Here is a 47,808-nt window from a genome sequence, read left to right on the forward strand (position 1 = left end):
ACAATCAACGACGCCACTCAGCCATCGGAGGCAAACCCCCGATCACCAGAGTGTCACCAACGTCCTAGCTGAGTACATCTAGCGGCGGTCACGAGCGCGGCGAAGCCGGGCGAAGTGGGCCGCCGCCATCAAACCCAGCGGCGGTCACGAGCGCGGCGCCCATCATCGTCACAGGGGATCCCACTCGGGCGCCCTTTTCTCGCGGTGCGCCTTGGCCGCCTCGATCGGATTGTTGGTGAAACCGCTGAGGATCTGGGTGCGGTTCTCCAGCTCGATCGCATGCCGCAGACTCGGCGCGTCCAGCGCCGCGTTGAGGCCAATCTTGGTCTGCCACACGCCATATGCGTTGTTCGCCACGATCGAGCGGGCCAGCGCCAGCGCCGCCGGCATGAGGTCGTCGGGCCCCACCACCTGGTGCACCAGCTTGATGCGATAGGCCTCCGCCGCGTCGATGATGCGGCCGGTGAGCATCAGTTCGCGCGCCACCCCGGCGCCGACGATCTTCGGCAGCAGGTAACTGGTGCCCATGTCCATCGACGAGAAGCCGGCCTTGATGAACACCGATCCGAACCGGGCCTGTTCGGACGCGACGCGGATGTCGCTGACGAGCGTGAAGGCCAGCCCGCCGCCGACCGCGACTCCGTTCACCGCGGCGATCACCGGGATCGGCAACTCGTAGATGCGGGTGAACAGGTCGGCCAGCCGAGCCTGGGCGTCGTAGTTGACCTTGAACGGCGGGCTGCTCGGCTTCGGCTGGGTCCAGGGCTCGCCGGTGCCGCTCAGGTCGGCCCCGGCGCAAAACCCCCGCCCGGCGCCGGTCAGGATCGCGACCCGGTGCTCGCCGCCGTCGAGGGCGCCGAGGGCCTTGTCCACGCCGTCGATCAGCGACCCGTCGATCGCGTTCAGGCGCTCCGGCCGGTTGAGGGTGATGCGGGCTATGTTGTCCTCGAGCGTCTCGAATTCGACTGCGGGCATACCCAAACCGTAGGCGACGCCCGGTCTTCGCCCACACGGCCTACCGTGGTTTGACGCGATCCCGAAGGAGATTCTCATGGCACGCACCGAGGGCGACACCTGGGACCTGGCCAACAGCGTCGGCGCCACCGCCACCATGGTCGCCGCGGCGCGCGCGGCCGCCACCCGCAGCCCGCAGCCGGTCGTCACCGACGAGTACGCCGAACCGCTGGTCCGCGGCGTCGGGCTGGACGTATTCACCAGGCTGGCCGGCGGCGAGCTCGATTCCGACGAGCTCGAGACGGCCGTCGGCTTTCCCCGGATGGTCGACACGTTCGCCGCCCGCGCCCGGTTTTACGACGACTACTTCGCCGCGGCCGGCAAGGCGGGCCTGCGTCAGGTCGTGATCGTGGCGTCCGGGCTGGATTCTCGCGGATACCGGCTGGCGTGGCCGGCCGGCACGACGGTGTATGAGGTCGATCAGCCCGAGGTGATCGCGTTCAAGGCCGCGACCCTGTCGCAGATCGGCGCGGCCCCCACCGCCGAGCTCCGCACGATCGGCATCGACCTTCGCGACGATTGGCCGGCGGCGCTCCAAGCGGCCGGCTTCGACCCGGCCACGCCGACGGCGTGGCTGGCCGAGGGGGTGCTCATCGGGTTTCTCCCGCCGGAGGCCGAGGTGCGGTTGCTCGACGCGATCACCCCACTGTCGGCCGAGGGCAGCCGATTCGCCGCCGACTTCGGAACGCTCAACGACGGTTCGCCGGAGTCGCAGGAGCAGGCGCGCCGCACGACGGAGGGCTGGCGACGCCACGGGCTCGACCTGGACATCGCCGGCCTGACCTACCCCGGCCAGCACACCGACGTCGCCGCGCACCTGGGCGGCGACGGCTGGGACACGACCACGTTTGGGCTCAACGACCTGTTCATCGCGGCCAGTCTGCGGGAATTGGCGGAGGCCGAGCGGCAGGGCGCGGCGAACGCGATCAGCTTCGTGCGGGCGATCAAAACCTAGCCGCGAGAGTGCAACTACCGAGCCCCGCTCTCGGCCGATGCCTCGCCAGTTGCACCCTCGCGAGCGCTCAGCCGTGTTTGGCCAGCCACTCGGCCTGCATCACCAGCAGCGCCATGACCTCCAATTGCGGTGTGTCGGGGTCGAGTTCGCGGTAGCGCTGGTAGACGTTGACGACGACGCGCTCGGCGTCCAGCCAACTCGCGTACTCGCCGAGGTCGATGGTGTCGGCGGCCTCCGACCACGACAGCCCCTTGCGGTGGGCGAGCTCGGCCTGCTCGGCGACGTGCGCGAGATAGCCTCGCACCGCGCGGATCCCGTCCGGGTCGGTGACGGGCCCGTGGCCCGGCACCACGATCGGGGCGTCCAGCGCGATCATCGCGTCGCACGCCGCAACCCAGTTGGCGATCGGGCCGGCCCACACGATCGGGGTGCAGCCGATGAACAACAGGTCGCCACCGAACAGCACGCCCGCGTCGGGCACGTGCACCACCGAATCGGCGGCGGTGTGCGCGGGGCCCAGGTTGAGCAGGTCGACGCGCCGCCCGCCCACCTCGATGGTGAGCTCGCGGTCGAACGTCTGGTCGGCGTTGCGCAGCGTGATGCCGCTGAAGTCGAAGTGCCCGAAGCGATCCCGCGTGTACGGCGTCGCGACCGGGCCGAGGTTGGCGGTCTGCGCCATGGCCAGCATCTCGGGCGCCATCCCGTGGGCGATTTCGTCGGCGGTGCCCTGGGCGGCGAGGATCCGCACCGAGGCGTCCAGCAGTTGGTTGCCGTGGGTGTGGTCGCCGTTGGAGTGGGTGATCAACGCGTCGGTGATCGGCGCGCTGTCGGTCATGGGTCGCATGGCGGTGAGCATTTCGCGGGTCAGCGCCAGGTCGAACAGGGTGTCCACGAGTAGCGAGGCGCCGTCGCCGGCGACCAGCCCGGCGTTGCTCCACCCGTAGCCGCCGTCCGGCAGGGTCCACGCCCACACCCGGTCGGCGACCTCGTGCAGGCCGCGGGTGTAGGGCACCTTCGCCGGCGCCCGGTTGACCCGGGCGGGGACTGACGCGGCGTCCGGATTCGGCCGGGGAGCCAGCGGGTGCGGCGTGGCGCTGGCGCGCACAGTTTGCCGGGTCTCCCCCAGGCCCTCGACCTGGAGGGTGACGACGTCGCCGTCGCGCAGCCATCCCGGAAACGACTCCAGCGCAGCGGGATTGAGGTGCTCGACCAGCGTGCACGTGGGCACGGTGCCCGAGCCGATGACGTCGCCGGGCACCAGCGTCACACCGCGCGAGACGTAGGAGATCACCTCGCCGAAGGTCCAGTCCATCTGGGCGGTCGACCCCGACCCGATCACGGTGTCGTTGACCCGCGCCATCACCGGCAGGTCGAGCTTGCCGTCTCGGCGATAGGGCTCGAGCTCGTCGGGGGTGACCAGGTACGGGCCTAGCGTGACCCCGCTGTCCTTGCCCTTGCCCTGCCCGATCGCCAGCTGGCTCTCCAGCTGCTGCAGGTCGCGCGCGGACCAGTCGTTGAAGATGGTGTAGCCGATGATCGCGGCCTCGGCCTGCTCGACGGTCAGGTCCCTGCCGGTGGTGCCGATGACCGCGGCGATCTCCAATTCGAAGTCCTGCCAGGCGCTTCCGGGCGCGGCGGGGGCGTCGTCGTAGGGACCCAAAACCGTTGCCGGGCAGGCGAAGTAGAAGGCGGGAATGCGGTACCAGGTGTCGGCCAGCACGCGGCCGGCGCCGAGTGCCGCCTGGCAGTTACGCATGTGGTCCAGGAAGCACAGCGAGTCCCGGATGGACGGCGGGCGCGGAATCGGCGCCAGCAACCGCACCTCGTCGAGCCGCGCCACCGCCGACGGCGAACGCAGCGCGTCCTCACCGGCCGCGCGCAGCCCGTCGGCGCCGCGGCCGACGAGCTCGAGCAGCGCCACGCCCGCCGGCATCGCATGAATGGTGTCACCGGAGAGGACACCGACGCGCTCGCCGTCGGCACCTCGATATGTCACCCAGCGCATGCTGATTCAACCCTCCGTCGAGTCCGCTTGTCCCTGACACTCTAAGACGATCACATCATGGCTTCTTCACCCTCTGCCGCCGTTCGAATTATCCGCTATCGCACCGAATCACAGCGTCGCCGCAGCCATTCCAGGCAGCAAGATGGTGATCAACGCGTCCGCGTGCGCGGTGATCCAGCCGGCGTCGTTGGGATCTCGGCCGGTGAGAAGGCGCACTTCGGGCGCGTTGACGTAGGGGATCGATGCGCCGCCGATGAGCAGGTAGTAGAAGATGTCGCCGTCAACGCGAGCCGCAACGCCGGCGTGCTGCAGCATGCGCCATCCGAGGCCGACCATCTCAAAAATCGGTTTGACGTGGGTTTGGGTCAACCACGCCAATCGGTCGGAGTCGGCAGTCCCCTCATGGACCATGATCTGGTTGAGCTCGGGATGCTCGGCGGCAAACGCGACGAACCGACGTATCCCGTCAGCGAACACCGCGGCCAGCTGCGGAACTTCGACGTTAGTCGGTTCAGCCGGGAGAACTCCGTCCATGGCGTCGTGCAATAGCCCGAACAAGTAGTTCACTGCGGAGGTCCACAGCGCCGCCTTGGATTCGAAGTGGTAGTTGATTTGCGGCTGGTGGGCGTCCACGCGCGCGGCGATGGCGCGAGTAGAAGCACCGTCGAATCCCTTGGCCCCGAACTCGGCCAGTGCAGCCTGCAGGAGCGCTTCGCGCATGCCGGTTCGGGCCCGGCGCCGCCGAGGCGAGGCCCGCCCGTGCGCACCGGTTTTTTTCATCGTCTGAAACGCTACCGACTGTATGCGCTCTAAGGCGACCAGATCACGACGGATCCGGCGCATCCCATGGCACGGTGGCCGACACCCAATGCGTGATCCGTTCTTCCTGATCATTGTGATAGAGGTGGCGCGGTGGCTGCGCGAAGGTTTCGTAGGGCCGACAACGGAGGACGACGCGACCCTCCTCGGCGGCCATCGCTTCGACGGTGGGTCGGGCTTCTTCGGGGAGTGGCTGACCCGACATCCGGCCGGCGACGGCCATCATGACATCGACCACGAGGTCACGATCGCGCTCGACGGTTGCGTCGGTATATACCTGCAGATAGGCAAACGGCCAGCGTTCGTCAAGGACACAAAGACTGACCTTCCCGTCTCTCGCGGCCACCCTCGCCTTGCCGCGCCCGGCAATCGTTGACACCAGCAGTTCGTCATCTTCGGTCGGTATGTAGTACACGATCGACATCGCCGGACCGTCGTGTCGGCGACGGTAACCGTAGACACAGGTGCGGTGGGTGCGCACAAATTCTCTCCGCTCCGAAGGGAGCAGGTCGCGATCGGTGGGAACCGTGAATGGCTCCGACGCGGGCGGAAGCAGCATGAAATGAATCCTTCGCTAGCTCGAACTTGGTCGGCGCACCGGGGACGTCCCTTTCGATCCTCGCTTCGACCTTGCTATTATCAACCGATAATATCGAGAGTACGCCGACGGCACAACAGATCACCCGTTATGAATCCTGGACGAACAACGAAGCGAAGCTCCCAGCCAGCCAACAACCAGGCGCCCGATTTCATTGCGCACTGGGTAGTTAAGACCGCGCGCAGCGACCAGATGATCGCGTGGTACCGAATGGTTTTCGGGGCCCGCGTGGTCCACGAACACAGTCGGATCGCCTTCCTCTCCTGGGACGACGAACATCACCGCATCGCGCTGATCAAGGTTCCCCGCCCGCTGCGCTTCGCCTTTCCGCTAGCGCGATTCCGCCGAAAGCTCTACGGCGTCGACCATCTCGCAGTGCAGTTCACGCTGGACCGCTTGCTCACCAATTACGAGCGGCTCAAGCGCAGCAGCATCCTGCCAGTCTGGTCCATCAACCACGGGCCGACGACATCGCTGTACTACGAAGACCCGGACGGTATTCGATTGGAGTTCCAAGTCGACAACTTCCCGACGGTGGAAGCCACAGCCGCGTACTTCAACACCGCACAGTTCGCCGGCAACCCCATCGGCACCGAGATCGATCCCGGATACCTCCTCGAGCGACTGCGCGCCGGCGAGGACCCAGCACATCTCCTGAAACCCGGCGCGAGCACCCGCCCGGCACTACGCCACGCCAAAACCGCCGAGCCATCACGTGGAAGACACTCTGAGGTCGCGAGAACTGGTAACGGTGCTTGCTCAACAGGTGCAAGTCGGTCTGGTGCAGTCACTCGCGCACAACTGGCGCGTCAAGGTCTTGCCATGCTGTCGTTTGGCACGAATTGGCTGAGGGAGTGTTCCGCCGTGAAGTCCGGCTGGGCGGAGTGATCTCGTCATGAGGCAGGCGAATGCCCGTGCATCGCGGTCACTAAGGATGCTTCACGAAGTCGATGGCCTTCTGAATAACGGCGGTCACCGCATCTGGATGGGAGATCAGGGTGAGGTGCGAACCGCCGGCGAAGATGCTGACGTCCGACTTCCTCGGTGGGCAGGTCGTTGCCGAAGTTGTTCAGGAAGACGTCCTTCTTGAGATACAGATCGACGGCTCCTGGTGGCGCACCCGGATACGGAAGCTTGTCGAACAATTCACTTTCGGGCCTCTGTTTCAGCACCGAATCTGACCCGCTCAACGAGCCGTTGGTCTCACCGACGGCTGGAGCCGCAGCGTCGACGTAGACCAGTGCCTCGACGTTTGCGTTGCCCGCGGCGGCATTGGTGACGACCGAGCCACCGTAGGAATGCCCTACGAGCACGATGGGGCCGGTGATCGTCTTGAGGAAGGCCGACACGTATTCGGAATCGGTGGTGAGGTTCTCCAGCGGGTTGGCGATCGCCCGCGCGTCGTAGCCCCGTTGCTGGAGTGCAGAGACCACGCCATCCCAGCTGGACGTGTCGGCCCACGCCCCGTGGACCAGGACGACGGTCCGCTGCACACCGCTTAGGGGCGGTGCCGCTGCTGCGTTTGCAGGCCATCCGATGAGAGCCACAACGGCGGCAATCGTGACGCCGGCTGATACTCTGACAGGCGCTAGCAGGTCGATAAACCAAGTCATTGCAGGCGTTTTCAGCGGATTTCCGTTGTGCGAACGGTCACGCATTGACGGCGATCTTGAAGATCAGACTGGCCAGTGCACCGAAGGCGCCGTGTGCGCTGATGTAGAGCCGTTTGGTGTCGTATCCGGCGACGTCCTTCATGGTCTCGGCGCCAAAACGGGCAGGCTGCTGCCCGTCGATGAGGGCGACGTCGGCCCCGAGCAGGGCGTGCCTGATGTGTTCCCGTTCGGTGCCCGTCGCGGTGGCCACGAGTTCTCCGACGGTGCGGTCCGTGCCCACGGCGGGGATCGCACCGCAGGTGACCCCCTGCTCGTCGAGATAGCGGTTGATCGACTCGATGGTGGCTTCAGCGCCGACGACCAGGCTGAGGTTGCGCAGGTTGACGGTGATGTCCGTGTTATCCCCGGCGGTGAGCGACGCACCCGTATCGGGGGTCAGGGTGCCTGCGAGGGCGTCACGGACTGCGGCACCGAACGCGCTGGTGTCGGGTTCCTCCGCGGATTGGCCGGGCAACACGACGCCCGGGTTGAGCAGCCCGGCGGGATCGAACGCCTTCTTGATCGAGCGTTGAGCAGCGATCTCCACCGGCGTGAAGCGCTTGGTCATGAACTGGATCTTCTCGGTGCCAACACCGTGCTCACCGGTGATCGTACCGCCCAATTCCAATGCGGCTTCGATGATCTCGTTGTTCGCGGCTTCCAGAGCGGAGGCCGCCAGCGGGTTGTCCCTATCATAGAACGTCGTCGGATGCAGGTCACCGTCGCCGGCGTGACCGCACACCGCGATGAACAGCAGTCCGTCGGAATGGCGGGCCGCGGTGGCCTGAATGGCTTGTTGCATCTCGGGGATGCGATCCCTCGGCACGGTGACGTCACCGATAAAGAATCCCTTGCCGCTCTGCACCACTGAGTTAGGCGCGTTGAGGCGCCCATACCAGAGCGCGTCGCGGTCCTTCTCGTCCTCCGCGATCCGGACCTCGGTGGCCCGCTCCCGTAACACTCGCTCGACGACCGCCTGATCACGAGCCACCTCCGCTGCGGTTCCATCGACGTCGATAAGCACAATGGAATCGGCGTCCAGCGGATAGCCGGTGTCGTAAAACTGCTGTAGCCCGGCGATTCCGGCTCGGTCGAGCCACTCTACGGCGGCGGGCACCACTCCCGTGGCGATGATCGCCGCGATGGTGTCGGCGGCTTCTCGTGCGCTGGCGAACGCACCCATCAGGCTGTGGGTCACGTCAGCGATCGGGCGCAGCGCGACGGTGGCTTCGGTGACGATCCCCAACGTGCCCTCGGATCCGATGATCAGACCGAGCAGATCCGGTCCTTCGTCGTCGGCGCTGAAGGTGGCAGTCGATCCGTCGGGCAGTACGACGTCCACCGACAGGATGTGGTTGTAGGTGACACCGTATTTCAACGCGTGCGGGCCACCGGCGTTTTCGATGATGTTCCCGGCGACGGTGGCCAGATGTGCCGAGACGGGATCGGGTGAGAAACACAACCCATGCGGAGCCAATGCCGTTTGTAGATCGGAGTTTATGACGCCGGCTTCGACCCGGGCGCGGTGATTCTCGACATCGATATCAAGGATCTGATTCAGTCCGGTCAGATCCAGCAAGACCCGGCCTGCGGCCGGCATCATCCCGCCTGAGCAGTTCGACGCACCGCCGCGTGGCACGATCGCGACGCCGTGCTCTGAGGCCAGGCGCATGATTGGAGCGATGTCGTCGCGACCGTGGGGGCGCAGGAGCAGGCCCGCTACTCCTCCGACGCCCCAGTAGTCGCGGCCGCGTTCGTTGAGTACGCCCTCGTCGGTGGTGACGTCGCCGTGTGCGGCTGCCGCTGCGGTGAACCGTCCAAAAGAAACACTGTCCGGGGCAGGAAGATGCTCAGTGTCAGTAGACATTTCAATCAGCGCCCTGTCCGCCAGCAGCGGTCTCTCGCAACCACGCTTCTTCTTCGCCCGGAGCCGGCAGCACCCGGCCACCTTCGATGGCCAAATGCGCCGGGCTGTTCTGAATGACAACGAGGACCCGCTTGGCGGGGATGGCGGTTACTCGGGAGGCCGCTGCGGCGACCTCGGCGACCAGTTGGCTACTTTGGGCTTCCGGATGGCCGGTGCGGACCCACCCGTTGATCAGCAGCGGTTGTGAAGGTTGCCCGTCGGTGTAAACGGCATCGGGAGGCAGTTCGTGGAAGACAACGTTCACGTACGCACCGGGAACGTGATTGATCATCGAATGGATCCTGGTTACTTCTGCGGCCAGATTGGCCTTCGTGTCGGCGCTCAGCGTCGACTGCACGGTGGTGCATGTGTAGACCGGCATCGCTTAACCCAGAGCCGGCAGGTGTGACTGTGTGGGCACGACGAGGACGGTCGGCCCGTCGGCCTCCAGGGCAGCTTTGAACTCCTGGGCGAGTTCTTCTGTACTTCCCACATTGGCCGTTCGACACCCGAAACCGGTTGCCAGTGCTGCTATGTCGAGACCCGGCAGGTCGAGGCCAGGGACATTGGGCGTCTCCTCGAGAAGTGCGAAGGACTTCAACACGCAGTACTCGCCGTTGCGCTGGACCACGAACACGATTGGAAGTTTGTGCTGCGCAGCGGTCCAGATGGCCTGGATGGAGTACTGGAACGAACCGTCGCCGATCGAGGCGACGATGGTTCGCTTCACGCCGCGGGCCCGGTCGCCGAGCGCAATACCCACCGCTGCGGGGACACCCCAGCCGATACCTCCGCTTCCGGTGGCAAAGAAGCTGCCCGTGCGCCGGGTAGGCCACCACTGGATGAGGTCGGCCAAGGTGGAGGTGGACTCCATGACGACCGCCGCGTCATCCGGTTTGACCGAGCTCAGTACCGCATAGACATCGTTGGGCAGCAGCGGCGCGGACGCCACGGGCAGCTCTCCGCTGAAATCTCGGCTCAGACCCGGCGGGGCGTGTCGGTCGGCCGGCACCTCCACCAACTCCAGGAGCTGTTCCAGGACGGTGTCCATGTCGCCGACCAGGCTGTCGCCCACCGGCGCGACCGCGGCGAGGTGGGGATCGACGGTGATCTGCAGCAGGTCGGTTCCTTCGGGCAAATAGTCGCCCGCCACGTAAGGGTAGTAACTGAACACCTGCGCCCCGATCACTATGACGAGGTCGAAGCCCTTCACGGCCTCGTTGACACCGGCGATCGTCAGTGGCAGCGGACCCGCGTAGAGGGGGTGATCCTCCGGAAACGAGCACCTCGGCGCCAATGGACCACCGCGCACCGGCGCGCGCAACTTTTCTGCGAAAGCCACACCGGCGTCCCAGGCGCCGGCGCGATCAACCTCGGGCCCGAGAACCAACAGTGGTCGCTCCGCGCGGCTGATCCGTGCGGCGAATTCCCGCAACCGCTCGGCATCGGGCTGCACACGGTGGCTGACCGTCCGGACCACGGCCGGCCCCAGCGCCGGCTTGTTCCAGTCGTCCAGCGGGATTGACAAGAACACCGGACCGGCCGGCGGTTGCATCGCCACCGCGTATGCCCGCATGAATGCCGCGGGCACATCCTCGGCGCGCGCGGGTTCATAAGCCCACTTGACCCACGGCTGCGGCATGACCGTCGCGTCGGGATTGTTCAAATACGGGTCACACAGCGACATCTCGCGCGTCTGCTGGCCGGCAGTAACGATCAGCGGCGTATTCGCACGGTAGGCGGCAACGAGGCTGCCCATCGCATTGCCGGTACCGGCTGCGGTATGCAGATTGACCAATGCGGGCTTGCCGGTGGACTGCACGAACCCGTCGGCCATCGCTAGCACCGAGGCTTCCTGCAATCCCAGAACGTAGGTGAAATCGTCGGGGAAGTTCTGCAGGAACGTCTGCTCGGTGGACCCGGGATTGCCGAAGACCGTGGTCAACCCCAGCGTGCGGAGCAGGTCATATGTGACCTCGTGGACAGACTTCGTTTCGGCCATTTTTCGCACCCTTCGCGCTATTGCTGCGGACTCGCTGCGCACATCACACCCCACTGCGGGTGATGCTCACCCCGTATAAATCACGGGTCGATGAACACCCGGGTCTATGCGGGCAGTGTGAAGCCGCGGGGCTTCGGCTGCCGCGAGCCCGTGCGCGTGTCAAGATCACCGCATGGTCGGCGACGTTGGACGCGGCACGCTGGTCGGTCGGCGCGCCGAGCAGCAGAAGCTGTCCGAACTAGTTGACCGAGTCCGCGGTGGCGGCAGTGCGGTTCTGGTACTTCGGGGTGAGGCGGGGATCGGCAAAACCGCGTTGCTGCTGGACGTCCGTGATCGAGACGCAGACCTGCGCGTCATCGCCCTCAGCGGTGCCGAATCAGAGTTGGAACTCACCTATGCAGGCATTCAGCTGCTGTGTGCCCCATTACTGGGTCATATCGACCGGTTGCCCGACCCTCAACGGAAGGCGCTGCGGGTGGCGCTCGGCCTGCGTGACGGTGCGGCACCGGATCCCCTCCGGGTGGGTTTGGCGGTGCTATCGCTGCTCTCTGAGTCCGCGACCGAGCGGCCCACGATCTGCATCATCGACGATGCGCAGTGGGTTGATCGCACGTCACTACAAGCACTGGTGTTCGCCGGGCGGCGCCTGTCCGCTGAGCCGGTCATGATGGTCTTTGCGGCCCGCGGCAGCCAAGCTCATCCAGAGCTCTCCGCCCTGCCCGAACTGCACCTCGCCGGCCTGTCCGATGCCGACGCCCGCGCCCTGCTCGCAACGATTATTCCGACTCGACTCGACGAATCTGTCCGCGAGAACATCCTCGCCGAAGCGGACGGGAATCCGCTGGCGTTGCTCGAGCTGAGTCGTGCGCTGCCCCCGGCGCGGCTTGCCGGCGGATACGGCCTGGCGTCCGCCGGACCAGTGGCGACACGGATCGAACAGACCTACGGTCAACGGTTGGGTGAACTCCCGTCACAAACCCGCACGCTCCTGCTCATCGCGGCCGCAGAACCCACCGGCGAACCCACATGGTTGTGGGCGGCCGCAGCGCGGCTCGGGGTCGGCGCGGACGCCGGTATTCCGGCGGAGCAGAGCGGCTTGGTGACCGTGGATACCCGATTGCGATTCAGGCATCCTCTGGTCCGATCAGCTGTCTATGGCGGCGCTACCCCATCGGAGCGGCGGCAAGCCCACGCTGCATTGGCCGAGGTGATTCCCGGGGCCCTCGCGCAGGAACATCGTGTCTGGCACCGTGCCCACGCTGCGAACGCACCCGACGAGGCGGTCGCGATGGACCTCCAACGGTCGGCCGAGCAGGCCAGCCGCCGTGGAGGGACGGCCGCGGCCGCAGCCTTTCTGGCGCGCGCCGCGGAGCTCACACCCGACCCCGTCCATCGAGCTGAGCGCGGACTCGCGGCCGCCTTGTCAAAATTGGACGCAGGCGATCCCACAGGCGCGGCGCGAATGCTGGCAGCAGTAACTGGTACCGACAACGAACTACTCAGTGCACGAGCAGATCTCGTGCGGGCCAAGATCGCCTTCGCCGCCCAGCGAGGCCGAGACGCACCTCCGCTGCTGTTGGCAGCAGCCGAGAAACTGCGCCTGGTGGACGCGGCACTGGCACGGGACGCCTTTCTCGAGGCTCTGGTGGCAGCGATGATCGTGGGCCGACTCCACGCGGATCCGAAAGGATCCGCAGCAGCAATTGCTGCCGCAGCGCGACAACTGCCACCTCCGGCCGAACCGGCTAGCGCCGACCTCCTTCTCGACGGACTCGTCGTCCGACTCACCGAAGGTCACACCGCCGCCGCACCACTGCTGCGCCGCGCCATCAACAGATACCTGGGGGAAGACGCAGCCGGAATGGCGGATCCCCGGTCGCACGACATCACGCTACGCGTCCTTCTCGACCTGTTCGACCAGGACACCTACAACCACCTCAACGCTCACCAGCTCGAATTGCTGCGTGCAGCAGGTGAATTGACGGTCCTACCAGCCGCATTAACGACCTATGCCGGATCATGCGTCACGGCGGGTGACTTCGCGCAGGCCCAGGATCTGCTCGAACAGTCCGACGCGATCGCAACCGCTACAGGAGCGCCCCCTCACCACTCCATCAAAACCTATCTCGCCGCATGCCGCGGCCAAGAGCAACTTGCCAGGCAGCTCGCTCAGGCAACCATCTCGGAGGCGAGCGAACGCGGTGAGGGCAGCGAAATCACCGTCGTTCTTTTCGCATTGGCCGTACTGCACAACGGACTCGCGCAGTATGACGAGGCCTTCACAGCGTGCACAACGTCGTTGAAGTACGACGACGTCGGAATGTACGGCCACCTGCTCAACGAGATGGTAGAGGCTGCGGCTAGGTCAGGTGAGACGAACGCCGCTAAAGCGGCAGCTGCACAGTTGATAGAGCGAGCCGAAACAACCGATACTGCAACTGCGCGGGGTTACGCGGCACGCGCCAAGGCGCTGATGAGCGTGGGCTCCGCAGCCGAGCAGGAATACCGCTTGGCCATAACCGAACTGGGCCAGTCGCCGCTCAAGGTTCTGACCGCACGAACCCATTTGCTTTTCGGCGAATGGCTGCGACGCGAGAACCGCAGGACCGAAGCACGCACTGAACTACGCACCGCTTACGAGATGTTTCTGCAGATGGGAGCCGACGGCTTCACCGAACGCAGCCGCCGCGAACTCATGGCCGCAGGTGAGCCCCTAGGAATACAGCGGCGCGACACATCGACCGCAATACTGACGACTCAAGAAAGCTACATCGCCCGGCTGGCAGGTGATGGCTATACCAATGCCGAGATCGCCAGCCACCTTTTCATCAGCCCACGCACAGTGGAATGGCACATGAGCAAGATCTTCACCAAACTCGGAGTGTCATCCCGGCGCGAGCTGAGACAGCATCCAAGGTGACGAACCAGCGTCGGATTCGGGCTGCCTGGATGTCACAGTTGGTCCGAAGGCTTTCAATAGCTCCAGTCGCGTTGCGCAATCCGGCACTAGCGACTCGCGGTATTGATGTGGAGCCCAAGCAGTTCAGCAAGAACCGGAGCCGTCAGATCCTGCGCCAAGGTCAACCAGGCCCCATTGCGGTTGATTCTGACGTGCACTCCGCCGTCGTTGATCCTCAAGGATGTCGCACAACCCTACAAGAACATCCATACTCATCCGCTGCGGAGCATGGGTTGCCATTCGGTAAACCTGTTCACGGGCCAGTACAACACCCCGCTCAGCCAACACTGTCAGTTGCGCATGTATTCCAGGAAGCACAGCGAATCCCGGATCGACAGTGGGCGTGGAATCGGCGCCATCACTGTCACCTCGTCGAGCCGCACAACGGCCGACGGCGAACGCAGCGCGTCCTCACCGGCCGCGGGCAGCCCGTCGGCGCCGCGGCCGATCAGCTCGAGCGGCGTCACGCGCGCCGGCGTCGCGTGGATGGTGTCGCCGGAGAGGACCCCGGCGCGCTCGCCGTCATCGCAGTGGTAGGTAACCCATTTCACTCGCGCACCACCTCACTTGGTTTCTTGTCCGGCCGCAGCCCGCGCCAACTCGATTGGCGCAGGCGGTCATCGGGGGTCCATTCGCTGTAGCGCACCTCGCCGACGAGGACGGGCTCGACGTACGTCACGCCCCGCGCTTCGCTCCGGGGCAGCGGCGGGTCGAACGGGGACTCGTCGGTGTGCAGCGGCGCCAGCGTCTTTTTCAGGTTCGCCAGGTCGCGTTCGGTGAAGCCGGTGCCCACCCGCCCCGCGAAGCGCAGTCCGCCGTCCCCGGGGATGCCCATCAGCAGCGAGCCGATGCCGCTGGTGCGCCCGCCCTCCCCGGCCTTCCAGCCGCCGATGACCACTTCCTGGGTGTTCCAGTGCTTGTCCTTGATCCAGGACGCGGACCGCCGGCCCGGCTGATAGCTGGAGTCGCGTTTCTTGGCGATCACGCCCTCCCACCCGCGTTCGCGAGAGTGCTCGAGCGCCTCGGCACCGTCGCCGGGCAGCAGGGGGGGAACAATCAGATTGCCCGCGCCGGCAAGGGTTTCCAGCAGCTTGCGCCGGTCTTGGTAGCGCGCCCGCAGCAGCGAGCGGCCGTCGAGATAGAGCAGGTCGAACGCCCAGTATTCGACGCGGCTGCCGCGGCCCCGGTTCTGCATCGCGTGGAAGCTGGGCACGCCGGACTTGTCCAGGACCACGGCCTCGCCGTCCAGCACGACGTGATGGTCGTCCAGATCCTCTGTCAGCGACTCGAATTGGCGATACTCCTTCGTGACGTCGCGTCCGCTACGGGAGCGCAGGCGCATGCGGCCGTGATCGACGTCCATGAGGAGACGGTAGCCGTCCCATTTGCCCTCGAACGCCCACTGGGACGCCTTGAGCGCCGCGACGGAACCGTGCGTGGCGAACATCGGTGCCAGCTCGTCGAACTCGAAGACCTTCTGGTCCTTCATGCGGTGCGCCAGCCACTGGTCGCCATTGGTTTGGATCAGCGCGTAGCGCCCGGAGATTCGGTTGCCGTGCAGGTTCACGATAACCTCATCGTCGAGGAACTTTTCGGCTTCGTAGGTCCCCGAATCCCAGATGACAACCTTGCCGGCGCCGTATTCGCCTTTGGGGATGTTTCCCTCGAACGTGCCGTATTCCAGTGGATGGTCCTCGGTATGCACCGCCAGGTGGTTGACCGCGGTGGTCTCGGGCAGGTTTTTCGGCACCGCCCACGACACCAGCACGCCGTCACGCTCCAGCCGGAAATCGTAGTGTAGGCGGCGAGCGTGGTGTTCCTGGATGACAAACATGTTCCCCTGGCCCGCAGCTGGTTTCGCATCCGGAACCGGCTCGGGAGTTTTCGACGCGTCCCGCATGCTGCGGTATCTGGCCAGCCGGTCGCGGACCGGCGCGTCGCTATCCAGCGACGCTAGCAGATCGCCCTCGCGGGCCGCCCGCTCGAGCACCTCGTCGTAGCGCAGTTGGCGCAGCTTCGGGTCTTGCAATTCCTCCCAGGTGCGCGGTGCCGCGACCGTCGGGTGTTCCCGTCCGCGCAGCGAGTAGGGCGCGATGGTGGTCTTCGACCCGTTGTTCTGACTCCAATCCAGGAACACCTTGCCCGCCCGCAAGCTCTTCGTCATGGTCGAGGTGACCAGCTTGGGCATCGCCTTTTCCAGTTGCTGCGCAACGCGTTTGGCCAGCACCGTCGCGCCGCTGGTGCTCACCGGGTCATTCAGCGGGGCGTACAGGTGCAGCCCTTTGCTGCCGCTGGTGAGCGGAAAGAGGGTCAGCCCGATATCGGTGATCAGGTCCCGCACGGCGTGGGCCACCTCGCACAGCTGGGGCATCGTCACACCCTCGCCGGGGTCCAGGTCGAACACCAGTCGCGTCGCCGGGCCGGGCTTGAGCTCCTCGGCGCGGCTTCGGGTCCATTCGGCGACGAACCGCCACTGCGGCACGTGCACCTCCAGGGCCGCCTGCTGCGCGATCCAGGCCAGCCCGTCGGTGCTGTCGATGATCGGATACGTTGTCGTGCCGGACCGGTGGGTGACGCTGGCCCGGGGCAGCCAGTCGGGCGCCGAGGATGCCAACTGTTTTTCGAAGAACGATTCCTGCTCGACGCCGTTGGGCCACCGCTTGCGGGTGGCGGCGCGCCCGGCGATGTGCGGCAGCATCACCTCGGCGATGCGGGTGTAGTACTCGAAGACGTCGCGCTTGGTGGTTCCGGTGGCCGGGTAGAGCACCTTGTCCGCGTTGGTGAGCTTCACGCGTGCCGCCATGAAAGTCAACCTACGCGTTTCCACCGTGTTAACTGCGTTGACCACCGACTATCGATATCCAACTCGATCAATTTTGTGACATCACACACGGACGCGTTGACCGACCACCGACCCCGCGGGTACAGGTGGACGGAATGTTTGATGTCATCCCACCCCCTTGGCGTCGGGACGGCGCCGTCCCCCTGAGCGACGCGACATTGCGACTTCACTCAGAGCGAGTGGACGTGCCCGCTTATGACAGATCAAGCCTTCGGCGTGGTGTCGTTCACATCGGAGCGGGAAACTTCCACCGCGCACATCAGGCGGTGTATTTCGATGACCTTGCCTGCTCGGGTATTTCGGACCGCTGGGGGGTCACCGGCGTCAGCCTCCACTCCCCCGACGCCAAAGACCTGCTGTCGGCCCAAGATGGCCTGTACACCGTCGTGCAGCGCGGCCACGACCGCCAGACCGCCCGCGTGGTCGGCTCGATCGGCTCCGTGCACTATGCACCCGATGACGACGCGGCGGTCCGCGCCGCCCTGGCGGATCCGCAAACCCGCATCGTCAGCCTGACCATCACCGGCAACGGATATTTCCTGAATCCGGCCACCGACGAGTTCGACGCCGACCATCCCGACGTGCGCGCTGACCTCGTCGCTTCCAATGCCCCCGGCGGGGGGTATGCCACCGCGTGGGGATATCTGGCCGAAGCGCTCGACCGGCGTCGCCGCGCGGGCGTCGCGCCGTTCACCGTGCTCTGCTGCGACAACATTCCCGGCGATACCCGGCCGGCCAGAACCGCGCTGGTGTCGTTCGCCGCCTTGACGGACCCCGGGCTCGCCCGCTGGATCCACACGAATGTCGCATTCCCGTCCACCATGGTCGATCGCATCACCCCACAAACCTCGACGTCGGAGCGCGATTTCGTCGAGCGGACCTTCGGGGTCGCCGATAAATGGCCGGTCGTGACCGAGCCCCATCGCCAATGGGTCATCGAGGATTCCTTCAGCAATGGCCGGCCGCCGCTCGACGAGGTCGGCGCCGAATTCGTTGCCGATGTCAGCGACCACAAACTGATCAAGACCCGTCTTCTCAACGGAACCCACATCGCGCTGGCCTGCCTGGCCACGCTGGCCGGTTACCAGTCCACCGACGAAGCGATGCGGGACCGCGTCATCTTCGATTACGTCGAAAAACTCCTGCGCGACGAGATTCAGCCGCTGCTGCCGGGCGTCCCCGGGATGAATACACCCGGATACCGGGGCAGCCTGCTCGACCGGCTCGGCAACCCCCGCATGAGCGACCAATTGTCGCGGCTGGCCCGGCGCGGAACGAGCAAGATCGCGTCGTTCGTGCTGCCCTCCCTGCGGGAGGCGATCGCGCGGGGCAGGCCGCACACGCTGCTGATGTTGGCCGTTGCCGGATGGGCGCGCTATATGCGCGGCCACGATCTCGAGGGGCGAAAGCTCCGCCTCGAAGACTCCCAGGCGATACCGGTGACCAGGTTGGCCAACATGGCGGTCGACAACCCCGATCCGCTGCTCAGCCACGAGATGTTCGCGGAGGTACGCGCGGTTCCCGGTTTCGCGGATCGCCTGCGCGGAATGATCGCCGACATCGACGACCACGGCGTGGTGCCCACGTTGCATGACGCGCTGCGCAACGGCGAGCGGGAGTTGGTGACGCGATGAACGGCGGGCTGACCCTGGTGCGCACGTTCGACGCGGCGCCGATCACCACCCTGCTCTGCGACGCCGACGACAACCTGTTCGGGTCGGAAAGGCCGGCGTTCGATGCGTCGACGCAGGTGACGAACCGTTTCCTGGCCAGGTTCGGGGTCACCGCGCCGCTCAGCTGCGAGGAACTGCGCAAACGCGCCGTCGGGAAGAACTTCCGCAATACGGCGCTCGACCTGGCGGTGCAGTGCGAAGTGCCGCTCGCCGAGACGTTGACCCGGGGCCGTCCCGCGGCGGTGGTCGCCTCGGCCGGCGACCTGGCGAGCGGCGACGCGTTGTCCGCCGACGAACTCGAGCGGTGGGTGCGCGACGAGCGCGAGCGGGTCACCGCTCACCTGGCGGCCACCCTGACGCCCGACCCGGAGGTGCTGGAACCGCTGCGAAACCTCGCGGGGCGCTACGCACTCGCGGCCGTGAGCTCCAGCGCCACGGGACGCCTGCGGGCCTGCTTCGAAGCGACCGGCCTCGACGCGCTGCTCCCGGAGGCTGTGACCTTCAGCGCGGAGGATTCTCTTCCCGTGCCGACAAGCAAACCCAATCCGGCGGTGTATCTGCACGCCGGACGGGCGCTGGGCATCGAGCCCGAACAGGGGCTGGCCATCGAGGACTCCGTTGCCGGCGTGACGTCCGCGGTTGCCGCCGGCTACGTCACCGTCGGCAACCTGATGTTCGTGCCGGCTGACGAACGGGAGTGCCGCCGTGCAGAATTGATTGATGCGGGCGCCGTCGCGGTGACGGAAACGTGGCGTGCTCTCGCCGATGTCCTGCTGTTGTCGGCCGCGCCGGCCGGAGGGTCCCGGGCCCGGTAACGATCCGGGCTACGGCCCGGGGAGGAGGCGCCAATGTCCGCCAGCGCAGTCAACCTGAACAATGCCGAGCTCTCCAGGCTGCCGATCGAGGGGCCGAACTACGACCGCGGCAGCGTCAGCGTCGGCATCGCACATATCGGAGCCGGTCACTTCCACCGGGCACACCAGGCCGCGTTCATCAATCTGCTGCTGCAACAGGGTTTGGCTCGCGAGTGGGGCATCTGCGGGGTAGGCGTGATGCCTACCGACTGGACCATGCGCGACGTCATGAACGATCAGGACGGGCTGTACACGCTGATTCTGGAGAATCCCGACGGCAGCCGGGATGCGCAGGTGATCGGCTCGATCGTCGATTACCGCTACGCACCCGACGATCCGGAGTCAGCGCTGGAGGTCCTCGCGGCACCGTCCACCCGGATCATCTCGCTGACCATCACCGAAGGCGGGTACCGCGATCCCGACGGGCCCGCGTTCGCATTGCTCACCAAGGCCTTGGACCGACGTCGCCGCCGCGGAATCGCCGCACCGACGATCGCCTCCTGCGACAACATCGAGAACAACGGTGAGGTTGCGCGGCGTGCCGTGCTCGCAAATGCCGAGCGCGTAGCTCCCGAGTTGGCAGCGTGGGTGGCCGAGCACGTCCGATTCCCGTGCTCGATGGTCGATCGCATCACTCCGGCAACGACTTTGGAGATGGCCGCGGAAGTGCGCCGCGACCTCGGCGTCGACGACCGGTGGCCGGTGGTGGCCGAGCCGTTCGCCGCCTGGGTCATCGAAGACGACTTCGCCGATGGGCGGCCGCCGCTGGAGCAGGCGGGCGTGCTGGTGGTCGACGACGTGCGCCCGTACGAGCTGATGAAGCTGCGGCTGCTGAACGCGGGGCATCAGTGCCTGGCCTACTTCGCCCATCTCTGCGGCTTCGAGTTCGTCCACGACGCGGCGCGGGATCCGTTGTTCGCCGAGTTCTTGCTCTCCTACTTCGACACCGAGGCCATCCCGACGCTGCCGCCGGTGCCGGGAATCGACCTGCACGACTACGCCCGCACGCTGATCGAGCGATTCGCCAACCCGGCGGTGCGCGACACCGTCGCGCGGCTGTGCGCCTACTCGTCGGACCGCATCCCCAAATGGCTGTATCCCGTCATCTGCGACAACCTGGCCAGTGGCGGGCCGGTTCGACTGGCGGCCGCGGTGGTGGCCAGCTGGGCCCGCTACGCCGAGGGTGTCGACGAGTGGGGGGTGCCGTACGAGGTGTTGGACCAGCTGGCCGACTCCCTGGTGCCGATCGCACGCTCGCAGTACGACAATCCCACCGCGTTCATCGAGGTCACTGCGGTGTTCTGCGACCTGGCGCACCAGCCACGCTTCGTCGAGGCCTACCGCTGGGCGCTGGATTCGTTGCACCGCAAGGGAGCTCGCGCGACGCTGGAGGAACTGCTGCGGTGAGCCGCGGGCTGGTGATCGGCGAGTCGTTGATCGACATCATCGACGGCGACGAGTACGTCGGCGGCAGCCCGCTCAACGTCGCGGTCGGGCTGGCCCGGCTGGGCCGCCTCGTCGACTTCTTGACCCACATCGGCGACGACGAACGGGGCCACCGGATCGAAGACTACGTCAAATCCTCTGGCGCGCAGCTTGTTCCGGGAAGCGCCACGGCCGGTCGCACACCGACGGCCGCAGCGGCGATCGGCGACGAGGGGTCGGCGACCTATGCCTTCGACATGGAGTGGCGGCTTTCGGGCACGCCCGAGGTCGCGCCGCCGCTGCTGGTGCACACCGGCTCGATCGCGGCCGTTCACGAGCCCGGCTGCCTGGCGGTCGCGGCGCTGATCGACACCTATCGCGTCTCGGCCACGATCACCTTCGATCCCAATGTGCGACCGGCGTTGATAGCCGACCGCGACTTGGCCCGCGCACGGATCGAGCGCCTCGTCGAGCGCAGTGACGTCGTCAAGGCCAGCGAGGAGGATCTGCGCTGGATCGACCCCGACCACGAACCGGGGTGGACCGCCCGGGCCTGGCTGGCGTCGGGACCCTCGATCGTGGCCGTGACGATGGGTGCCCGGGGCGCGCTGGCGCTCTGCCCGGCCGGCGCGGCCCGGGTCCCGGCCAGGCCGGTTCGGGTGGTGGACACCGTCGGCGCCGGCGACGCGTTCATGGTCGGGCTGATCGACGCGCTCTGGGAACAAGGCCTGTTGGGTGCCCACCGGCGCAGCGCCCTGAGCCACATCCCCCTCGACGGGCTGACGGCCGCCCTCGAATCCGCCGCTTCGTCGTCGGCGCTGGCCATCGGGCGCACCGGCGCCTGAAAGGCGCGAGCGCGCCGACCGCCGGTCTCAATCGGCCTCGCGGCGTTAGTTATTGCGCCCCCGGACCGAGGCAACGGCCGGGCGTGCTGTTAGACGGCCAACAGTATGGGCATACTGATTCACATGCGCTCCATCTGGAAGGGCTCGATCGCGTTCGGGCTGGTCAACGTCCCGGTCAAGGTGTATAGCGCCACCGAGGACCACGACATCAAGTTCCATCAGGTGCACGCCAAGGACCACGGCCGGATCCGGTACCAGCGCGTGTGTGAGAAGGACGGAGAGGTCGTCGAATACCGCGACATCGCGCGGGCCTACGAGTCCGACGACGGCCAGATGGTCGTGATCACCGATGACGACATCGCCACGCTGCCCGAGGAACGCAGCCGCGAGATCGAGGTGCTCGAGTTCGTCCCCGCCGACGAGGTCGACCCGATGCTGTTCGACCGCAGCTACTTCCTCGAGCCCGACTCCAAGTCGTCCAAATCCTATGTGCTGCTGGCCAAGACGCTCGCCGAGACCGACCGGATGGCGATTGTGCACTTCACGCTGCGTAACAAGACCCGGCTGGCCGCGTTGCGCGTCAAGGACTTTGGCAAGCGCGACGTGATGGTCATCCACACGTTGTTGTGGCCCGACGAGATCCGCGATCCGGATTTTCCCGTGTTGGACAAGAAGGTCGAGATCAAGCCCGCGGAGCTCAAGATGGCCGGGCAGGTGGTGGAGTCGATGGCCGAGGAGTTCAACCCCGACCGCTATCACGACGACTACCAGGAACAGCTGCACGAGCTGGTCCAGGCCAAACTCGAAGGCGGCGAAGCGTTTACCGTCGAAGAGCAGCCCAAGCAACTCGACGAGACCGAAGACGTCTCCGACCTGCTGGCCAAGCTGGAGGCCAGCGTCAAGGCGCGTTCCGGCGGCGACGGCTCGACCAAGAAAGCGTCGGCGAAAAAGGCGCCGGCGAAAAAGACCGCCGCCAAGAAAGCACCGGCCAAGAAGACCGCCGCGAAAAAGGCGCCCGCGAAGAAGACCCGCTCGAAAGCCGCGTCAAAGTCCTGACCCGGGGGCCTCAGCGGCGGCGGGTCGCCAAGAAGCGGAACGCCGCGGCCAGCAGGTTGATCACGGCCACGATGATGATCAGGCTGAGCGCCGCGCCCCAGATACGCAGGAAGCCGGCGTGCTCGGGGTTGGTCAGCTCGGTGTAGATGAGCAGCGGCAGCGAGGCCATGTTGCCGTGGAAGATGTCGAGGTTGATCGAACGGCTGTAGCCGACCAGCACCAGCACCGGCGCGGTTTCGCCGACGACGCGCGCGACCGACAACAGGACACCGGAGACGATGCCGGGCATGGCGATCGGGATGACGATGCGCACGATGGTCCGCCATTTGGAAACACCCAGCGCATAGCTCGCTTCGCGCAGGTCGTCGGGCACCAGCCTGAGCATCTCCTCGGTGGAGCGCACCACCACCGGCAGCATCAGCAAGACCAGCGCCAACGCGACGGCGAAGGCGCTCTGCTGAAAGCCCAGGGTGGCGATCCACAGGCTGAAGATGAACAGCGCGGCCACGATCGACGGCACCCCGGCAAGCACGTCGACCATGAAGGTCGTCAGCCGCACCAGCCGGCCGGACCCGTATTCCACCAAGAACACCGCGGTCATCAGGCCCAGCGGCACGGACAGGACTGTGGCCACCCCCGCCTGGACCAGCGTCCCGTACAGCGCGTGATACACACCACCGGCGAACTCCTCGGGCAGCACGCCGCGCAGGGAGTGGGTCCACCAGCCCGACCGGGTAACCGCGTACCACCCGCGCGCGACCACGACCCCCAACACCCAGATCAGCGGCAGCAGGGCCACCGCGAACGAGGCGACGAAAAACACGGTCGCGGCGCCGTTGGTGAGCCGCCGCCGCATGCTGAGGTGGCTGAGGGGCTCCGGTTTGACCGGCCGGTCGAACGCATCCACCGAGGTGCGGGTCATGCGTTGACCTTCCCGCCGGCGATCGCACGAGCGGTCGCGTTGACGATGAACGTCAGGACAAACAGCGCAAAACCGGCGGAGATGTAGGCGCCGGTGGGCAGCGGTTCGCTGAATTCGGCCGCGGCGGAGGCGATCTTGGAAGCGAACGTGTAGCCGCCGTCGAACAGCGACCAGCTGCCGGCGCGCGCGGCCGACCGCAGGATGATCAGCACCGCCACGGTTTCGCCCAGGGCGCGGCCCAACCCCAGCATCGACGCCGCGATGACCCCGCTGCGGCCGAACGGCAGCACGGTCATCCGCACGACCTCCCACTTCGTGGCGCCCAACGCCTGCGCCGCCTCCATCTGGATTTGTGGGGTCTGCCGGAACACTTCCCGCGACACCGACGTGATGATCGGCAGGATCATCACCGAAAGCACGATGCTGGCGGTGAAGATGGTGCCGCCGCCGGCCAGGGACACGTTGCCCTTCTTGAACAGGAACAGCCAGCCCAGGTGGCGGTTGAGAAATGTCGCGATGGGTTCGATTTGGGGCGCCAGCACGAAGATTCCCCACAACCCGAAGATGATCGACGGCACCGCGGCCAGCAGGTCGACCATCGCGCCAAACGGCCTCGCCAGCCGCTTGGGCGCGTATTGGGTGAGGAACACCGCGATCCCCACGGCGATCGGCACCGCCAGCATCAGGGCGGTGATCGAGCTCAGCACCGTGACCATGAACAGGTCGCGAATGCCGAACTCCAGGTGGCTCGCCTTGGCGGTGTTGAATTCGGTACTGGTGAAGAAATTCGCGTGGTTCGCGCGCAACGACGGGACCGCCCGCAGCAGCAGGAACACCGCGATCAGCGCGATCGCGATGACGATCGTCGTACCCGCGGCCGCGGCGACCAGCTTGAACAGCTGGTCGCCGCGGTGCGCGTTGCGCGTTTCAGTCGCCTTCAGCCCAGGCAGATTTCGGGTCGACGAACTGGTTGTCCCTCCTCGGGTCATGACTTCCCGGAATCAGGCGATCGCATTGACCGCCGTCGACAGCTTCGACTTGAACGAGTCCGGAATGGGGATGTATCCGTTGTCCGCCAAGCCATTTTGACCGGCGCCGATGGTGCTCTGCAGGAACGCCTTGACGGCCGTGCCGACCTGCGGGTCGGGATACTTCGAGCACACGATCTCGTAGGTCGCCAGCACGATCGGGTACGAGCCGGGCTGCGTCGGCTTGTAGAACGAGTTGGTGTCGAGCACCAAGTCGTTGCCCTTCCCGCTGACCGTGGCGCCGGCGATCGTCTTGCCGACCGAGTCGGCGCTGATCGCGACCGCGTCGGGGCCGGCCGAGGTGATGATCTTGGCCATGTTCAGGTTCTGGGCCTTGGCGAACGACCACTCGTTGTAGGTGATCGATCCCTCGGTGGCCTTGATGGCGGCCGAGGTGCCGTCGTTGCCCTTGGCGCCCTCACCCACGCCGCCGTTGAAGGTCTTCCCGGCGCCCTTGCCCCACGCGCCGTTGGACGCCGCGTCGAGGTAGTGCTGGAAGTTGTCCGTCGTCCCGGACTGGTCGTTACGGAACACCACGTGAATCGGCTCGGCCGGCAGGGTGGTCCCCGCGTTGAGGTTCTGGATCGCCGGATCGTTCCAGCTGGTGATGCCGCCGTTGAAGATCTTCGCCACGGTCGGGCCGTCCAGATTCAGTGAGCTCACGCCGTTGACGTTGTAGGTGATCGCGATCGGACCGAACACCACCGGCAGGTTCCACGCCGGCGAGCCGCAGCGCTGCTGGGCGGCGGCGTACTCGTTAGGGGCCAACGGCGAGTCCGACCCGCCGAAATCGGTTTGGTTGCCGTTGAATTCGCTGATCCCGGCGCCCGAACCATTGGCCGTGTAGTTCAGGGTCTGACCCGGGCAGGCCTGCTCGAAGGCGTTGACGAAGCGGGTCATCGCGTTGGCCTGGGCTGTGGAGCCGCTGGCCTTGATCGTATTCTTCCCGCCGCAGCTCACCTTTCCTGTGGACGCGCCCGACCCATTCGACGCACCACCACCGCTCGCATTGTTGTCGTTGCCACACCCGGACACCACCATCGCGCCGCTGGCCAGAATGCCCAGCACAGCGCCAAATCGGTTCAGTTTCAATTCACTTCCTTAACTGTCGGGATGAAACATCGCCATCACTTGCAGGCACGTAGCCAACAGTAACAAGGTTAACGTTCGGAAAAACACGGTTCGGCCGCCGTCGCGGCCCGGCCGGGGCGCAAAAGCGACCGGCGAAGCCCTTGCGCAGCCACGCTCATATGACAAACTAGAACCTGTTTCAGAAATGCCATTATCGGATCCGGCGAGCTTTGCTAACGTGTCGCCGACGACCCATATAGAGAGGCCGCAATGATCCTTGACAGGTTCCGACTGGACGACAAGGTCGCCGTCATCACCGGCGCCGGCCGCGGCCTCGGCGCGGCGATGGCGGTGGCGTTTGCCGAGGCAGGCGCCGATGTCGTCATCGCCTCACGCACGCAGTCCCAACTCGACGCCGTCGCCGAACAGGTCCGCGCCGCCGGCCGCCGCGCCCACGTCGTCGCCGCCGACCTGGCCCATCCGGAGTCGACCGCGCAACTGGCCAATCAGGCCGTCGAGGCCTACGGAAAACTAGACATCGTCGTCAACAACGTCGGCGGGACCATGCCCAACACCCTGCTGACCACCTCGACCAAGGACCTCAAGGACGCGTTCACGTTCAACGTCGCCACCGCACACGCGCTCACCGTTGCTGCGGCGCCGCTGATGCTGGAGCACTCCGGCGGCGGCAGCATCATCAACATCACCTCCACCATGGGCAGGCTGGCCGGGCGAGGCTTCGCCGCGTACGGTACCGCCAAGGCCGCGCTGGCCCACTACACCCGCCTGTCCGCGCTGGACCTGTGCCCGCGCATCCGCGTCAACGCGATCGCACCGGGCTCGATCCTCACCTCCGCGCTGGACGTGGTGGCCTCCAACGACGAGCTGCGGGCGCCGATGGAGAAGGTGACGCCGCTGCGCCGGCTTGGCGACCCCGTCGACATCGCCGCTGCCGCAGTCTATTTGGCGTCGCCGGCCGGCAGCTTCCTGACCGGTAAGACGCTGGAGGTCGACGGCGGCCTCACCTTCCCCAACCTCGACATCCCCGTCCCGGACCTGTGAGACCAAGGAGCCAGCCATGCCTATCCCCGTCGTTCAGCTGGGCACCGGCAACGTCGGCGTCCACGCGCTCAAGGCGCTGATCACCAACCCGGCGTTCGAGCTCACCGGCGTGTGGGTGTCGTCGGAAGCCAAGGCCGGCAAGGACGCGGCCGAGCTTGCCGGGCTTACGGATTCGACCGGCGTGCTGGCCACCACCGACCTGGACGCCGTGCTGGCCACCGGCCCGCGGTGCGCGGTGTACAACGCGCTGGCCGACAACCGCCTGCCGGAGGCGCTCGAGGACTACCGTCGCGTGCTGTCCGCGGGGATCAACATCGTCGGCAGCGGCCCGGTGTTTCTCCAATACCCCTGGCAGGTGATCCCGGAAAATCTCATCTCCCCGCTGGAGGACGCGGCGCGCGAAGGCAATTCGAGCCTGTACGTCAACGGCATCGATCCGGGTTTCGCCAACGACCTGCTGCCGCTGGCGCTGGCCGGCACCTGTCAGAGCATCCAGCAGATCCGGTGCATGGAGATCGTGGACTACGCCACCTACGACAGCGCCGCTGTGATGTTCGACGTGATGGGGTTCGGCAAGCCGCTCGACGACATTCCCATGCTGCTGCAACCCGGGGTGTTGAGCCTGGCCTGGGGATCGGTGGTGCGGCAGCTGGCGGCCGGCCTGGGCGTCGAGCTGGACGAGGTCACCCAGACCCACGAGCGGGTGCCGGCGCCGGAGGACTTCGACATCGCCTCCGGCCACATCCCCAAGGGCGGCGCGGCGGCGCTGCGGTTCGAGGTGTTGGGGATGGTCGACGGCCACCCCGCCGTCGTCCTGGAACACGTCACCCGGTTGCGCGAGGATTTGTGCCCCGAGTGGCCGCAGCCCACCCAGCCCGGCGGCTCCTACCGCATCGAGATCACCGGGGAACCGTCGTACGGCGTCGACGTCTGCCTGGGCAGCCGCGTGGGCGACCACAATCACGCCGGGCTGGTCGCCACCGCGATGCGGGTGGTCAACGCGATTCCCGCGGTGGTGGCCGCCCCGCCGGGCATTGTGACGACTCTCGACCTGCCCCTGGTTCCCGGCCGGGGCCTCTACGCCCCGGGGTGACGCGGGTCGTCGCCAGTATTCGGCTAACCTAACTTTCGTATTCGGCCCCCGGAACGCGCGGGGGCCAGGGCGAAAAGAGGGTCGACAGGTTGGCGCAGGGCACCCAGGCATCGCTTCGGGGGAGCTGGTATCTGCTCGGGCCGGCGTTCGTGGCGGCGATCGCCTATGTCGACCCCGGCAACGTGGCGGCCAACGTCAGCTCCGGCACGCAGTTCGGTTATCTGCTGCTGTGGGTCATCGTCTTCGCCAACGTGATGGCGGGGCTGGTCCAGTACCTGTCGGCCAAGCTCGGGCTGGTGACCGGGCGCTCGCTGCCCGCGGCGATCGGCCGGCGGATGAGCCGCCCGGTGCGGTTGACGTTTTGGGCGCAGGCCGAAATCGTGGCCATCGCAACCGATGTGGCCGAGGTGATCGGCGGGGCCATCGCCTTGCGCATCCTGTTCGGCCTGCCGCTGCCGCTCGGCGGGGTCATTACCGGGGCCATCTCGCTGCTGCTGCTGACGATCAAGGACCGTCGCGGGCAGCTGCTTTTCGAGCGGGTGATCACGGGCCTGCTGCTCGTCATCGCCGTCGGTTTCGCGGCCAGTTTCTTCGTCGCCACGCCACCACCCGGCGCGGTGTTCGGCGGCTTGCTGCCCAGGTTTCAGGGCACCGAAAGCGTGTTGCTGGCCGCGGCCATCCTCGGCGCCACCGTGATGCCGCACGCCGTGTACATGCACTCGGGGCTCGTCCTGGACCGGCACGGACACCCCGAGCCCGGCAAGGACCGCCGCTGGCTGCTGCGGGTCACCCGCGTGGACGTCGTGCTGGCCATGGCGGTCGCCGGAACGGTGAACGCGGCCATGCTGCTCGTCGCCGCGATCAACCTGCAGGGACAACATGAGACGGCGTCCATCGACGGCGCCTACACCGCGATTCACGACACGCTGGGCGCCGTGATCGCGGTGCTGTTTGCGATCGGGCTGCTGGCGTCCGGCTTGGCGTCATCGTCGGTGGGCGCCTACGCCGGCGCCATGATCATGCAGGGATTGCTCCATCGGTCGGTGCCCATGCTGGTGCGCCGGCTGGTCACCCTGTGTCCCGCGGTGGCGATCCTGGCGCTCGGTTTCGACCCGACCCGCGCGCTGGTGTTATCGCAGGTCGTCTTGTCCTTCGGCATCCCGTTCGCGGTGCTGCCGCTGATCAGGCTGACCAGTGACCGCCAGCTGATGGGTAGCGACGCCAACCATCCCGTCACGACGGGCCTCGGCTGGGCGGTCGCGGTGATGGTCAGCCTGCTCAACGTGATGCTGATCTGGCTGACCATCGCGGGCTGAGCCCGGCCCAGGGCACGGCGAAAAGTGTTGTGCCGCACCGGGTCTGGGCGCGTCCCGATTCGCCGGCGCAACCGCCGCGCGGCGCTCGCAAGAATCTCGCAAGGACTTCGCGAGGATCCGGCAAGCGGCCTGCGCCAGCCTTCGACGCAGACACACCGTCCGGGCCGCGCCCCCGCACCGAAAGAAGCATGTCATGACCGAGCCGACCGGCATGGATCGTCCCGCCCCCGCGCCGTCCGCCGACGACGCCATCCCGGCCGCCCCGCCCATCGACAAGGCGATGGTGGCCGCGGGCCTGATCGGCCTGGTCGGCTCGGGCGTCGCGCTGGTCATGGCCCTGTTCAGCGCCGCGGCGCCACCGCCACCCCCGGCGTTTTGCCTGCCCCCGCACCAGCTCGTGCAGACCGCCTGCCAATGAACGTCCTACCGCCGGTCATCGGGTGAGCTCCCGCGTGGCGCGCGGCTCGTCCGGTGCGGCAGGATGGGCAGCGTCGTCGTCCGTGGAACCATTCGCGGGAGCCAGCTTGATCGAAGACCTCAGCGCCGAGAGGTGACTGCCTAGATGCCGACGCGCCGGCACCCCTATTTCGCGTATGGGTCGAACCTGTGCGTCAGGCAGATGGCGTTGCGCTGCCCCGACGCCGCCGACCCGCGGCCGGCGGTGCTGGCCGATCACGACTGGCTGATCAATCAGCGCGGCGTGGCCACGGTGGAGCCGTTCGGGGGCAACCAGGTGCACGGGGTGCTCTGGCAGATCTCCGACCACGACCTGGCGACGCTGGACAGCGCCGAGGGCGTGCCGGTGCGCTACCGACGCGACCGGCTGACCGTCCACACCGGCGACGGGCCATCGCCCGCCTGGGTGTACATCGACCACCGGGTGATCCCGGGCCCGCCCCGGCCCGGCTACCTGCCCAGGATCATCGACGGCGCGCTGCACCACGGGCTGCCGCAGCGCTGGGTCGATTTCTTGCGTCGCTGGGATCCCGCACGCTGGCCCCGGCCCGTCACCGCGGCAAGCCCCGCCCCGCAGTCGCTTTCGGCGTTGCTGCGCCAGCCCGGGGTGACCGAGGAGAGCCGGCTGCGGTCGCGTTTCGGCTTTCTGGCCATCCACGGCGGAGGCCTGGAGGAGATGACCGACGTCATCGCGGAGCGCGCCGCCGAGGCCGCCGACGCGTCGGTGTACCTGCTGCGCCATCCCGACCGCTACCCGCATCACCTCCCGTCGGCCCGCTACGACCCGGGCGAATCGCCGTGCCTGGCGGAGTTTCTCGAGCACGTCGACGTCGCCGTCTCGCTGCACGGCTACGGGCGGGTCGGGCGCGCCACGCAACTGCTCGCCGGGGGGCAAAACCGCGCGCTGGCGGCCCACCTGGCCCGCCACATCCGGCTGACCGGCTATCAGGTCGTCACCGACATCGACGCGATCCCGCCGGAGCTGCGGGGCCTGCATCGCGACAACCCGGTGAACCGGGTGCGCGACGGCGGCACACAGCTCGAGCTTCCGGCTCGGGTCAGGGGCATCAGCCCACGCAGCCCGCTGCCCGGCGACGACGGCCTGTCGGCGGTGACCACCGGCCTGGTGCAGTGCCTGGTGGCCGCGGCCCGGTCCTGGTAAGTGTTCTATCGGTCGAACGGAGGTTGTTGGTGGGCAAAGATTTTCGCTTCTCGATGAGCTTGCGCTTCTTCAAGTCTCGCGAGAGGTTGGTGGAGAAGGCCAAGCGGGCCGAAGATCTCGGATACGACATCCTGTGCGTGCCCGACCATCTCGGCGCGGCGGCGCCGTCCCCGACGCTGACCGCGGTCGCGATGGTGACCACGCGGCTGAAGCTGAGCATGTATGTGCTCAACGCCGCCTTCTACAAGCCGGCCCTGCTGAGCAGGGACCTCCAGGCCGTGGACCTGCTGAGCGACGGCCGCCTCGAAATCGGGCTCGGCACCGGCTATGTCCGCGAGGAGTTCGAGGCCGCCGAGCTGCCCTACCCCAGTGCCGGGGCCCGGGTCGACCACCTCGAACACATGACGACCTACCTCAAGGAGCATCACCCCACGACGCCGATCCTCATCGCCGGCAATGGCGACCGGGTACTGACCCTGGCCGCCCGCCACGCCGACATCATCGGGCTGACCGGCGCCAGGGTGCACGACGTGGACGACCCGCTCGCCGAGCGCGTCGAGTTCGTCCGCCGAGCCGCCGGCGGGCGGTTCGACTCGCTCGAGCTCAACATGGTGATCACCGCGATGCCGCGTGAGGGCGAGACCACCCCCGACCTGAGACTGACCCGCACCTACGCGCCGGAGCTTTCCGACGAACAATTGCTGTCCATGCCGTCGGTGCTCAGCGGGTCGCCGCGGGAGATGGCCGACACCCTGCGCGGCCTGCGCGACAAGTACGGGCTGACCTCGTTCACCGTGCAGGACAACAACCTCGACGCGTTCGCGAAGGTGATCGCGGAGCTGCGCTGACCGGGCCGCCGCCCGCGGTCCCGCGGACGGCTTCCCCGGTAAGCTCGACCCGTCCGCCCTCGTAGCTCAGGGGATAGAGCACGGCTCTCCTAAAGCCGGTGTCGCAGGTTCGAATCCTGCCGGGGGCACCAGTTCAGCACGTGTTTCTGACTCTTGCGTGCAATATACGTGCGATTTTGTGCGCGCGGCGGCGCTCAGTCCTTATTGGGGAAAAGGTACTTCGTGATGATCACGACGAGCCCGATCAGCTGCACCACTGCGGCCCCGATCCACACCGACATCGACTGCTCGGGTGCGCGAAACTCGTAGGCGCGTAAGTAGAGATAGAAGAACCAGTCGGCGATGCCGACCTGGATGACCATTGCGACCAACAGAACGGCGGCATAGACCCGGCGGAAGTTGAGGTTCGAGCGCTCCACCTTGAGGCTGTGAGCGGCCATCGCCTGGTCGAAATTCTGGACCGCCTGTCGGCGCGAGACGAGCCGCCGCATCCACTTCGGCCAGAAGCTCCGCTTCGCAACCCCGGTCTGGGGGTTCTCCCCTGGATCGGCGTAGTCCGACGGCGACGGGACTATCTGGTCGTCGTCGTCCTGGTCGTCGCCGAGCGATTCCAGCGGTTGATAATCGGCCACAGCCCTATCAGCCGCACCGCAGGTTGGCACGTCGAATATCCATCGCCGCTTCGGATACGCCGAAGCGTCTCGCCATCTGAGCCGTGGTCCAGGAGTCTGCCGCCAGTTTCTTCACGTGCTCGGCTGGCATCAGCAACTCTGCGGCGAACTGGTTGGCGTAAATCTCAGCGCGGTTCGTCCCGGCGGCGGATCGGCCATCGCGGTAATCGGTGAACACGGTTAACCCACCACCATGCTTCTTACGGTCCACGATGTGCCCAATTTCATGCGCGCATGTGAACCGCTGCCGGTTCGGGCCGTTGTCCCGGCTCAGCAAGATGGTCTGGCTGAAATCGTCGGCCTCGACCTGGCCAGATACTCCCGGCTCCAGGTCGGCGATAAACACCTCGGCACCCATCTGCCGGGCGATCCTCACCGGATCGACTGGAAAACGGAGGTCACCGCCGCTATCGGCCCAGTAGGTGTTCAGCACTTCGCGCGCGTCTTGTGCTGGGTTGTACGGCATTTCTCCTCCCTTCGAGTCGTCGTCTGTGCCGGACCATTCTGTATATCCGCAGGGTACGACATTCGTTATTGACAGCGACGCAACCGGCCCGTGTGGCTCGTGTGCCTCGACCTGGCCCGCGCGCCCGTGACCCTAGTACTAGTGTCCGCCTATTCGCCGGCGCAGGTAACCACCGATCGGCGTAATGGCCGGGCGGTCGGTGACTCGGCGCGCCAGACCCGACGCCGCCACCTGCCGGCGATCGGCCAAGCGGCGCTCGGTCTCCAACGGCGAGGCGAACGACCATTGCCGGCCAGCCGCGTGCACGAGGACATCATGCGAAACGACCAGTGCGGCCAGGGGGTCGGGGCAATGCTGGCCGGCCTGCCAGGTCACCGCCGCCTCCTCGAAAGTCGGAAAATGCCCCGCCAGCCGACAAGTGCCGACTTCGAGGCTTTGCAGCAGCGCCGCCGCCCTCGCCACGGCATCACCGCCGCCGCGTCCCGACCCCTTCGGCGGCCAGCTCGTCACCTTCACCGGCCGGTCAATGCGATACCGCTTCAAGGCGTCGTTGACCACCCGCGTGTAGGTCTCGCGGGCCTGGTAGCCCTCCACGGCGATTTCGCTCGCGCCGACATCGGCAGCCAATTCGACCGCAGCTCTGGCCCACGCATCGCTGGTCATCGGGGCCGATTGGTCAGCGATCACCGCCACGACACCCTCGGCCGTCATCGACGCGGCCACCAGGCCGCAGGCATCGCCTTCGCCGGAGTCGCTGGGGTCGACGCCGACCACGGTCAGCAGCGGGCTCTGCGGGGCCGCCGGCAACCGCCAATCATCGAGCCACTGCCGCTTGATCAGGCCGCCCTCCGGCGCGGCGGGCACGCCCAGATACAGCGCCGCCCAGGATCGGCTCCCGACCGCCCGCTTGATCTCCTGAAATTGTTCGACGGTGCGGTCCAGGGCGCTGATCATCGCGACACCTGATGCGCGTCCGAGCGCATCGGGGATACCTGCTTCGGAGATTGCCGGGACGTTGATGTGGGTCCACTTGCTGCCCGGCTCCGCTAGCAGCTCCCCGGCCAGGTCGTGCTCGTTCCATCGCGACATCACGACCACGCAGCTCGCCCCAGGGTGCAGCCGCGACAATAGGCTGGCCTTGAACTCAGCGTGCAAGCGGCGGCGGTGCGCTGCGCTGTCAGCCTCCTGGGCGTTTTTTACTGGGTCGTCGACCAAAAGCAGCGTTGCGCCGAAGCCTGTTGTCCCGCTTAGGATTCCGCCTGCCAACATACCGCCGCGATGCCCTGCCACGCGCCACCTGCTGACACTGGATTTGTCCTGAGCCAGTTCGATACCGAGCAAGGTGGGATTTTCGGCGATGAGCCGCCGGGCTTCTCGGCTGCTCTCCTCGGCCAGCTCATCGCCGTAACTTTTGACGATCACTTGGGCGTCGGGATCGCGCGACAGGGCGAACACCGGGCCGACCTGGCTGATCAGCACACTCTTCCCTGATCTGGGCGGGCACGAGATTATGAACCGCTGATCAGGCGCTGTGATCGCCGTCATCAGGGCGTCGCTGATCAGCTGAATTGTTGGCGTGACCTTGTAGTTGGGAATCAACCGCCGCGCCAACTGTGCCGGTGTCTCCGGCCGCCGACGCGCACGCACAGCCCGCCCGGCCCTGGCGGCGGCAAGCGTGGCGACCCGATCGATGACGGCCGCCCTTGTCGCCTTGGCCTTGGTCGTCTTCGCGGTCACTGCACCACTGGCAGCACGCGCGGGCTGGTTCCCAGCTGCTTGGCCGCGATCATCGCGTCGAGCGGGCCGCTGAGTTCAAGCAACAGCTGCCTGCCCACTTTCACCGCGTAGATGCGCCAGTCATTCCAGAGCCGAACCAGTGCCATCTCCTGCTGCCAGACGGTGCCCGGTATCCGCCGCTCGATCGTCGTCCAGCGCACCGGCCGTTGCGCCGCGCCGGCGTCAGCGAGCGCGGTCAATATCGCGGTGTCGATCTCGTCATCGGTGGCCTTCGGCGCGGCCGGTTTGGTCGCAGTGGTCGCGGTGGTCGCGGTAGTCATGGTGGGGCCTCTCATGGTTGGGTGTGGTGGGTCATGAGGCCGTCGTGGTTGTCGTTGTGGATGGGTCAGGTCAGCCAGTCGCAGCGGTCGACCGCGTGACCTTGAGGCTTCCCGGCGCGGTGCCGGCGCGGATCAGCGACAGATGAAAGCCGTTGTCACTCGCGGGAATTTGTAGCGCCGCGCAGACATGTTCATGGCGCACGTCGCTGTGCTGCCAGAGCCGGCCTGCGAGCTTGGCGACCGACGGCCAGCAGCGTTCGAGCAGCGGCACGACACCGGCTCCGGTCACCGATCCGCCGGCGCGCGACAGCTCGCGATCGTCGCAGCTGTTGCGATCGAGCGCGGTGAACATCTCGCGTTGCGTGGGCCGCCGACCAGCGCGAAAGCGGGCCTCGGCCCACGGGCCGGCATACAAGATCGACGGCCAGCCGCCGCCGGGAACCTGGTCGTGAACGGTCTTGCCGAGCAGGCCGAAGGCGCGGCCCTCGGAGACCACCGCAACGTTGACACGCCCGCCCAGCAGCGTCGCCGCGATCGCGTGCCCGGCCTCATGGAAAGCCAGCGCGGCGCGCTCACGCTCGGCGTCGGTCAGGTCGGCCAGCGTGAGCGGGCGTTTCTTGGCCTTTGCGGTCGGCGCGGCCTTCGTCGTCGTCATGGTGGCGGTATCCCTTCACGTCGTGCGAAATCGTGCTAGTCGGAGTGTCATGCGGCGCGTCGGTGTCCAAGCCGAGGCGGCACATAGCGCAGTCCCCCGGCTCGACGCCGATCTCTCGCGTCAGCGTCAAGGCGGTCGTGCGGTCGTCATCGCGTCAATGTCCGTTCTTGGTCAGGGGGCGGTGGTCACGGTGACCGCCCCGATGATCTCTTCGTAGGCCAGCGCCACGCTGCGCTCGGCGATCGCGATGAACTCGTTGGTCTGGTAGTGCGCCGTGGTGCGAAGCGCCGGTTCGTCGCGCCACCCGAAGATCGGGGCCGACGTCGCCACCAGCGTCAGCCCCAGCCCGTCGACATAGCCGCCGCCGAACGCCAGGCTGTGTCCGAGCTGGGTCTTGATCGCGGTGCCCGAGCGGACCCACAGCCCGCCTTGCCCGCCTTGAGCGGCACCGATCGCCGCCCACTGCGGGCTGGCGTGCACGATGCCGAGCGTGTTGGTCTCGGCCAGCAGACCCTCCAAGTAGCTGATCGCCGAGGGCAACGTGGCGCGCTCGACGGTGACCGCCGCGCTGTCGGCCAGCAGCCGGATCGAGAAGTCGCGTTCGACGGCGACCTGCTCAAGCAGCCGAAGATTCTGTTCGGCGCGGGTCATCGCTTCCTGCTGCCCGTAGATCGTCATGTCACAGGTGCCCGACGCCCAGACGGTGATCGGCGGGAACGGATCGGTGTCGGGTGGCCGGTCGCCCTCTTTGCGCACTGGCTGGGTCTTGGCTCCGGCGCTCGGGCCGGTCAAGGCGCTGCCATCGACTGACGATTCCGCGCGCACCGTGTGACTGACCAGATAAACCCCCGGACACGGCGAGCTGACGTGCGCACCGCCGGGCTCGACGTTGCTCAGGCCGTCGATCGCCGCCTGGAAGTCGGCGACGCTGATGTTGCTCGCCAGGCCCGTCGCGGTCTCACCACTCCAGGTGTAGGTCCAGGTGCCGCCCGTGCCGCTGATCGTGATGCGCTCGACCTCGCCGCACCAGGGGGCGTCCCAGACACCGAAAGCGCCAGCGCCGCCGTAGTTGTAGTGGCGCACCCACACGCCTTCACCGAGAAAGCGCGAGGGCTGATCGGCGGGGACGTCGGTCCAGTTGACCAGCGGGTAGAGCCCGATCGGCGCTGGGTTGACCAGCGGGGCCATAAACGGAATCGCGGGCAGCACCCCGGGCGGCGCGGGCTCGCGCGTGGTCGGCATCGTCGGGGTCGTCATAGCTCAACTCCCATCGCGGCCAGCTCGGCGCGGGCCTGTGCGGCGCGGTCGGCCTCGGTCGGCCGCAGGCGTGCGGGGGGCGCCGACTCCGCCCAATCAAGGCGGCGTTCCAGCACCAGAGCGGCACGGTCAACCGTGTTGCGCAGCAGCTCGGTCAACCGCTCCGACCGGCTCCGCTTACCGCGCAGCACCTCGTGGTTCGGCGGCCACGACCGGCTCAACAGGTCGGCCAGCGGGCGGGCAGAGGGGGTGGCCATCGTGATCAGCTGCGCCGCCCACGACCCGTCAGCCAAGGCGGCGTCGGTGATCTCAGGCAGCGCCGGACGCTGCGCCAGGTCGCACAGCCTCCGCACGGCGTAGGTGCGCTTGCCCGGCTCGGCCGCCAAATGCTTCGTCTTCGCGAGGGCATCAGTCTCAGCGCACCAGCCGACGACGGTGCTCACCAGCTCATGGGCGGCGTCGGCCAGCTCGGTCACCCGCGACCGAAATAGGAAGGGCTGCGGGAGGGCAGCGACGCGGGCGGCCAGCGGCTCGACGATCGCGTCGAGCTCGACGGCCAGGTCGAACGCGCCGTCGTAGGCGACGGCCATGCTCGCGCGGCGGTGTCGGCGTTGTTCGGTCTGGTCGGTCGGATCCATCGGGGCGTACCGTCCTCTCGTCTTCTTGGAGGGCTTGGGGGGTGCGAGTTTGGAGGGCCGCTTGATTGGTTGCGGTGTCGCGGGGACACCGCCCTTCTTGCGGCCGAGATTGAGCGCGGGGGGCAGCCTCCATGAGCCCCCCGCGCGGCTTTTGGGCTGGGCGGCGATCATGACGCCGCTCCACGCAGCTGGGTCAAGAGCCTGTCGACACCGGGTCGCGAGAGCTGGCCGGTCTCGGCGTTGATAGCCCGCTGCACCCGGTGATAGGCCAATGCCTGACGGCACTCGATAATTCGCGGGTCATCGTCGGGAACGGCGCGCGACTTGAGCACAGCCAGCCGTCCCGCCCATGACGCCGATGGCCGCGACTCTGGGTCGGTGGCGACCTGGAAATTCGTCATGGGCCGATCGTCACAAACGACCGTGCAAAGTAGCGGGGTAGCAATGTGCGCTGAGTCACCCAAAACCAGCATCGAGCGCCGCTGACCTACTCGATGTGAACAAGATCAACCTGAGCGTTTGTAGTGTTACCCCTCACTCCCTGGTCCTACCGAAAAAGGGGACTTTGGGACTGAGCGGTCAACCGCCTTGGGTCGTTGCTCGAAAGAGATGGTTTCAGGGAACCGGCCTGATCACCAGGTGACGGGCAGGCACTCGACTCCGTAAATCTCCTTCTGGGCTTGGAATTGGAGGTCGTCAGGTGAGACGGCGAGTCGTAGTCCAGGCAATCTCCGCACCAGGGTCGCTAGCGCGATCTGTAGCTCGGCGCGGGCTAGGTTCTGTCCAATGCATTGGTGCGCGCCGTAGCCGAATGCCAGGTGTCCGCGAGTATTTCGAGCGATGTCAAATGTTTCGGGACCGCTTGTGTAGGCGGTATCCCAGTTCCCGGCGGGCAGATTCATCAATACGAGGTCACCTGCGCGGATTGGCTGGCCACCGAGTGTGAAATCTTCTTTCGCGACACGCTCGACCAGACTGTGGACGACGGTCAGATAGCGCAGCAACTCGTCGACGATGTTCGCGATCTCGGTGTTGTCTTCGGTCGTGCGCAGGCGGGCAAGGTCGTCGGGATGTTGCATCAGGGCAAGCGCGCCGAGTGCGATCATGCTCGCTGTGGTTTCGTGGCCAGCTTGGAGCATGATCATCGCGGTCATGGCCGCCGTTTCTCTGCTGAGTTCACCTGGGACGACGTGGTTAGTGACGAGTCGACTGATCAGGTCGTCGCCCGGTTCTCGTTCTTTGCGGTCAACAAGTTCCAACATGTAGCCGTACATCCCCATGCCTGCGACGAGGCGCTCTTCATCGGAACGACCAGAGTCGAGCACTGTCGTGCTGTTGTGCTGGAAGGACTCAAGATCCGCGTCGGGCACGCCAAGCAGCACCGATATGACCAGCGATGGCACTGGCAGCGCGAAGTCGTGGACGAGATCAGCCGGCGGTCCGTGCTCAACCATCTTGTCGATGTACTGGTCGACCAGCTCTTGGATTCGCGGACGCATTTCGTCTGCTCGCCGAAAAGTGAAGTCACGAGTCATCATTCGTCTGAGTCGATTGTGCTCGGGGTCGTCGATCCGGGCGAAGATGACCGGCATGGCTTCCTCGGAGCTCTGCGCCTCGGCCCACATGCTGTTGGTGTCGGCACTTAGTCGTGAATCGGTCAACGCCGCGCGTATATCCTCGTAGCGACTGACTACCCAGACGGGCTTGCCTTGCCACGTTGCGCGTTGAAGCCCAGGGGATCGCCGCCACTGCGTGAACTCCGGGGGCGGCGCCAACGGGCAGCCCGATGCGCGTGGCAGAGGAATGACGGGCAAGTCCGTCCCTCCGTCGGCGATTGAACCCGCCATTGTGTGAACCTCCTGGATCTGGGGCTAGCGCGGCCGGAGTCCGTCCAGCAGTGCGTTGAGCGCCTGTACGCTCTCGTCCCGCGCGTCCTGCTGATGGGGTGCATTCGCGATGAACATCGCGGCTTCCTCTGCTGCGGCGAGAAGCACATGAGCCAGGACTGCAACAGGCTGGCCGCTGGCTAGGTCGCCTTCCTCGATGGCGCGTTCGAGCATGGCGCGGATGGCTCCCAATCCGTAGACGCTCTCTAGCTCGCGCCATCTCGACCAGCCCAAGACGGCGGGTCCGTCGATAAGGAGGATCCGCTGAACTTGGGGCGTCAGGGATGCATCGAGGAAGCCAATCAGCCCCTGTCGCAACTGATTGAATGCGCCGTCTGCTGGATCGGCCAGGTTCTTAGCGGCCTCCATAACAAGACCCTCTTCGACCGCGATGAACACCGCCTCAAAGAGCGCCTGCTTGTCGGCGAAGTGGTGATACAGGGCGCCTCGAGTGCCGACATCCGCCTCTGCAACGACCTCCTCGGTGCCGGTGTGGTGATACCCCTTCTCGACGAACAGTCGCTTCGCGGCATCGACCAATGCAGCACGGGTGCCCTCTGCCTGTGCGGCACGTCGCGCCTTCGTGTCGAGCCTCTCTTGCCCTTGCTCCTGCGCCATTGCCAAACAGTATTGCATACAGGCTGTAGGTCACATACAGTCGCCATGTCACATACAGGTGCCATGTGGTGTGTTGTCGTTGCCCGTCTGAGTTGGAGGTGCGCTGTGTCTAACCCTGTCGATGTGGTCCGCGAGTTCTGCGCCCTGATGGAACGCCGTGATCCCGAAGCCTTGCGCCCTCTATTGGCTGACAACGCCGTGTATCAAAACGTCGGCATGCCAGCCTTCACCGGAGTGGACGCCATCGTGGAGAACATGGGCGCACAGTTCTCGATGTTTCCCGACGCCTACGCCTTCGAAATAGTCAACATCGCCAGCGACGGCCCCGTCGTACTGACTGAACGACTCGACTACATCCAGACGCCCGACGGAGCAAAGCCAGCCATTCCGGTGATGGGAACGTTCGTCGTTGGAGACGATGGCAAGATCACCCGATGGACCGACTACTTCGATGTCAACCTGACAATCAAACTCCTGCAAGGCGAAGATATCAGCGCGTTGATTCCAGCCGCCTCCACGCGATGACAGATGAACGCGCGCGAAAGTTGGGGCATAACCACTAATCTCGGAGCGACCGCACTAGCTGTGGCCGCCCAGCGTGCCGCTGAAACAGCACAACAGGACCCACTGGTGCGAGACGAGTTCGCCGCGATTCTGGTGGCAGCAGTAGACGAGCCGGGCTGGCAAGCAATGGCGCGAGGCGATCTCTCTTGGATGAGTCCCGAGGACGACCTTGGGCGACGTACCGCAAAAACTGGCCGGGAATACGTCGCGACTAGGACTGTCTTCTTCGACGACTTCTGCGCGTCAGCGACAGAAGCTGGCATCGAACAAGTCGTGATCTTGGCAGCCGGCCTAGATGCAAGGGCGTACAGACTCCCGTGCCTGTCCGGTATCCATGTCTACGAAATCGACCAGCCAGCAGTACAAGTGTTCAAGGAATCCACTCTTACCGCGCACGGCGTAGCCCCAGTCGCTGATATTCACCCAGTTGCCATTGACCTTCGCGACGATCACTGGCCCATGGCCTTAACGGAGGCGGGATGGGACGAGGCGATGCCCACCGCATGGCTCGCAGAGGGACTCCTCCCCTACCTGACCTCCGATGAACACGACCAACTCTTCCGGACGGTGACCAACTTGAGCGCAGCCGACAGTCGATTGGCGGCGGAGGTTTACCACCACGCGACAAATCACTTCGGCGAGGAACGCCTGGAACGGTGGCGGGTTGGAGCCGCCGAGATAGACGACGCTCTGGGTGTCGATGTGGACGTGACGGCGTTCATCAAACACAAAGACGTCAGCGATACCGCGTCTTGGCTCACCAACCACGGCTGGGCTGCCGAGTCTCTCGACAGTCGCAACGAAATGGCACGTCTCGGTCGCCCTATACCGACCGATCTCATCGACTCAGCACCCGCGAGTTCCCTCGTAACTGCGGTCCTTCGCGGACTACCCCCAGACGACTGAACCTCAGTTGGCCACAGTTTCCGTCGCTAACACGCGATAAACCGTTGCGCGGCTGATGCCGAGCGCCTCGGCGATGGTCGGCACCGGCTCGCCGCTCTCACGCATCCGGTGGGCAAGCGCGGCCTTGCTCGCGTCGAGCTTCTTGGGCCTGCCGATGGGCATGTCGCGGACCTTGCGCGCCGCCCGCGACGCGGCCCGGCGCTCGCGCTGCAACTCAAGCTCAAGCTCGGCCAGCGACGCCAGCACGCCAGCAATCATCCGCCCGGTCGCGTTTGACGTGTCGATGCCCTCGCGCAGTGACCGTAAGACGATGCCACGCTCGCCGAGGTCACGGATCGTGGTCATGACCTCGGCGGCGTTGCGGCCCAGCCGGTCGATGCCGACGACCACGATGGTGTCGCCTGGCCGCGCGTAATCGAGCAGCGCGACGAGCCCGGGTCGCTGCTCACGAGTCGAGGTGCCGGTCAGCTTGTCGGAGTAGAGGCGTTCGGAATCGACCCCGGCAGCGGTGAGCGCATCAGCCTGCGCGTCGAGCGACTGATGGCCGGTGGAAACGCGGGCATAACCGAGCATTGCGCCGGTCGGCGCGTGGGCGGTTGCTGTGACGGTGGCGGTTGTCATGGCCCAAGCCTATCTCAAAAGTCAGCACGTCGCTATTTCGATACGCGACAACTTTTGAGACTTGTGATCATGAGAAATGCTGTGAGAGTTCGGGTGATCGCATCATGTCGCAAAACTAAATATTTGAGACGGGCTCAGAACTCTCGCAAGCCGTTGCCGGTCGGCAGCTCACGCCCGCGAGCGATGATGTGCCGACGGTGGATGCGGCGACCATCCGGCAGCTCGACCATCGCCGACGTGCTGGCCGGCGCGGCCTGTTCGGTCTCGGTCTCGGTCTCAGGTTCGGGGTCGAGGTATGGTTCTGGCTCCGGTGCGCTGCTGAGATCGCCTTCGTATAGCTCCATTTCGGGGCTGAGCGTCCCGCTCGCGCCCGAAGTGCCGGCCGGCGGGTCAATGGTGCTTAGCGGAACTCCCGCGCGTAAACGTGCCACAGCCAGCCACTCGCTCAGCTCATCGGCCGACAGGCCACCGACGGCGAGCACCTGGCGCGCGACGTCGATATGCAGCGGCCACAGCGGATCGTCTTCGCCGACAACGCTGCCGAACGATGCCTTGCATTCGTCGGCGACGGCCTGGTTTAACTGCGTTGGATCAAGCCGACTTTCGGCCACGTCCTCGGCCACTGACATCGCGGCGTCGATGACATCGCGTTTGGTTATTGCGCTCACTGCTCGATCTCCTTTGTCGCCGGCACCTCGACCACCTCGGCGTCGACCGCCGCCAGCAGCCGCTCGCGGGTGTCGGCGATGATCGCCGCAGGCGTCTGGGTCACGTTGATGTTGACGGTCTCCGGTTCGTACAGCCCGTCGAGCTTGGCTAGCTCGGCCTCGTTGCGGATGATCTCGCGGTTGAGGGTCACCAGCGTGTCGTCGTCGCCGGCGCGGTATGCCGCCGTGAACCGCTGGGTCAGCGCGCGGGTGCGCGTCTGGATGGCGAACTTGTGCGCCTCGAATGAAGTGGTCTTCGGTTCGCGCCGCAGCCGCTCCACGTGACGATTGACGGCGCTCTGGGCCGCGCCGACAGAGCGGTAGCCGAGACGGTCGCAGACCTCGCGCCAGGAGTGCCGGCTGGCGCGAAGCTGGAACGCTTCGGCGGCGCGCTCACGGCTGGCGTAGCGCGGCATCACAGGACCGGGCATACCGAATTTCTACCGCATTACAGTGCAACGGTTTCGGAGCCACGTCGGCCGGCGGTCGCGCGCGGGTTTGGGCCGGTATCGGCGGAGCACAATGCCTACGGGGGTCGGGAAATTGGTTGCAGCGGTGCCGGTTTGGGCTCGGGTCAGCTGTTGGCTGCCGGGTGTTACCTGTTGATCGGTCACGCCGCCTGACACTGCCGGGTGTCGGGTGGGCTGTGCGTCGGGGGCCACAGCCCCAGACACCGCTCACATGACCGACCCGTGGCGCAGCCTCTATCCAATGCCTTCGCTGCTGTCGAATGAGCCGACTGCGCCCACGGACCGGCCGAGTGCGCGGGTCCCTTAAAGACCCCGCGCACTCCGCGCGGTTCCTGTCGGCGAACCCGCGCACTTCCGCGCACTTGATAGTAAAAACACCCTGTGAGCTGCGATTTGTAGTGCGCGGATTATTGAGCCGCGCACTTCGGCGCACTTCCGCGCATTAAACCCCGCCCAAGTCGGCGTAGTCAGCGTTTGCGCTGGTCAGGCGATCTTTCGGAGTGCGCGGATTACGCGCCGCGCACTCGTTCGCTGACCTGGGCTTTTGCGGCAGGTGCGCGGGGCTCACCCGCGCACTTGACTTGGGCTTTTGCAGCGAGTGCGCCGACCGTCAGTCGGTGGGGTTGGCGCGGTCGACGCACTCGGCGGCGAGCGGCTCCGGGTCGGTCAGCGGGTCGCCGGTGCGGTCAGCGGCGTACCACTCGGGGCGAGTGTCGGTGCCCTTGTTGACCACGTAGCCGAGGAGCCCGAGCCGTTCGACCGAACGGCGCAATCGGTCCCGCGAGACGTTGTGGCGCGTCTCGGTCGGTAGGTCTTGCAGCGCCCTAACTGACTTGCCGGGGTGATCGTTGATCAGCTTCCACACGATGTCGTCGTTTTTGTGGTCAGCGGCCTTGGCGCGGTCGGCTGAAACGGTGTTGCCGCTCATCGTCAACCCGCGTCGGCCGTCGTCAGTCGGCTTGAGGGCTAGCAGGCCGGGCGGCACGTTAACGCCGCGCCGACCGAACGCCTCAAAGGTGCGCGGGGTGTCGGCGGCCGGCGGGCCATCTAACCGAATGGTCGCCAGCGTATCGACCGCACCCTCGATCGAGCTGTGCCCACGCGCACCCTTGTCGGGGTCCTTGCCGAGGTGATGGGTGATAACCCGCCCGACGGCCCCACACTCCACCGCCAAGGTCTTGAAGCCCTCGATCACGTCGGCCACCTGCGATGAACTCTCATCGACGTTCAGTGCCGAGAGCACGGTGTAAAGGCAGTCGAGGATGATGAACGACCCCGGCCTGATCTGGTCGCGCCAGTAGGCCCGCGTGGCGTCGTCGCGCATGTTCAGCATCGCGCTGCGCCCCAGCAGGTCGTGATAGTTGATCCGGCGCAGCAGGGCCGGATCGCTCACTCCCGCCGCCGATAGCTCGTACTGCATCATGTCAGCGCCCATCTCGGTGTCCAGGAACACCACGTCCGCGTCGGCGGCCAGCAGGGTGGCGAACTTGCCGAGAAACTTGCCGCCGGTCAGCAGCGCCCGCAGCAGATCCACATTGGCGGTGGTCTTGCCCGCCTTGCGCTCGGAGAACAGGCCCATGCTCTTGCCCAGCGGGATCAGGTTGTCAACGATGAACGGATCGTCGGGCGGCGTGTATGTCGATAGGTCTACCCGCGTGCTGATGTCCGCATACCCGGCAGCGGCGCGCTCGGCGGCGAGCTGACGCGCCATCTCGCGGACCTGATTCTTTTGGTCTTCCAGCATCGCCGCTGCCCGGAGAGTCAGCGCCTTGATCTCGTCGGGCGACAAAGGGGTCAACGCCTTGATCTGAGCGTCGGTGGCTCCTACATTGACAGCGTCCGCACCCGAGAACATCAACTTCGGCTCGGCCTTCAACGGGTTGGTCCGACTCTCCTCTTTGGCGATCTTCTCGGCCTGCTTGCGTGCCCACCCGGCACTCATCCCGTCGAGCACGGCGGCATCGAACCGCAGCTTGCCGAACTGTTTTTGCCGTTTCTCGGTGACCGCCTGCGCCGCGTGCTCGGCCTCGCGCCGCTCTCGATGCTTCTGATTGGTCGAAAGCGTGTCGAACGGGTTGTACCCCTCGTCGCCCGGTTGCCGGCCGTTTATGTCCGCCTGATCGTCGGCGTCGCCGTGATGCCCGTTGTGGCCGTTGGTGTTCGCCGATCCGGCACGGTTGCCCCTCTGGGAGGTATTCTGTTCGCGAGTCACTGCTGTTCCTGTCAGGTCTCGTAGGTGGTTTGGTGGTGGGATTCCGGTCCCGGCTGTGCGTTGAGGCCAAGAGACGCGCCGGGCCCGGAATTTCTCCCTATGGGGTTCCGTCAGTTCGCTTGCGCCGCTGCCTTTCCCGGCGTCACAGTGTTGGCCGTGATGAAGGCGGCGATGTCGTCGGCGCGGTAGCGGACGCGCCGCCCCAACTTCACGTAGGGCATACCGACTCCCCGGGATCGATCGGTCTTGAGCGACGCGACGGGTACGCCGGTGGCCGCTTCCACCTGCTTTTCGGTCAGCAGCACCGGCACAATGCCGCTGGCAGTGGCGATCTCAGTCATGCTCGACCTCCCGGTCAGTTGCGCCCGATTGCGGTGTGGTGCGTACGGTAGACCGCGACCATGCACTCACCCGGCCGGGCGGATCGAGAATGCCGACTTGGGAGCCGTTGTGCCCGAGATGATTTCGTGGCGACGGGTCGGGTCGATATTGACTACGGTGTGCACGTCGATGCAGCGCGGGCCGCACGGAGTCAGCTCGGCGAGCGCCTGGCGTGCCTCGTCGCTGCTTGGCCAATAAGTGACCTCGATACCCCGGCCCTCGACGTAGTGACAGATCAGCGCGACTCGGCCACGTGGCGAACCGCCGGGGTTGAGGTAGAGGCTCACTTCGCGCTGCCCAGGCGGTCGGCATAGATTTCAGCCGGAATGACCGGCCGCATCAGTGCATTGACGTCGGCGACCTTCACGCGGATGGCTGCGCCGGGCTTGTTGCTGAATCTGTACGCCGGCAGCTCGCCGGCAGAGATTTTCTCGCGCAAGGTGAATACCGAGCAGTCGATGCGCTCGGCGGCGTGTTGCAGCGACTCGAAGTCGCGGCGGCCCGAAGTGATGGGAGTGGGTGTGTTGCTCACTGGATTCGCTCTCCGGTTTGGTGCTTCCCCGGTAGCGGGAGCGTGCGTGTGAGCGTGTGCGTGAGCGGGTCTGGGGCTGTGACCCGACGGCTAGTTTAGCCGATAGATCCGCAGAGCGGTGTCAGGTTCTGACTAGGCGCGCGTAATTGCTGCGGCTCAAGACGTTTCAAGCCGACGGTGGCGCGTCGGCGGTAGCAGTCGCCAGCGCGGACAGTCGATCGGCCAGCGCAGCGGCACGGCCCTCGGCGGTGTGCTGGTAGCGCATGGACATGTTCGGCGAGGTGTGGCCTAGCCGGTCCATCAGCTCGCGCAGCGTTGCGCCGGTTTGTGCGGCCATCACGCCCGCCGCGTGGCGCAAGTCGTGAAAATGTAGGTCCGGACGGCCAATAGCGGCCCTGGCGGTGTCCCAGGGGCCACGAAACTGCCACTCGCCATGAAACGAGCCGGTCGCCGGGTCGATGAACAGGAGCGCGCCGGCGGCCGGGCCGACGTGGCGTTGCAGGTGCTCGATCACCGCCGGCCGGACGTGCGGCGGCACGCTCACCACGCGCCGCGATTCCCGAGTCTTGGTCGGTCCGACCTCGAACCGGCGCTCGCGGTAGGTCACGGCTCGCTCGATGCGCACGCTGGACCCATCGGCGGCGACGTCGTTGCGCCGCAGTGCGAACACTTCGCCCTTGCGCAGCCCGCACCATCCGGCCAGCAGCACCGCCAGGCGCAGCTCGTCGGGCATTTTCTCGGCCAGCTCGGTCAACTGCGCCGCGTCGAGCAGCACCACCGAACGCCGCGCGTGTTTGACCTGGGCAGCGCCCTTGATCCGGCACGGGTTGCGCTCGATCAGGTCGTCAGCCACGGCGGTGTTGAGCACTCCGTTGAGCACGGCGTACGCCTGCGCGTTGCGGGTCTCGTGCTCGCCGCCCAACCCGGCGAACCAGGCCCGCACGCGCTCGGGCGTGATCTCGGCCAGACCGAGATCACCCAGCGCCGGGAGAATGTGGTTATCCAGGTGCCCTCGATAGTTGTCGCGAGTGCGGCGGGCCAGCTTAGTCTTGTTGTCCAGCCACATATCCGCGTACGTGCGCAGCGTCAGCTTGGTCGCCTTCGCTTTGGCGGCGCGCTCGGCCGGCGGGGTCCACTCCCCCGGTCGGCGGCGGTCCCGGTCGATCAAGTCCTCCTCATCTTGGAGCCAGTGTCCCGCAGAGGATTTCGTCGGGAATGTGGCCAGCGCCTTATAGATCAACCCGTTGTGCAGATACGACGCCTGCCACCGGCCCGAGGGCAATTGGCGCAGCCGGCCAAACGATCGCCGCGTGCGCTCGGCCTTCGCTGCCGGCCTCCGTCGTGCCATTGGTGTGCCCCCGTCCTCGTGCAATCTCCGTGCAATAGTCACCTTAACGTAGTCCGACAGAACCTTGCAGAGCCAACGGCAATAACTCGCAGTTCAGTGCCCATTCGGCGTCTTTGATCAGGTCAACGGTGAAATCGCACTGAGCTTACCGGCTAATTCGAATCCTGCCGGGGGCACCATGTCATGTCTCGGGACATCGTTGACAGGTGTCCCGAGACATGGTTTACACCTCTAGCCTGTTTTCTGGGCTGTTTCC

Annotated in this window: 45 protein-coding genes, 1 tRNA gene and 1 pseudogene; 17 read left to right on the top strand and 30 right to left on the bottom strand. The window is 66.3% G+C overall.

The features are described from left to right. Positions 1-168 precede the first annotated feature (168 nt). The gene (locus tag BST11_RS20790; protein ID WP_083139882.1) at positions 169-975 is read right to left on the bottom strand and encodes an enoyl-CoA hydratase/isomerase family protein; all 807 of its coding nucleotides are present in this window, start codon (positions 973-975) and stop codon (positions 169-171) included. A 76-nt stretch (positions 976-1,051) separates the two neighbouring features. On the opposite strand from BST11_RS20790, the gene BST11_RS20795 reads away from it, so the two are divergent. After that, complete coding sequence (locus BST11_RS20795) at positions 1,052-1,969, top strand: class I SAM-dependent methyltransferase (RefSeq protein WP_083139883.1); 918 nt, start codon at positions 1,052-1,054, stop codon at positions 1,967-1,969. 67 nt (positions 1,970-2,036) lie between these two features. Here BST11_RS20795 and BST11_RS20800 read toward each other — a convergent pair whose 3' ends face one another. The 3 genes from BST11_RS20800 to BST11_RS20810 form a co-directional block, all read right to left on the bottom strand. Further along, on the bottom strand, positions 2,037-3,974 hold the full coding sequence (locus BST11_RS20800) for a fumarylacetoacetate hydrolase family protein (RefSeq protein ID WP_083139884.1): 1,938 nt from the start codon (positions 3,972-3,974) through the stop codon (positions 2,037-2,039). Between the two features lie 108 nt (positions 3,975-4,082). Beyond that, positions 4,083-4,754: a TetR/AcrR family transcriptional regulator gene (locus BST11_RS20805; RefSeq protein WP_083139886.1), complete on the bottom strand. Its 672-nt coding sequence runs from the start codon at positions 4,752-4,754 to the stop codon at positions 4,083-4,085. Between the two features lie 43 nt (positions 4,755-4,797). Then, positions 4,798-5,352 (bottom strand): pyridoxamine 5'-phosphate oxidase family protein, encoded by a 555-nt coding sequence (locus BST11_RS20810; protein ID WP_083139887.1) that lies wholly within the window; start codon positions 5,350-5,352, stop codon positions 4,798-4,800. A gap of 129 nt (positions 5,353-5,481) precedes the next feature. Between BST11_RS20810 and BST11_RS20815 the strand changes: the two genes are divergently transcribed. Then, complete coding sequence (locus tag BST11_RS20815; protein WP_142276472.1) at positions 5,482-6,279, top strand: VOC family protein; 798 nt, start codon at positions 5,482-5,484, stop codon at positions 6,277-6,279. A 5-nt stretch (positions 6,280-6,284) separates the two neighbouring features. Here the strand turns inward: BST11_RS20815 and BST11_RS20820 are convergent, their stop codons facing one another. Genes BST11_RS20820 through mdlC form a run of 4 tightly spaced genes read right to left on the bottom strand, consistent with a single transcriptional unit; the run spans position 6,285 to position 10,951 of the window. Next, entirely contained in the window at positions 6,285-7,049 is a 765-nt protein-coding gene (locus tag BST11_RS20820; RefSeq protein WP_211284746.1) for an alpha/beta fold hydrolase, read from the bottom strand. After that, on the bottom strand, positions 7,042-8,910 hold the full coding sequence (locus BST11_RS20825) for an FAD-linked oxidase C-terminal domain-containing protein (RefSeq protein ID WP_083139890.1): 1,869 nt from the start codon (positions 8,908-8,910) through the stop codon (positions 7,042-7,044). Before BST11_RS20825 ends, BST11_RS20820 begins: the two co-directional genes overlap by 8 nt. 1 nt (position 8,911) lies before the next feature. Continuing rightward, positions 8,912-9,331 carry a tautomerase family protein gene (locus tag BST11_RS20830; RefSeq protein ID WP_083139891.1) on the bottom strand — a complete coding sequence of 140 codons (420 nt, stop codon included), beginning with the start codon at positions 9,329-9,331 and terminating at the stop codon, positions 8,912-8,914. Positions 9,332-9,334: 3 nt separating this feature from the next. Next, positions 9,335-10,951 (bottom strand): benzoylformate decarboxylase, encoded by a 1,617-nt coding sequence (mdlC, locus tag BST11_RS20835; RefSeq protein WP_083139893.1) that lies wholly within the window; start codon positions 10,949-10,951, stop codon positions 9,335-9,337. A gap of 172 nt (positions 10,952-11,123) precedes the next feature. Between mdlC and BST11_RS20840 the strand changes: the two genes are divergently transcribed. After that, positions 11,124-13,871, top strand: coding sequence for a helix-turn-helix transcriptional regulator (locus BST11_RS20840; protein ID WP_083139894.1), 2,748 nt, complete (start codon positions 11,124-11,126; stop codon positions 13,869-13,871). A gap of 332 nt (positions 13,872-14,203) precedes the next feature. On the opposite strand, the pseudogene BST11_RS20850 reads toward BST11_RS20840, so the two are convergent. Continuing rightward, a pseudogene (locus BST11_RS20850) lies at positions 14,204-14,461 on the bottom strand (fumarylacetoacetate hydrolase family protein); the annotation flags it as partial. After that, positions 14,458-16,713, bottom strand: a complete 2,256-nt coding sequence (locus BST11_RS20855; protein WP_083139897.1) for an ATP-dependent DNA ligase — start codon at positions 16,711-16,713, stop codon at positions 14,458-14,460. The gene BST11_RS20855 and the pseudogene BST11_RS20850, both read right to left, overlap by 4 nt. A gap of 134 nt (positions 16,714-16,847) precedes the next feature. Between BST11_RS20855 and BST11_RS20860 the strand changes: the two genes are divergently transcribed. From BST11_RS20860 to ku, 5 genes are all read left to right on the top strand, one after another. Continuing rightward, on the top strand, positions 16,848-18,386 hold the full coding sequence (locus BST11_RS20860; RefSeq protein ID WP_083139899.1) for a mannitol dehydrogenase family protein: 1,539 nt from the start codon (positions 16,848-16,850) through the stop codon (positions 18,384-18,386). Beyond that, positions 18,383-19,240 carry an HAD family hydrolase gene (locus tag BST11_RS20865; protein ID WP_083139900.1) on the top strand — a complete coding sequence of 286 codons (858 nt, stop codon included), beginning with the start codon at positions 18,383-18,385 and terminating at the stop codon, positions 19,238-19,240. Before BST11_RS20860 ends, BST11_RS20865 begins: the two co-directional genes overlap by 4 nt. A 33-nt stretch (positions 19,241-19,273) precedes the next feature. Next, positions 19,274-20,686 (top strand): mannitol dehydrogenase family protein, encoded by a 1,413-nt coding sequence (locus BST11_RS20870; RefSeq protein WP_083139902.1) that lies wholly within the window; start codon positions 19,274-19,276, stop codon positions 20,684-20,686. Continuing rightward, on the top strand, positions 20,683-21,549 hold the full coding sequence (locus tag BST11_RS20875; RefSeq protein WP_083139903.1) for a carbohydrate kinase family protein: 867 nt from the start codon (positions 20,683-20,685) through the stop codon (positions 21,547-21,549). The genes BST11_RS20870 and BST11_RS20875 overlap by 4 nt, the downstream gene beginning before the upstream one ends. A gap of 123 nt (positions 21,550-21,672) precedes the next feature. Beyond that, entirely contained in the window at positions 21,673-22,605 is a 933-nt protein-coding gene (gene ku / locus BST11_RS20880; RefSeq protein WP_067316359.1) for a non-homologous end joining protein Ku, read from the top strand. Between the two features lie 10 nt (positions 22,606-22,615). Here ku and pstA read toward each other — a convergent pair whose 3' ends face one another. From pstA to pstS, 3 genes are read right to left on the bottom strand one after another with little or no spacing between them, the layout of a single operon-like run. Beyond that, on the bottom strand, positions 22,616-23,527 hold the full coding sequence (gene pstA, locus BST11_RS20885) for a phosphate ABC transporter permease PstA (RefSeq protein WP_067316361.1): 912 nt from the start codon (positions 23,525-23,527) through the stop codon (positions 22,616-22,618). Then, positions 23,524-24,516: a phosphate ABC transporter permease subunit PstC gene (gene pstC, locus BST11_RS20890; RefSeq protein ID WP_083139904.1), complete on the bottom strand. Its 993-nt coding sequence runs from the start codon at positions 24,514-24,516 to the stop codon at positions 23,524-23,526. Before pstC ends, pstA begins: the two co-directional genes overlap by 4 nt. A 12-nt stretch (positions 24,517-24,528) precedes the next feature. After that, the gene (gene pstS, locus BST11_RS20895; protein ID WP_083139906.1) at positions 24,529-25,647 is read right to left on the bottom strand and encodes a phosphate ABC transporter substrate-binding protein PstS; all 1,119 of its coding nucleotides are present in this window, start codon (positions 25,645-25,647) and stop codon (positions 24,529-24,531) included. A gap of 249 nt (positions 25,648-25,896) precedes the next feature. Here pstS and BST11_RS20900 point away from each other — a divergent pair, with 249 nt between their 5' ends. The 7 genes from BST11_RS20900 (at position 25,897) to BST11_RS20930 (ending at position 31,694) form a co-directional block, all read left to right on the top strand. Continuing rightward, a complete protein-coding gene (locus BST11_RS20900; protein WP_083139907.1) occupies positions 25,897-26,688 on the top strand; it encodes an SDR family oxidoreductase in 792 nt (263 codons plus the stop codon). A gap of 16 nt (positions 26,689-26,704) precedes the next feature. Further along, complete coding sequence (locus BST11_RS20905) at positions 26,705-27,781, top strand: NAD(P)H-dependent amine dehydrogenase family protein (RefSeq protein ID WP_083139908.1); 1,077 nt, start codon at positions 26,705-26,707, stop codon at positions 27,779-27,781. An 89-nt stretch (positions 27,782-27,870) separates the two neighbouring features. Further along, entirely contained in the window at positions 27,871-29,097 is a 1,227-nt protein-coding gene (locus BST11_RS20910) for an Nramp family divalent metal transporter (protein WP_067316414.1), read from the top strand. A gap of 193 nt (positions 29,098-29,290) precedes the next feature. Next, positions 29,291-29,515, top strand: a complete 225-nt coding sequence (locus BST11_RS20915) for a hypothetical protein (protein WP_083139910.1) — start codon at positions 29,291-29,293, stop codon at positions 29,513-29,515. Between the two features lie 144 nt (positions 29,516-29,659). Beyond that, entirely contained in the window at positions 29,660-30,715 is a 1,056-nt protein-coding gene (locus BST11_RS20920) for a poly-gamma-glutamate hydrolase family protein (RefSeq protein WP_083139911.1), read from the top strand. Positions 30,716-30,738: 23 nt separating this feature from the next. Next, positions 30,739-31,563 (top strand): LLM class F420-dependent oxidoreductase, encoded by an 825-nt coding sequence (locus BST11_RS20925; RefSeq protein ID WP_083139913.1) that lies wholly within the window; start codon positions 30,739-30,741, stop codon positions 31,561-31,563. A gap of 55 nt (positions 31,564-31,618) precedes the next feature. Next, positions 31,619-31,694, top strand: a tRNA-Arg gene (locus tag BST11_RS20930). A 63-nt stretch (positions 31,695-31,757) separates the two neighbouring features. Here the strand turns inward: BST11_RS20930 and BST11_RS20935 are convergent. The 9 genes from BST11_RS20935 to BST11_RS20975 form a co-directional block, all read right to left on the bottom strand. After that, on the bottom strand, positions 31,758-32,195 hold the full coding sequence (locus tag BST11_RS20935) for a hypothetical protein (RefSeq protein ID WP_083139914.1): 438 nt from the start codon (positions 32,193-32,195) through the stop codon (positions 31,758-31,760). 7 nt (positions 32,196-32,202) lie between these two features. Next, positions 32,203-32,700 carry an ImmA/IrrE family metallo-endopeptidase gene (locus tag BST11_RS20940; protein ID WP_083139916.1) on the bottom strand — a complete coding sequence of 166 codons (498 nt, stop codon included), beginning with the start codon at positions 32,698-32,700 and terminating at the stop codon, positions 32,203-32,205. A gap of 138 nt (positions 32,701-32,838) precedes the next feature. After that, positions 32,839-34,392 (bottom strand): terminase large subunit domain-containing protein, encoded by a 1,554-nt coding sequence (locus tag BST11_RS20945; RefSeq protein ID WP_142276474.1) that lies wholly within the window; start codon positions 34,390-34,392, stop codon positions 32,839-32,841. A 41-nt stretch (positions 34,393-34,433) separates the two neighbouring features. After that, the gene (locus BST11_RS20950) at positions 34,434-34,757 is read right to left on the bottom strand and encodes a hypothetical protein (protein WP_083139917.1); all 324 of its coding nucleotides are present in this window, start codon (positions 34,755-34,757) and stop codon (positions 34,434-34,436) included. Between the two features lie 70 nt (positions 34,758-34,827). Then, the gene (locus tag BST11_RS20955) at positions 34,828-35,412 is read right to left on the bottom strand and encodes a hypothetical protein (RefSeq protein ID WP_083139919.1); all 585 of its coding nucleotides are present in this window, start codon (positions 35,410-35,412) and stop codon (positions 34,828-34,830) included. Positions 35,413-35,583: 171 nt separating this feature from the next. After that, positions 35,584-36,669, bottom strand: a complete 1,086-nt coding sequence (locus BST11_RS20960) for a hypothetical protein (protein ID WP_083139920.1) — start codon at positions 36,667-36,669, stop codon at positions 35,584-35,586. Further along, positions 36,666-37,307, bottom strand: coding sequence for a hypothetical protein (locus BST11_RS20965; protein ID WP_083139922.1), 642 nt, complete (start codon positions 37,305-37,307; stop codon positions 36,666-36,668). The genes BST11_RS20960 and BST11_RS20965 overlap by 4 nt, the downstream gene beginning before the upstream one ends. A gap of 632 nt (positions 37,308-37,939) precedes the next feature. After that, positions 37,940-39,154, bottom strand: coding sequence for a cytochrome P450 (locus BST11_RS20970; RefSeq protein WP_083139923.1), 1,215 nt, complete (start codon positions 39,152-39,154; stop codon positions 37,940-37,942). 24 nt (positions 39,155-39,178) lie between these two features. Further along, positions 39,179-39,811 carry a TetR/AcrR family transcriptional regulator gene (locus BST11_RS20975; RefSeq protein ID WP_083139925.1) on the bottom strand — a complete coding sequence of 211 codons (633 nt, stop codon included), beginning with the start codon at positions 39,809-39,811 and terminating at the stop codon, positions 39,179-39,181. A gap of 105 nt (positions 39,812-39,916) precedes the next feature. On the opposite strand from BST11_RS20975, the gene BST11_RS20980 reads away from it, so the two are divergent. After that, the gene (locus BST11_RS20980) at positions 39,917-40,336 is read left to right on the top strand and encodes a limonene-1,2-epoxide hydrolase family protein (RefSeq protein WP_211284747.1); all 420 of its coding nucleotides are present in this window, start codon (positions 39,917-39,919) and stop codon (positions 40,334-40,336) included. A gap of 3 nt (positions 40,337-40,339) precedes the next feature. Then, positions 40,340-41,281: an SAM-dependent methyltransferase gene (locus BST11_RS20985; protein WP_083139928.1), complete on the top strand. Its 942-nt coding sequence runs from the start codon at positions 40,340-40,342 to the stop codon at positions 41,279-41,281. A 3-nt stretch (positions 41,282-41,284) separates the two neighbouring features. Here the strand turns inward: BST11_RS20985 and BST11_RS20990 are convergent, their stop codons facing one another. The 8 genes from BST11_RS20990 to BST11_RS21025 all read right to left on the bottom strand — a co-directional run bounded on the left by BST11_RS20990 (position 41,285) and on the right by BST11_RS21025 (position 47,552). Then, complete coding sequence (locus BST11_RS20990; protein ID WP_372509608.1) at positions 41,285-41,854, bottom strand: recombinase family protein; 570 nt, start codon at positions 41,852-41,854, stop codon at positions 41,285-41,287. Between the two features lie 182 nt (positions 41,855-42,036). Then, positions 42,037-42,570: a hypothetical protein gene (locus BST11_RS20995; RefSeq protein WP_083139931.1), complete on the bottom strand. Its 534-nt coding sequence runs from the start codon at positions 42,568-42,570 to the stop codon at positions 42,037-42,039. After that, positions 42,567-43,040 carry a hypothetical protein gene (locus tag BST11_RS21000; RefSeq protein WP_142276473.1) on the bottom strand — a complete coding sequence of 158 codons (474 nt, stop codon included), beginning with the start codon at positions 43,038-43,040 and terminating at the stop codon, positions 42,567-42,569. The genes BST11_RS20995 and BST11_RS21000 overlap by 4 nt, the downstream gene beginning before the upstream one ends. Before the next feature lie 649 nt (positions 43,041-43,689). Beyond that, positions 43,690-45,291 (bottom strand): AAA family ATPase, encoded by a 1,602-nt coding sequence (locus BST11_RS21005; RefSeq protein ID WP_083139934.1) that lies wholly within the window; start codon positions 45,289-45,291, stop codon positions 43,690-43,692. Between the two features lie 110 nt (positions 45,292-45,401). Further along, complete coding sequence (locus BST11_RS21010) at positions 45,402-45,632, bottom strand: helix-turn-helix transcriptional regulator (protein WP_083139936.1); 231 nt, start codon at positions 45,630-45,632, stop codon at positions 45,402-45,404. A 66-nt stretch (positions 45,633-45,698) separates the two neighbouring features. After that, entirely contained in the window at positions 45,699-45,959 is a 261-nt protein-coding gene (locus BST11_RS21015) for a hypothetical protein (RefSeq protein ID WP_083139938.1), read from the bottom strand. After that, positions 45,956-46,204, bottom strand: coding sequence for a MerR family transcriptional regulator (locus BST11_RS21020; protein WP_083139939.1), 249 nt, complete (start codon positions 46,202-46,204; stop codon positions 45,956-45,958). The genes BST11_RS21015 and BST11_RS21020 overlap by 4 nt, the downstream gene beginning before the upstream one ends. 166 nt (positions 46,205-46,370) lie before the next feature. After that, positions 46,371-47,552 (bottom strand): tyrosine-type recombinase/integrase, encoded by a 1,182-nt coding sequence (locus tag BST11_RS21025; protein ID WP_083139940.1) that lies wholly within the window; start codon positions 47,550-47,552, stop codon positions 46,371-46,373. Positions 47,553-47,808: the final 256 nt, after the last annotated feature.

Source organism: Mycobacterium alsense, from assembly GCF_002086635.1.
Taxonomy (GTDB): domain Bacteria; phylum Actinomycetota; class Actinomycetes; order Mycobacteriales; family Mycobacteriaceae; genus Mycobacterium; species Mycobacterium alsense.

Bases quoted from the DNA above. Each gene is read 5' to 3' on its own strand.
- BST11_RS20790 (WP_083139882.1), bottom strand. From the start codon at position 975: ATGCCCGCAGTCGAATTCGAGACGCTCGAGGACAACATAGCCCGCATC.
- BST11_RS20795 (WP_083139883.1), top strand. From the start codon at position 1,052: ATGGCACGCACCGAGGGCGACACCTGGGACCTGGCCAACAGCGTCGGC.
- BST11_RS20800 (WP_083139884.1), bottom strand. From the start codon at position 3,974: ATGCGCTGGGTGACATATCGAGGTGCCGACGGCGAGCGCGTCGGTGTC.
- BST11_RS20805 (WP_083139886.1), bottom strand. From the start codon at position 4,754: ATGAAAAAAACCGGTGCGCACGGGCGGGCCTCGCCTCGGCGGCGCCGG.
- BST11_RS20810 (WP_083139887.1), bottom strand. From the start codon at position 5,352: ATGCTGCTTCCGCCCGCGTCGGAGCCATTCACGGTTCCCACCGATCGC.
- BST11_RS20815 (WP_142276472.1), top strand. From the start codon at position 5,482: ATGAATCCTGGACGAACAACGAAGCGAAGCTCCCAGCCAGCCAACAAC.
- BST11_RS20820 (WP_211284746.1), bottom strand. From the start codon at position 7,049: ATGCGTGACCGTTCGCACAACGGAAATCCGCTGAAAACGCCTGCAATG.
- BST11_RS20825 (WP_083139890.1), bottom strand. From the start codon at position 8,910: ATGTCTACTGACACTGAGCATCTTCCTGCCCCGGACAGTGTTTCTTTT.
- BST11_RS20830 (WP_083139891.1), bottom strand. From the start codon at position 9,331: ATGCCGGTCTACACATGCACCACCGTGCAGTCGACGCTGAGCGCCGAC.
- mdlC (WP_083139893.1), bottom strand. From the start codon at position 10,951: ATGGCCGAAACGAAGTCTGTCCACGAGGTCACATATGACCTGCTCCGC.
- BST11_RS20840 (WP_083139894.1), top strand. From the start codon at position 11,124: ATGGTCGGCGACGTTGGACGCGGCACGCTGGTCGGTCGGCGCGCCGAG.
- BST11_RS20855 (WP_083139897.1), bottom strand. From the start codon at position 16,713: ATGGCGGCACGCGTGAAGCTCACCAACGCGGACAAGGTGCTCTACCCG.
- BST11_RS20860 (WP_083139899.1), top strand. From the start codon at position 16,848: ATGTTTGATGTCATCCCACCCCCTTGGCGTCGGGACGGCGCCGTCCCC.
- BST11_RS20865 (WP_083139900.1), top strand. From the start codon at position 18,383: ATGAACGGCGGGCTGACCCTGGTGCGCACGTTCGACGCGGCGCCGATC.
- BST11_RS20870 (WP_083139902.1), top strand. From the start codon at position 19,274: ATGTCCGCCAGCGCAGTCAACCTGAACAATGCCGAGCTCTCCAGGCTG.
- ku (WP_067316359.1), top strand. From the start codon at position 21,673: ATGCGCTCCATCTGGAAGGGCTCGATCGCGTTCGGGCTGGTCAACGTC.
- pstA (WP_067316361.1), bottom strand. From the start codon at position 23,527: ATGACCCGCACCTCGGTGGATGCGTTCGACCGGCCGGTCAAACCGGAG.
- pstC (WP_083139904.1), bottom strand. From the start codon at position 24,516: ATGACCCGAGGAGGGACAACCAGTTCGTCGACCCGAAATCTGCCTGGG.
- BST11_RS20900 (WP_083139907.1), top strand. From the start codon at position 25,897: ATGATCCTTGACAGGTTCCGACTGGACGACAAGGTCGCCGTCATCACC.
- BST11_RS20905 (WP_083139908.1), top strand. From the start codon at position 26,705: ATGCCTATCCCCGTCGTTCAGCTGGGCACCGGCAACGTCGGCGTCCAC.
- BST11_RS20915 (WP_083139910.1), top strand. From the start codon at position 29,291: ATGACCGAGCCGACCGGCATGGATCGTCCCGCCCCCGCGCCGTCCGCC.
- BST11_RS20920 (WP_083139911.1), top strand. From the start codon at position 29,660: ATGCCGACGCGCCGGCACCCCTATTTCGCGTATGGGTCGAACCTGTGC.
- BST11_RS20940 (WP_083139916.1), bottom strand. From the start codon at position 32,700: ATGCCGTACAACCCAGCACAAGACGCGCGCGAAGTGCTGAACACCTAC.
- BST11_RS20950 (WP_083139917.1), bottom strand. From the start codon at position 34,757: ATGACTACCGCGACCACCGCGACCACTGCGACCAAACCGGCCGCGCCG.
- BST11_RS20955 (WP_083139919.1), bottom strand. From the start codon at position 35,412: ATGACGACGACGAAGGCCGCGCCGACCGCAAAGGCCAAGAAACGCCCG.
- BST11_RS20960 (WP_083139920.1), bottom strand. From the start codon at position 36,669: ATGACGACCCCGACGATGCCGACCACGCGCGAGCCCGCGCCGCCCGGG.
- BST11_RS20965 (WP_083139922.1), bottom strand. From the start codon at position 37,307: ATGGATCCGACCGACCAGACCGAACAACGCCGACACCGCCGCGCGAGC.
- BST11_RS20970 (WP_083139923.1), bottom strand. From the start codon at position 39,154: ATGGCGGGTTCAATCGCCGACGGAGGGACGGACTTGCCCGTCATTCCT.
- BST11_RS20975 (WP_083139925.1), bottom strand. From the start codon at position 39,811: ATGGCGCAGGAGCAAGGGCAAGAGAGGCTCGACACGAAGGCGCGACGT.
- BST11_RS20985 (WP_083139928.1), top strand. From the start codon at position 40,340: ATGAACGCGCGCGAAAGTTGGGGCATAACCACTAATCTCGGAGCGACC.
- BST11_RS20990 (WP_372509608.1), bottom strand. From the start codon at position 41,854: ATGCTCGGTTATGCCCGCGTTTCCACCGGCCATCAGTCGCTCGACGCG.
- BST11_RS21000 (WP_142276473.1), bottom strand. From the start codon at position 43,040: ATGCCCGGTCCTGTGATGCCGCGCTACGCCAGCCGTGAGCGCGCCGCC.
- BST11_RS21010 (WP_083139936.1), bottom strand. From the start codon at position 45,632: ATGACTGAGATCGCCACTGCCAGCGGCATTGTGCCGGTGCTGCTGACC.
- BST11_RS21025 (WP_083139940.1), bottom strand. From the start codon at position 47,552: ATGGCACGACGGAGGCCGGCAGCGAAGGCCGAGCGCACGCGGCGATCG.